The sequence below is a fragment of the Candidatus Villigracilis vicinus genome, from assembly GCF_016702885.1.
GTDB lineage: Bacteria > Chloroflexota > Anaerolineae > Anaerolineales > Villigracilaceae > Villigracilis > Villigracilis vicinus.
On the sequence record NZ_JADJDD010000015.1, the window covers coordinates 1 to 57,476 of the forward strand.

The window sequence follows — 57,476 nt, forward strand, 5'->3', positions numbered from 1 at the left end:
TACAATAGGCGCTATAGGAGCAGGTAAGAATCTTATCCCACTCTGTCTGTAGTACTCCATCGGTTAGAATTGTTGCATGCTTTCTTTAAAAGAAAACTTCCTCCTGGATCCTGAAGTTATTTTTCTAAATCACGGTTCGTTTGGCGCAACCCCTAGACCTGTGTTTTACGCCTACCAAAAATGGCAGTTACGGTTGGAGCGCCAGCCAGTCTTATTTCTAGGTCGAGAGCTGCCTGCGCTTCTGTATGAATCTCGTACAGTTCTGGGCGAATATCTACATGCTGATGCCAATGATTTGGTGTACATTCCTAACGCAACGCATGGCGTGAATATTATTGCTCACTCCCTTCAACTCAAACCAGGAGATGAGATTCTGACAACAGACCATGAATATGGCGCATGCGACTACACCTGGGATTTCGTATGCAAAAAAACAGCCGCGAAGTACATTCACCAGCACATTTCATTGCCGGCTCATTCCAACGAAGAAATCGTTGAGCAATTCTGGCAGGGCGTCACCCCTCGTACAAAAGTGATCTATATGAGCCAGATCACCTCTCCTACGGCTCTTCGCTTGCCAGTCAAAGAAATATGTCAGAGAGCAAGTCAGGCGGGAATTTTGACAATCATTGATGCCGCGCACTCGCTTGGTCAAATTCCCCTTGATCTTCAGGAGCTCAGTGCGGATATAGTGTTTGGGAACGCTCATAAATGGCTGATGACCGCCAAGGGTTCAGCCTTTCTTTATGTTCGGCGTAAATTGCAGGCTCAAATTGAACCACTAATTGTCAGTTGGGGCTACCAAGCTACTCCCGAAATTACCACAGGTTCCCGTTTTGTCGATTACCTGCAATGGACTGGGACGAAAGACCCAACTGCATATTTGACGATCCCAGATGCAATCCAATTTATGAAAGACCACGATTGGGATCATGTTCGCCGTCAATGCCATTTATTGCTTCACCAGGCGATTGAAAGAATTTGTGATCTGACTCAATTGCCTCCGGCTTATCCGCTTGATTCTGATTTTTATAGCCAGATGGCGATCGCTCCGCTGCCTCCCTCAGACATCTCGACTCTCAAATCTCGTTTGTACGATGAATACAAAATCGAAATACCCCTGACCGAATGGCAGGGCAGTCAGTTTATCCGCATTTCGGTGCAGGGGTATAACACACAGGAAGATATTGATGCATTGGTGAAAGCGTTAGAGATCTTATTACCTCAAGTGGCTGTATAATCCCCCCTGCATCATTGCCGCGCCAAGAATAAACCGAGCTCCCAATTTGAATCGGTAGTGTAATTTGTGCTTATCACTATAAATGGATGTTAAGCCCGAAGGGTGCGGCATTTTTGTATGTTCGGGAAGACCTTCAGCATCTCGTTGACCCATTGATCGTGAGTTGGGGATTTAATCCAACACCAGAGACGACCACTGGGTCACGATTTGTTGACTTGTTGCAGTGGACGGGCACTAAAGATCCCTCTGCCGCGCTGACCGTCCCGGCCGCCATTCGGTTCATGGAGGAACATCATTGGGATGCTGTGCGGACAAAAAGTCACGAATTGCTGCGAAGCGGGCTTGAGCAAATTTGCGAATTGGTGAAGATGCCTCCGCTGTATCCGCTTGATTCGGATTTTTATTTCCAGATGGGGATTGCTCCCCTGCCTGCCTCCAATCTTGCGGTCCTAAAAAGTCGTTTGTATGACGAATATAAAATCGAAGTCCCGCTGGTTCAATGGCAGGATAGACAATTCGTCCGTATATCAGTGCAGGGATATAATTCTCAGTCAGATGTTGATGCCCTGGTCGCCGCTTTGCATGACCTGTTACCGCAAGTAAAAATTTAACTTTGTATAGGACCCCCTTGCAGGGTTGAGGAATTCTTGAGATCGAAAACCCCATGAAGAAAAACATTGCCTTTTGTTTGGCGGCTGTATTCCTTTTATTTTTGTGTCTACCTCCAAAAGAATCTGCGTTGGCGCGCCCACGGGAGGATATTACTTCACCTTCTCAATTGATCGAGGCAGTCAATAGTTTACGCCTTTCCAATGGATTGGCGGCGTTGCCGGTTCACCCCATTTTGATGCAATCTGCCCAATCTCAGGCAGATTATATGGCGGCAATTGGTTACTCAACGCATGCCCGTCCCAGTGGGACATACACCCAGCAGTTGTTATCTCTCGGCTTTCCTTTGGCTGGTGACTTGTCCTTGGGCGGTTTTCGGGCTGAAAATGTTCTAAACACGAATGGACCGTTGGTTTGGGGCAGTGTACCTGGCGCATGGCAGGATGCGGAACATATGAACACCATGCTTTCCGGGAATTTTACACATATAGGCGCAGGTGTATCGCAATCAGGCTCTTCGTACTTTTATGTTGTGGATACCGCCGCTGCGACCGGAAGCGGTCAACAACAATCCAGCGCGGCTGCGGTCTTGACGAGTGCCCCGGGCGGTTCGACGACCGGATCGAGCGGAGTTAGTCAATTTATGGTGCCGGTGACTCTCAACACACCGCGCCCTGATGGGAATGTTTTTCACAAAGTGCAATATGGGCAGTCATTGTGGAGCATTGCGATTGCGTACGGCACGACGATAAAGAATATTCAAGCGTTGAACAACCTTGGTGAAGCTTCTACCGTATATCAAGGGCAGGAATTGCTCGTGGTTACAGGCGCAACCCAAGCGGCATCTGCGCCAGTTGAAGTAACCCCAACGATTTTGATCACCTCTACATTTCCGCCAACAGTCACGTTTGTACCAACAGCTACTTCAGTAGGGGTGACGCATACTCCAACGGAAGACGCTGCTATAGCGGCGGAAGTAAAACCTGCTTCCTCTCGTGTGCTTTTAGTAGTGATCATTATTGCGGCGTTTGTTGGGGCTGGTATGGCGGTCTGGTTGATTCGTGATCCCGGGGATTAATTTGCAGGTAATTGCAACCTGAACTAAATAATTACTTTAGACGCGTAGTTGGTAGAAAAATGCAAAGGTATAATCTTGCACGTTCAACCTGTCTATACGTGGAATAAATGAAAGGCATTAAAGGATATGGAAATCTCATTAGCATTGGGTGGCGGTGGAGCAAAGGGCAATGCACACATAGGCGTTTTACGCCGTCTTGAACAGGAAGGCTACAAGATCTGTTCAGTGGCTGGTACAAGTTTTGGTGGTCTGGTAGCGGTGATGTATTCGGTGGGATATGGTCCGAAAGAAATACAGGCGATTTTTGAATCTATTGATCAGAAGGCGCTTTACGGGCGTTCTCCACTGGATGGTCCCTCGCTTTTGGGGTTGGCAGGTGTGCGTCAATTGTTGGATAAAGTGGTTGGAGATAAAACCTTTAAAGATACGCGCATTCCCTGTGCTGTAACCGCTGTGGATATCAATTCTGGTGCGGAAGTGATTATTAATGAAGGCAGCTTGCGCGCTGCCGTGCTTGCCACCATCGCCTTGCCGGGAATTTTTCCAGTGCAGACCATTAACGACTGGCAATTAATGGATGGAGGTGTCTTAAACCCCGTTCCGGTTACGGTGGCGCGTATGCTTTCACCAGACTTGCCGGTGGTTGCTGTGGTGCTCAATGACCCCATCGATAAACCTTTGCGTGGATACAACCTTCCCATTCCCAGCTATATTCCACGCCCGATCGCCGAAAGTTTATCCCGTATTTCATTTGCCCAGTCTTTGGATATCTTCCTGCGTTCAGTGGATGTTTCCAGTCGTTATGTCGCCTACTTGCGTTTGCAAGTAGATAAGCCCGAAGTACTTGTCCGCCCGGATGTGCATCATATTGAACTGTTGGATAAAGTTGTAATCGAAGACCTGGCTCAATTGGGTGAGCAGGCTTTGGAGCGGGTTCTACCCGACCTCAAACGAGAAACCGCCTGGCTTACCCGTGTGGGTAGGAGATTTTTTGGAGCAACGCCGAAATGAAAAGAGATTTACGCAAATACATGCGAGATACTAATGTGCGCCTTGTCGTTGGTGCTATTCTATTATTATTTATTGTTGGGTTGGGGTTGATCTGGTTGATCTATGGTTTTGGCGCAGCGGTGACTGGTTTCCTTTGTATTCTTGGCGCATTTATTCCCATTGGGCTGATCTTCCTCGTGTTATTTGGAATGGACTGGATCGTAAAACGTGCAAACTCAGACGAAAATTGAAACCATTGAATTCAATGGTTGGACGATGCGAATCCGTCCGGCTCAATCCCAGCCCTCGCGATTATTGGTCATGATCCATGGGTTGACGGGGGATGAAAACTCAATGTGGGTCTTTGCACGCAGGTTTCCTGATCATTATTGGATCATCGCTCCGCGCGCGCCACACCCTGCCAATCCGCAGGGATTTTCCTGGCGGGCAAACCCTATTACCATTGAAGAAGCGCAGCGAGACTTGTCCAAACGTCCCAGCCTCGAGGCGCTTTTGCCTGCGGCTGAAGGTTTGATCCGGCTGGTGGACGAGTACTCCGCTTCGGCGGGGGTGGATGCGCGTCAGTTTGACACGATCGGATTCAGCCAGGGCGGCGCCATGGTCAACGTGTTGGGTCTGATCTTCCCACAGCGCGTCCAAAAAATGGGCGTGTTGGCAGGCTTTCTACCTTCGGGCTTGGATGCGCAGATAGACGCCAGGGCACTTGCCGGTAAACAGGTTTTTGTAGCGCATGGGACTCAGGATGAAATGGTGCCTGTAGACCGTGCTCGCGCCTCAATGCAGATGTTGGAACAGGCTGGCGCGTCCATCACCTATTGTGAAGACGCGGTCGGTCATAAACTTAGTGCCGGCTGCCTAAAAGCACTTGAGAGTTACCTTACAAATTAATCTGCCTCTCACCGCGCTGTTGACGGTGATTTTATTTGCAGGTATGCTTATCTTTATTAACTTACGTAGGTCACGCTTTCCTCTTTCGAGGGCAAGCAAGCGTGACCTACTATAAACTTAGGTGAAACAATGAGAAAATATATTTCACGACGTGATTTTATAAAATTGGCAGGCTTGGGGTTCGGTGCCATGGCGTTCACTCCCTTGTCGGCGCATGATATTGATTACCGCTGGGATGTGTTCAGCCAACCCAGGCGCTTGCCTCAATTTCCGGGCAGTGCCATTATTGGGCGTGTCTGTGAGCCTGATATCGATCTTCGAAATCGCCCAACCAATGACCCGATCGTGAATTCCTCCATTGCCAAACTTGGCGCCGATCATTTGCTGGAGTGGAATCGAGAGGTCATCGGAAATGTGATCGGTGGCTTGCCAAACCAGCGTTATGTTGAAACTCCGCAAGGGTATGTGTACGCATCGGTGGTTCAACCTACAAAAAATCTTCCAAACACCCCAGTGACAGAATTGCCCAATGGGCAGGGATTTTGGGCAGAAGTGACCGTTCCGTATGTTGAGTTGGCGCATGAAGGCACAGTGGCTTCTCCCTGGCTGCAAGACCATATTGCCTATAACTTCCCGCCTCGTTTGTATTATGGACAAACAGTCTGGATCGATCAAGTACGTACCAGTAATGGCTTCCCGGAATATCGCTGGAATGAGGATGCCAATGGTCGTGGATACGGTTATGGCGGTTATGGCGAGTTTTACTGGGCAGATGGTGCCGGGCTCAAGATTATCACTGATGCAGATGTTGCCACGATCAGCCCGGAAGTGGACCCGAACGAAAAGACGGTGTCCATTGACCTTGATTATCAGACGATGTCGTGTTTTGAAGGTGCGCGTGAAGTATTTTTCTGCCGCATTTCTTCTGGCAAACGCTATGACCCGGTAACAGGTCAGGTCACTGATACCTATGCAACCCCGGCGGGTTCATTATTAACCTATTGGAAGATCATCTCGAAAAATATGACAGCTGGAAACGAAGGCGCCGGGTATTCCACCCCGGCTGTGCCTTGGTGTACCTTCATTGCTTCGGGCGGAGTTGCGGTTCACGGCGCGTTTTGGCACAATGCTTTTGGTGAACGCCGCTCACATGGCTGCGTGAACGTGACACCTGAGGATGCAAAATGGATCTTTCGCTGGACCATGCCATATGTGTCGTTGGCAGCCGGTGAAGAGCGCCGCGAATTGCCCGATCACGGTACGATCGTAACTTCAAACGAAACTCAATTCTAAAAGAGAGCCTGTATGGAAATTTCTCAAATCACTGTTTGGCTTGCCCTGCTTGCCGGGTTGGCTTCGTTTCTTTCTCCATGTGTATTTTCCCTGGTTCCGGCATATGTCGGCTACCTTGGTGGTATTGCTGCAGGCAGCGGTGTGCCGGGTGAACGTCCCAGCCGTTGGTTGACTTTTTCGCACGGAGTTGCATTCGTGCTTGGGTTCAGTATTGTGTTTGTTTTGTTGGGCGTGGCTGCTTCTTTTGCAGGCGGTTTGTTGTATGACCTGCGCTTCTGGCTGGCAAAGATCGGCGGTGTCGTTGTTATCATCTTCGGTCTGCATATGATCGGTGTCTTCCATATTCCTTTCCTTGCTTACGATACACGTGTGCAAAAAGCGCCCGACCCTAAATTGGGCTATCTTTCTTCTGCCATGATGGGTGTCTTTTTTTCAGCGGGATGGTCGCCCTGTGTGGGACCCGTCCTCGGCGCCATCCTGACTCTCGCCATCAACGGCGGGTCGGTCTCGCAGGGGGCAGCGCTGCTTTCCTTTTATTCGGCTGGGCTGGCCATCCCATTCCTGCTTGCCGCCCTCGGCATTGGCTGGGTGACAACCATTCTGCGCAGGTACAACAAAGCCATGCGCTATGTTGAGATCGCAATGGGTGTGGTTTTGATCGTCATCGGCGTTATGCTGTTTTCAGGCACATTCGAGATCATCGCCCAGCAGGGACAATTTTTCTTTATCGACTTCGGTCTGTAACGGCATTTGGGTTCGCCGCGTCGAAATAAATTCTTTCTCCTGCAGGGTGTGCTTGCCGCCAATACCCCTGCAGGACTATTTTTGATTTTCCGAGGGAATTCCACGCATGCTCAACGTCACACTATTTACAAAAAAAGACTGCAAGCTCTGCGAAGAGGTCAAAGCAGACCTGGAAGCGCTTCGTGATCAATTTCCGCACCGTCTTGTGGAAGTGGATATCGAAACAGATTCTGCTTTGATGGAAAAATATAAAAACATCATCCCGGTATTGGAAGTAGGTCCTTACAAGATACAGGCGCCCATCTCACGTCAGAAATTAAAAATGACTCTTGGGGCGGCGTCCGACCGTAAGAATCAACTCGAAAAGCTCGATGACCCCGTTTATAAATACAAAATGGAGAAAGGTAAAAAATTGACCACTGGAGACCGTATTTCATTCTGGATCGCCAAACGCTACCTGCTGATCTTGAACTTGTTCGTTCTGATTTACGTCGGTTTGCCCTTCCTTGCACCGACTTTCATGAAGCTTGGTTTGGAATTGCCGGCGCAGGTTCTTTATCGCGTCTATAAACCGCTTTGCCATCAGTTTGGTTTTCGCTCCTTCTTCCTTTATGGCGAACAACCCTTCTACCCGCTGGCAGAGGCGAATTTGGCAGGCTACAAAACCTTTGAGGAAGCCACAGGCATATCTGGTGTGGATGACCCTTACAGCCTTACCCGCTTTGACGCTCGAAATTACATAGGCAGCGAAACGGTTGGTTATAAAGTCGCATTGTGCGAGCGCGACGTGGCGATCTATATCGCCATCCTTATCTTCGGCATAATCTTCGGGTTGACCGGGCGTCGCTTTAAATCTTTGCATTGGATATTATGGCTGTTGCTCGGTATCGCGCCCATCGGTCTCGATGGCTTTTCTCAACTATTCAGCCAGTTCAATTGGGATTGGCTCAACGCTCTGGTTCCGTATCGCGAAAGCACGCCGTTGTTGCGTACCTTAACCGGCACACTCTTTGGCTTTTTTACAGCCTGGTTCGCCTATCCCAACATCGAAGAGTCAATGAGCGAAACCCGTCAGTATTACATCAAAAAATCTGCTGTGATCGAGGCGTCTGAATAATGCCTTTTGATCATTCGGATGGACTGCGCTATTACCAGTTCGATATATTCCCCAGAAATATCCTCAATGCGGTCTTTACACGTCACGGCGGTATCAGCCCGGAACCTTGGACTTCCCTTAACTTAAGCATTTCTGTTGGAGACGATCCCACTCGTGTGGCAGAGAATCGCATCCATGCATTTAATGCACTGGGACGCAACCCCGCCTCTCTCCATGATGCATGGCTGGTTCACGGCACAGATGTGATCTACGCCGAAGAGCCGCGTCCGCTCGACCAGCCTACCCAAAAAGCCGACATTCTCTTCACGGACAATCCTGCGGTCTCGCTTTTTATGCGCTTTGCCGACTGCGTTCCTCTGCTGTTTCACGACCCCAAAAAACAGGTCATCGGCATTTCTCATGCCGGTTGGATGGGGACCGTAAAAGGGGTTGCCGAGGTTTCGATACGAGCCATGCAGGAACATTATGGCTCGAACCCACAAGATATCGTCGCGGGAATTGGACCGTCCATCAGCGTAGACCACTACGAAGTGGGTGAGGATGTGGCTGCTCAATTTCGCGAAAAGTACGGCAGCGATTCTGAACAGGTCTTGCAAAGCCGTGATGGGCGCATCTATCTTGACCTGTGGACAGCAAACGCATTGCAGCTGCGTGCGATGGGCGTGGAGCAGATCCAGATCTCCGGGCTATGTACTGCCTGCCATCTTGATGATTGGTATTCCCATCGGGCTGAAAAAGGCAAAACAGGCCGCTTTGGCGCGCTGTTGGCTTTGGTTTAAGGCTGGCTCGACTTCCGTACCCATAAATTATTTGACCCCTTTGGGGTCATTTTCAACTATGCAAGGTTCATTAATTACAATCAGGTGCGTGTAAAATAAACATATGAACGAATTAGTCAACTCCATTCGTGAGAGGTTTTTAGTAACGCAGGATAAAATCGCGTCTGCCGCGAAGAGATCAGGGCGGAGTCTGGATGCTGTCAAGCTTGTGGTGGTGACCAAGTCTCAACCGGTAGAGGTAGCCCAGGCGGCGATCGAGGCGGGGGCGGTCTTTCTAGGCGAGAATTATGCTGAAGAGGGTGTCACGAAAATTCAATTATTGCAAAATTATTCTGCGGTAGAATGGCACATGATCGGTCATGTGCAGAGCCGAAAGGCTCCGCTAGTGGCGGGGCACTTTAACTTTATGCACTCATTAGATAGCTTGAAGCTTGCAAAAAAGCTTGATCGTTTTTGCGGGGAAGCCGGGCGGATCCTACCCGTCTTACTGGAAATGAACGTGGGCGGCGAAGACAGCAAAGGCGGTTGGGAGGCATCTGATGAATCGCGCTGGGCGGAACTGACGGGTGAAATTTCCGAAATTCTAACCATGCCAAATTTGCAGGTGCGCGGATTAATGTCCATGCCGCCGATTGGGAATGCGGCTGAATCCTCGCGCCCATATTTTCAAAAGGTGAAACGCTTGCAGGATTTTCTTTTAAAGCAGCTCCCGCAGGCAGAGCTTTCAGAGCTTTCGATGGGAACTAGCTCTGATTATGAAGTTGCTGTGGAAGAGGGCGCAACCTATGTTCGGGTTGGCACTGCCATTGTTGGACCGAGATCTTATGCCGCGGAGAATAAATGAACGTTGATTTTTTGATCCTTCTAATTCGTGTAGTGGTTCAGACCTTTATTTGGGTTGTTATTGCGAATTCCCTGTTGTCCTTTTTTCTTTCTCCGTATCATCCTGTGCGCGAGGCACTGGAACGACTTGTGTCGCCGCTTCTTAACCCGATCCGCAATATTATGCCGAGTACCGGCGGGATCGATTTCAGTCCGTTGGTCTTAATTCTTGCACTTGATTTTCTGTCGCGTATTTTTATCGCGATCCTTCTCGCACTATAAAAACTATCGAGGTGAAGCATGTCCAGAGATTATGTTCTTCATGACGGCAAACGCGGTTCTGCATTGGCGGTGCGGGTGACTCCGCGTGCAAGCCAGAATCAGATCGCCGGGGTTTTGAGTGACGGTACGGTTAAGGTGCATGTTGCTGCAGACCCAGCTGATGCGGGTTTGAATGCCGAGCTTGTTGCTTTTCTGGCAGAGGTGCTTGGCGTACCCAAGACACGTGTTGAGATCGTGGCAGGCGAAAGTGGCAGAGACAAGCTTGTATCGGTCCTGGATATGGATGTGGAAACCGCCCATCAGCGCATTGTTGCGCACATGGATTGATCACGGTCTAATCGGAATCAAAAGCGGGATAAACAGACTCGGACCCGAGTCTGTTTATCCCGCTTTTTTTTGATGCCCTGTTTTACTGTCCTGTGGCGCCACCATATAAGCGGCGGTAGACAGTGAAAATTTCATAGATGTTGCGGATATAGTTCCGGGTCTCTTCGAAACGCACACTTTCCAGGAAGAGGTCTGGGTCATCGCCGGAGAGTTCCTTCCATGAAACTGCGTTGCCGGGTCCGCCATTGTAGGCGGCGAGTGTGGCATATAGATCGCCATTGAGCAGGGTGCGATTTCTGGCAAGATAGTGCGTCCCGAAGAGCACGCTGACATAGGGTCGGTACAGGTCTTCTTCGGTGTAGTTGATTGGTTTGCCGAGTTCCGAAGCGATCTGTGCTCCGGTGGGAGCGATGATCTGCATTAATCCATGTGCGCCTGCGCTTGAGCGTACAAAACCTTCGAAAAGACTTTCCTGGCGGATGACACTGTAAACAAATAAGGGGTCAAACCCTTCTGCTTGAGCGGCGGGGGTGATCAAGTCGGAATAATACAAGCCGTAACGAATGTGACTGAAGTATGCTGGTGCCATCATTGATTCGGTATGTTCATCCAGCCCGGCGATACTCAAGACCTGACGGGCGGCGAAAATGGCGGTGCGGTACATGCCCAACTCAACCAGATAATTTGCCAATCGGTAACTACCAACCGCATCCTTGTTCGTTTCCAACTCTGTGCGCAAGTCTTCGAATTCGAGGCGGGCTTCATCCAACATGCCCATTTCCCAGTATTCTTTCCCGCGGATGATGCGGGCATCAAGTGCTAAAGGACCGAGGTTGCTTAGATCTATTTCGTTGGAAAGGTTGAATGTCAGTCGCATCCAAGTGTCGGCGTCGGTGCGTTCTTTGAGGATATCCACCTGGTAATTTGCCGATGAACTGGATGCGAATGCCGCTCGCTCTTGCAAAAGATCGCGCGCACGTTCGCTGTAATACCCACCTGGGTTGATGTTCTGTCCTTCGCGCCATGCATCTGTTGCGGCATTGCCATCGCCCAGTTTTTGATATGCCTTTCCGATCCAAAGCAGAGCCCGGGACTTGTCCTCTTCTGAAACAGACATGGCGAGGCTGCGTTTGAAGGCGTCCAGCGCGGCTTGCGAATTCTCGCGGCGATATTCCACAATGCCCATTAAAAATGAAGCATAAGAGGATTGTTGCGACCCCGGATACTCCAAGGTAACTCGCGACCAGGCTTCAATGGCTTTATCGTATTGCGCATCTCGTTCGTAGATACGGGCTGCACTCATCAGGTAATCTGCCGCTTGAGAAGAGGTTGGCGCCAAATTGACAAATTCCAACAGGGTTTCGGCGCCTTTGGTGTAATTCCCTTGTTGTGCCCATTCGATGAATGCCTTTTCACCCCAGGCATCTGTCCAGAGCGGGTGTGCAGAATAGTTTGAGATGAAAGTGCCGTAATCGACCAGTGCTTCGTCATAAAGTGCCATGTTGTTTTTTGAAAGCGCGCGATAGTAATATGCAGTGCCGTCATTTTCTGCTGGATTGCTTTGTAGATACCGGTCAAATGCAGAGATGGCGACAGCATATTGTCCGGCAAAGAAATCCACAAGTCCGCGATCCAGCTCATTTACTGTTCCGCCCGCATCAAGCAGGGCAACCAGGCTGAGATAGGAATAATACGAAAGCGGATAGTTCTCCACGGCAAAGCGGAAGCGTTCGATCGCCTCGGCATTTTGACCTTGCGCCAGATTCGTCAGCCCAGCTTCGTACAACGCCTGAGCCTTGGTGTAATCGCTTGTGGTGCGTCCGATAATGCCGTCGTAAAGTTCCAGTGCGGTTTCGTAATTACCAAGTTGAGTTTGGGTGGATGCGACTTTCAGATCCAGCGTGGTGTCGTCACTTAGAGAATCGGCGGTGATGGCTGTGCTGTAGGAGGCAAGTGCGCCTGGATAATCCCTGGCATTGAAAAGAGCGTCGCCACGTAATTCCTGCACGTAGGCATCCAATACGCCGGGACGCAGAACAAGATAAGTTTGCCAAGAGTCGGCGGCGGCAGGATAATTTTCCAGTTTGTAGTTGACGAATCCCTGCAAGAAATATGCCAACGGGAGTTGCGGCGACTGGGAATATTCTGTAATGATGACTTGCAGGGCGGTAAGAGTCTCGTTATAGCGACCTTGCGCATAGTAAATTCGTGCTTCACCCCATTTTGCGGATGCACGGACCAATGGGTCTGGAGAGTCCTGCAAGGCGATCTGATAATGCAAGAGTGCCGTATCATAATCGCCGTTAAAGAATGCCTTCTCACCTTCGCTAACTCTGGCAACGGGTTGAGGTGTGGGTGTGATGGTGGGAGTGAAGGTCGCTTCAGGAGTGGTGGTGATGCTGGGGGTGACCGTCCAGCCGGGGGGGATGGCAGGGAAATTTTCAAGTACAGAACAAGCTGTGAGGGAAGCGATCAGCCAAAGTTCAAGAAGTAGGCGCAGCCCTGTGCGTATTGTGGTGCGGTGCTTTTTCATCCCGTTTTTATACTGGTAAAGAGGAAGTGCGTCAAGCGGGGTAATCCGTGGGTAAATGTTGTATTCAAGCTGGGCTTGCACTATAATTTCATCTGCAATTTATCTTAATAACCTCAAGGAGAAATATGAACACACATCACAAAATCCATCGTTCGTTTCGGTTGATTTTGTCGAGCGTGCTGTTGATCGTTGTGACAGCCTGCGCCGCGGGGGCAGAACCCGCCTCGACTGACGAGTTGGTCACATCCAGCGGTTTTGTTTGCCCGGAGCCCAACCCGCGCGTGGAATTCGATAGTGACAAGGTTAATATTTTTACATGGACGGAATATGTGCCCGAAGACATCTTTGATTGCTTTGGTTTGGTCTACGGTGTGACGGTGAATGTGGATTATTTCTCTTCCAACGAAGAACTGTATTCCAAGGTTTCGCTGGGGGAAGATGTCAACCCGTATGATGTGATCCACCCCAGTGATTACATGATCGGCGTGCTTATCCGCGAAGAATTGTTGACCGAGCTTGACCCTGCCCAATTGCCAAATATGGCGAACCTTGATTCTGGTCTGACCGCTGCGTACGGCGAATCGACCAAATTTATCGTGCCGTATCAAATGGGTACTCAGGCGATCATCTACAATACTGAAACGGTGAAAACTCCGCCAACTTCCTGGGCGGATCTGTGGAGCCCGGAATATGAAGGTCGCATTGTCGCAGTGGATGACAGCCGTGTGATCATTGGTGCGGCGTTGCTCACCCTTGGTTACGATGTGAATGACACCGACCCGGATCATCTGGAAGAAGCCAAACAAAAACTGCTCGAGCTTATGCCAAACATTCGCGTATTCGATAGCGATAGCCCGAAGACCCCGCTGGTTGCGGGTGACGTGGATTTAGGGATTGTCTGGAATGGTGAAGCATTTTTGACCCAAACCGAAGACCCACGTTTCGAATACGTCTTCCCGAAGGAAGGGTCGATTATCTTCTATGATGGTATGGCGGTCCCAACCACTGCCCCTCATCCGGATGCCGCCTACGCCTGGCTCAATTATCTGCTGCAAGGGGATACCAATTGGCTGACCCTGGTGGATTATCCATATACCAACCCGAACAAAGCGGCATTGGAATATGCCAAGGCAAACCAGCCAGAAGTTTACGAAGCCTACTCTTCCTCTCCGATCACCAACACTTCGGCGGAAGAGTTCGCAAGAGGGCATGAAGTCATTGACCTTGGCGAAGCCTTGCTTTTGTATGACGAGCTTTGGACGGAGATCAAGCAGTAAAATAAGCTAAAATTGAGTAGATTTATGGGCGTTTATTTGCAAGGTCAAAAACTTTACATTCATAAAACCCCGTGATAAACTCTTGCTCGTTCGATCATTTCATGGCGCACTCAATGGAGTGCGCCATTTACTGCGAGAAGGAAACAACATGGATATACTCTTAACCGGCTCTGTTGCTTATGACTATCTGATGACCTTTCCCGGTCATTTCAAAGAACAGATCCTCCCCGAACGCTTGGAGTCGATCAGCCTTTCATTTTTGGTGGACTCGATGTCCAAGCAGCGCGGTGGTATTGCGCCAAATATTGCCTACACCATGGCGTTACTTGGTCAGAAACCGCGAGTGATGGCGACTGTGGGCGAAGACTTTGGAGATTACCGCGCCTGGCTTGATTCTAAAGGAGTGGATACGAATCTGATGAAGGTCGTTCCGGGTGTGTTCACCGCTTCGTTCTTTGCTACGACGGATCATGCCTCTGCCCAGATCGCCTCGTTTTACCCGGGAGCCATGGGGTATTCTGCGACCCAGTCTCTCAAGGAATTGGACAAGAAACCCGATCTCGTCATCGTTTCTCCCAGTTCGCCGGATGCGATGATGAAGTTCCCCGCAGAAGCCCGTGATTTGGGCATTCCATATCTGTATGATCCAAGCCAGCAGGTACTGCGCCTTGAGGGTGCAGAACTTGCCCGTGATATGGAAGGCGCCTATTTCCTTTTCTGTAATGATTATGAGTTCGGTTTGATCTCAAAGAAAACCGGCTGGAGCCTCGATCAGATCTTGAACCATGTCAAAGTGCTGGTGATTACGCGCGGTAAAGACGGTGCTGACCTGTACTCTGACGGCACCTCCGTTCACATCCCGACTGTGCCTGAAGATGAAGTGGTTGACCCAACTGGTGTTGGTGATGCTTTCCGCGGCGGATTCCTTGCAGGTTACTCCCACGGCTTCGATTGGAAGTTATGCGGCGAGATCGGCTCGCTCTCTGCAGTATACTGCCTTGAGCAGCGAGGCACCCAAAACCATACCTATACCCGTGAAGACTTCGTTCAGCGTTTCCGCAAGCATTTCGATGACGGCGGCAGGCTGGATGTATTGTTGAAATAGTAATTTCGTAAATTGGTGAATTGGTTGATCGGTCCAATTTACTAATTTCCTAAATAGCCGATCTAGGAAAAAAATAAGGAGTATTAAATGAGTAATTACGATATTAAAGATATTGAACTCGCCGAAGGTGGACGCCGTCGCATTGATTGGGCGGAACGTGAAATGCCCGTTCTGCGCTCGATCCGTGAGCGCTTCAAGAAAGAAAAGCCTCTCAAGGGCATGCGCTTGTCCTGCTGTTTGCACGTCACCACTGAGACCGCCAACCTGATGATCACATTGCAGGAAGGCGGCGCGGATATCGTTCTGACCGCATCAAACCCGCTTTCGACCCAGGATGATGTTGCCGCCGCATTGGTGAACAATTACGAAATTCCCGTCTTCGCCATCAAGGGCGAGGACAAGGTCACCTACTTCAAGCACATCCGCGCCGCATTGGAGCATATGCCCCATATGACTCAGGACGATGGCGCCGATCTCGTTTCCTCCCTGTTCTTCATTGAAATGGGACGTTTCGAAAAGCTTGAACCCTCTCTCGCTTCCTGGGCACAAAGCCTGACCGAAGCAGAGCGCAAGCAGATGCTCAAGAACGTTGTTGGCGGCACCGAAGAGACCACCACGGGCGTTATCCGCCTCAAGGCGATGGAAGCTGACAAAGTGCTCAAGTTCCCGGTCATTGCCGTGAACGATGCACTTACCAAGCACATGTTCGATAACCGCTATGGTACCGGTCAGTCCACCATTGACGGTATCATCCGCGCGACCAATGTGCTTCTTGCTGGCAAGAACTTTGTTGTGGCTGGCTACGGCTGGTGTGGACGTGGTCTGGCCTCCCGCGCACGCGGCATGGGCGCTCAGGTCATTGTGACCGAGATCGACCCGATGAAGGCGCTTGAAGCGGTGATGGACGGTTATCAGGTCATGCCGATGGTTGAAGCCGCCAAGGTCGGCGATATTTTCTGCACCGTCACCGGCGACTTGAACGTGCTCGACAAGCATCACTTCGAAGTGATGAAGGATGGCGCGCTGGTTGCCAATTCCGGTCACTTCAATGTTGAGATCAACATTCCGTCTCTGGCAGCCATGAGCGTTGGCGAACCCAACCTCGTCCGCCCGTTCGTTGATCAGTACACCACCAAGGACGGTCGCAAGATCAACATCCTCGGCGAAGGTCGCCTGATCAACCTTGCTTCGGCTGAAGGTCACCCCGCTTCTGTAATGGATATGTCTTTCGCGAACCAGGCTCTCTCCGCCGAATACATGGCGAAGAACGCTGATAAACTCGAGAAGAAAGTCTACTCCGTGCCGACCGAGATCGACAACGAGATCGCCCGCCTCAAGCTCGAAGCGATGGGCATCAAGATCGACATCCTTACCCCCGAACAGCATCACTACCTCAACTCTTGGGAAGAAGGAACCTAGTTCGATTTTAGATTGATGATTTTTGGATTGTTGATTAAACCCTGCGAAACATTTGCAGGGTTTTTTTATTTATCCAGAATTCCGTTATGTATCAGGGTTTCGAGGTAAACTGCCTGCTTTTTTCCGACCAACCTTGAAAGGCGCGGCGCTTCGAAAATCAATTGCCTGATTTTTCTGAGCGGATAAACCAAACATTCCTTTTCTTCTTTCAGGTCTTCGAATACCACCAAACAAACCCACGCATCGGGCATGTCCAAAATAGGATCTCGCCGTTCGGGTGAGTCTTGGAACGTCCACGAGAGACCGTAGCGCTTCGCGGCAGACCGCCTTTGGGTCTTGACCGCCACTTCGAGATCGTTGACTCTCAGATCTGCTGCCCAGGATTTGCGCCTCGCCTCATACACGCCGTAGTCTGGTCCATCGACCCGGCAGTTCCTTCCCTCGAACAGAATCCGCACTGCCTCCTCGCCGAGTTTGGAGATGAAGTGATCGTCGCGAATCTTTTCTTTTACAGATTGATTACTATCTTTGTAGTTGACTGTAGTTATTACATGCTCGGCAAATGTAGATGCCCGCTCCTGTGCTTTCTCTGGAATGCGAATGATTTGCGGTGACTGAAATGTAGACATGATGAATTCATTATACAAAATAAAAAGTCTTGTGGAGAATTCTCCACAAGACTTTTTGAAACGTTAATTCAATTGTTTATGGGCAGGTAAAGGTCACATCCTTGACGGCTGCTTTGCCGACACCGTTGAATGCTTCCACGCCCCATTTCTGCGGAGACCCAGCTGCGAATGGCAATAACGGGAGTGGGTAACTGGTGGAGTTTGCTGGTATTGCGGCAAAGAAACCACCATTAAAGTAGATATTGAACCCATCCTCATTATTTGACTTGTCCTCCCAGGTTAATGTGCCTCCAAATTGATAAAGTGGCGGTAAAAGAGGTACACAAATCTTCGTAACAGCGACATTATTAACTGCAGTTGGTGCAGAGGGTGGCGAGGTGGGTGTTAATGTCACCGTTGGTGTAAATGTAAGTGTTGGTGACGGTGTCGGTGTGGGCGGAACCGGGTATTCTGCAAGGTTGGAGGTATTCCCAGTTACGGTGGCATACTGCCCCCATAACCAGCAGGTGCCAGATCCATTGACGCGTTTGATAACCCAATAATTGGGCACGCCTGAATTTTTGCCAACCACTTCCGCGGTTTGCCCAATGAGAAGAGCGTCGATCAGGTCATATTGCACGCCGGGTCCGATACGGCAGTTCGTGTTGGTGGTCACAGACACCTGCGGTACAGATGGGGTCGCACTGGGTCCGGGTGTGCCAGTGAATTCAGGAGTGACTGTATTCTGTGGGGCAGCAGCAGAGTTACCTTGTCCGCTGGCGAGAGCAGTAATGGTCAACGCCAGGGCGGCGGGATCTGCCTCCTCGGTTTCAGATGGCTCACTGCTGGGCAAATTGCATGCCGAAAGTGCAATGATGATAAAAACAGAAATCACTAAAATGGATGTTCTTCGTTTCATGGTCTCTCTCCTTTGACGGACTTATTATTACATATTTTTAAGGGGCTTCAATGCGAATTCCATGTCAATAGTACTAACGTCTTTTTTATGAAGGGTTATTTTACGAATTCCTTTCGCTCAAACGTTTCCACTCGGCAATGGATAATGTCTCTGCCCGGCGCATAGGGTCGATCTCAGCCAGATGTAGAAGGGTTTCGGCTTCCTGTGTCTTGATGTGCAAGCCGGACGCGAGTGAGTTTCTGAGCATTTTTCGCTTTTGGCTAAAACCGGCTTTGATGAGTTTGAAGAACTTATCCAGCAAATCAGCAGGGATGAGTGGCTCCTCGAAAATGTCAATACGGAGAACGGCAGAGTCTACATTGGGGATGGGGTGAAACGCTCCGGCGGGAATTTTTGCCTCGATGCGCGGCGCTCCGTAGACTTGTACGCTCAATGCCAGCAGGCTTAAGTCGCCGGGAGCGGCACAGATTCGTTCTGCCACTTCTTTTTGGATGGTGAGCACAATGCGGCGTGGCTTGGGAGTGCTTTCGAGCAGGTGGCGAATAATGGCAGATGTAATATTGTATGGGATGTTTGCGGCAACGATGTAGCCGGGTTGATCCACCAGGTCTGCAATTTGCAACTCTAAAATATCACCTTGGACGACGCGCACGTTTGGATGCGGCGTAAGAATGGCTTTGAGTGGAGTGAGCAGGTCCGGGTCGAGCTCGACCGCTGTGACCTGACGGGCAGAGACAGCCAAATAGCGGGTGAGGCTGCCAAGACCGGGACCAATTTCCAGTACGCAGTCATCTTTCTGGATCTCTGCGGCGTTGGCTATTTTTTCAAGGGCGAAGTGATCTTGCAAAAAATTTTGCCCGAGGCTTTTATCGGCACGTAATCCGTAGCGCTTGAGAACGGCAGCGGCATTGAGGGGTGGGATCGAAGAATAGTTCATTGGCAGATAGATGGAGCATCTTCTGTATCGATGCTTGAAGAGGTATTTTCTGCAGCAGGTACGGGCCAGGTGCCCGCTTGAAAACGCACTACGAAATCACTGAGGATGGTGAAATCGGCTTCAAGGATGGCGATGCGCTTGTCAAAGACGGGGTCGAAGACACGGGTTTGTTTGAAAAGGTCGCCGGGGAAACTTGCAAGCAGGATGTTTTCTGGCGGCATTTGGGGGGCAAGGCAAGCCAGTTGCCCAAGTTGTTCGGGCGTGAAGTCGGTGCGGATGTTGTCCCGGAAGGTTTCGATAAGGGCGGGAATCTGGGCTACGATCTGCGGGCTGGTTAACTTCTTTCGTACAGCACATAACACCAGGTTTTGGTTATCGCCACGTTCAAAACTTCCACCGCTGCGGTTTCGGGCGAGCTTCAATGCCTGTGGCCCGTTAAGTAGGTGTGTGCCGACTGAAAGATTTGCTGTTTTGGCAACTTCTTCGTTGGGGATTACAACTTCGATGCCGCCAAGCGCATCGATCACATGCTCGAAGGTGCGCATATTCACAGTGATGTAGTGGTCGATGTTTGCGCCGAAATTCCTGTTAAGTGTCAGCGCCATCAACCCTGAACCTTCACTGGGGTCATCCCAATATTTGAAGCCGGGTTGCCCATAAAGGAAGGCTTGATTTAATTTTTCGTGATCCTGTCCGTTGAGATTATCTTCTATGTGCGGAATTTCCACCCAAAGGTCACGCGGGAACTCGAGCGCGCTGACCTTTGGCGTTGTGAAGTCCACGCGGACGAGGCGAATGGCGTCTCCCAGCCCGTAGGTGTAATTATCGCCGCGGGTGTCTGTGCCAATAACAAGCACATTCATCAATGGCGGCGCGCCGCAGCGCGGTCCGGGTGTGCTGGTGGGGAATGAGACAGTGGGTACAAGGGCTACCTGTCCCATTTGTGTAGGTGCCGGGCCGGGAGAGGCTGTCCATGTGGGTGGTAGGGATTTGGGTATGAATGGCAGTGACGGACCGAGTGGAGTCTGTGCCATGTTCCGCAGGGTTCCAAAGGCATAAACACCGAGGGCTGCTGCAAGCGTTAATGCAATCAAGGACAAGATTCCGATAGTAATGCGCTGTGATCTATTCATATGATGGTTGTATTATCCGTAAATTGAATTAATGCATATTACTTGAAAAAATAAGGAATCTCTGCTGGCGCGGGTTCAAGAAAGTACACCGTTACCCAGCCCGAGAGTCCGCCGACGGCATTATCGTCGTACCCCAGGTCGATCCATTGCGTGCGTTGTACACCGAAGGCACTCTCAATGATCGGTCCGCCGCCGGTATCTCCAATGGTTGCGAGCCCGTATCCGGGAATATATACTCGCATGCCGCCCAGATAAGAATAAATGGAGTAATCTACTGCCACAATACCAAAGCCTGCCTTTGCACCGCTGGCGGTTCCATAGGAACATCCGTTGGTTCCAGAATTGCAAGGCGAATACCATGACGCATACATTTGGGTGGCGTACCAATATTGATAAGGCGCTTCACCGCCGACTTGAGAAAGTACGATCTTTGACCCACTTGCGACGATCTGCGAGACCGGTTCGGTCAAGATGGTTTTTTCTTCTTGTGTACGACTAACTTCCACGCCATCTTCATAACGGATGCGGGTGCGCACCATGGCGGTTCCGTTCACGCCTGCCTGCAAGACTTCCTGTTCGCCAAACGCCAGGTCGGCTGCTTCAGTTTCTTCAGTTGTAAACGGGATGGATTCAAGTTCCACGCTAATTGACTCGGTAACGCGAACGACCTTTATCTGCTCATCTGACGGAAGCGCCTCATTTTCTGCTGGGAAACTGGTGTCCAGCCCTACAAGCGGAATCCCCGCCTCTGCCAAAGCTTCTCCTACAGTCCGTGCAGTGGTGCGGATGGTGAAGACTGCATTGCCGGATGTGATGGTTAGGCTTTGAGCAGGGCTAAATGAGATCGTCAGCGTATCAGTGACCGGCGCTGTCAGTGGCGGGGTTACTTCGTCATTTATACCTACAGCAATGCCATTTTCAGTCAGCACATCGCCCACAGTCAATGCAGAAGTACGAATCGTTTGTTGCCCCTGTGGTGTGACAAGAATCACGTTTACAGCCCGACGTAGTTGGATTTGAACATTACCTGAGGTTGTGATCTCATCCCCCAAACCTTGCTCTATGCCATTGACTAAAACACGGTCGGCAGGGGCGGCGATAATTCCAGCCTCCGCAAGGATCTCAGATGGCACATTTCGACTGGTCGAGAGTGTTTTTATAGTTTCACCGTCCAGTAGAATTGCCGTTCGTGGAGAAAATGACTGGCATGCAACAATTAAAAAGCAAATTGTCATTGCCCGAAGACGTGGGAATTTCATACAGCAATTATACCCGCCGGGAATTGTGCGGTTTTCATCCATGGGTTGGTCGTGACCGAATCGCAACACATCGGATACAATACCGCGCATGGATATCCTGACCAGTACCTCTAACCCTTACATCAAGCATGTCCGCGCTTTGCGGCAGAAAAAGTCACGTGCTGAATTTGAGTCCTTTTTGGTGGAAGGGATCACGCATGTTGGCGAGGTGATCGAAGCAGGCTGGAACGTGGAATCCATTCTTTATGCGCCGGAATTATTAACCAGTAACTTTGCAAAAGACCTGCTTGCTCATGCTGGGAACCGTCAGTTACGTTTGCAGCCGGTCTCGGTCGCTGTGATGGAGACTCTAACGGACAAAGAGAACCCACAAGGTATCCTTGCCGTGGTTAAACAAAAAAAATATAGCTTCAAGGATTTGCGGGCAGATGTGAATGCAGTAGCCTTGGTATCTCCGCAAGACCCGGGTAATCTTGGTACGATCCTGCGTACCATGGATGCTGTTGGTGTGGACACACTCTTCCTGCTGGATGGCGGTGTGGAATTATTTCATCCTACCGTGATCCGCGCCAGTATGGGTACTTTGTTCTGGAAGTCCATCGTCCATACCTCCTTCAACGAATTTTCTCAATGGATACGCAAAAGCGGATATCAACTTATAGGCACGTCTGCCAAAGCAGACGTGGATTATTACACCCTGATTCCCAAGGCGCCTTGGGTTCTTCTTCTCGGCAATGAACAAAAGGGACTTTCTTCCGAACAGACAGCTGTTTGTGATGTAACACTCTCTCTGCCCATGCACGGACGGGTGAGTTCGCTAAATCTTTCTGTAGCTGCGGGTGTTTTGCTATATCAATTCATGAAGGCGTAATTATGGAAACTAGTGTTAGGCGATTTTTCGGCTAAGGCTCAGAAGAGGCAGCTCTATAAATCTGTAGCTGATGAACCCAGCGATCAATGAAAGAATAAATGCAATACAAAGGGCAATGTAATTATCAAGCAAGGCATCGTTGGCGAAAAGATTCCATACCTTGCCGACTGCATTTATTGTGAATAAGTGCGAGAGATAAATGGAGTACGAAGCATTTCCGGTTTGTATCAAGGGGCTTGGTAAGAACGTGCCATTCCGTTCGGCATGTACGATGCAGAAAACTATAATGGTTGCTGGAACTCCATAATAGACCAGTCGCGCCCAGCCTTCGAGGTACATCCCTGTTAAGTTCATGAATTGAACATAACCTAGAATTGCAGCCAGCATTCCAAGACATGCGATCGTAACCAATACAAACCCGTTTACTCTTACTTGTCTGGCATTATGAAAATGGACAGCAATCAGACACCCGGCAAGAAACTCAATGGTTAGGGGATTGAAAACAATATAGTAGGCTGGTCCTCCGGTTGGAGAACTAAAGATTGCAATAATGCCTCCCCAGACAAAAATCGCAGCAACAAGGAATTTTTCCGGCACAGCAAACAAAATCACGAAAAAGACCAGATAATAGTACATTTCATAGATCAGGGTCCAGCCTACTTGCACGAGAGGTAGTTTTAGGCTTGGCAATAAGAGGTACGAAGAAAAAATATCAACCTGACTGCCTTGGGAACTGTTTACCCATGACGGTTGGATGAGAAACACGATCAACGCAAGAGTCGTGTAAACCCAATATAGCGGATAAATCCTGGACGCCCGGTGGTAAAGGAACATGAGAGCTTCTCGCGCCTGTTGAAATTTCCCGCGCGTAATGGTAACCATGACGAACCCGCTTATGACAAAGAACAGATCTACACCGAACATGCCGAACGATAACCAACTAGGGAGCAAGGTTTGCGTCCCTCCATACTTGGCTTCGATAATCACGAGGTGAAAGAAGATGACCGCTATCACTGCGACACCTCGCAGTGCTTGAATATTATTTAGTTTTTTCATGGTTTTGTCCGTGCGAGTTTGGTTTTAGGTCCCAGTTGATTTTGAAATGTAGTGACTGTTTCTGAGCAGGAATCTTTTTTCGATTCCATGCCAAAGAAGGAAAGCCGTAACTGCCGTGATGGACAGAGAAGCAACCAAATAGACCCAGTAAAAAGGGTATAGTACAGTGTAAATCTGTATAATATATGCAAAGATTATAAACCTGTATCGTTTGGATGGATAATCGGATGAAAATCGTTACTGTTTCGCAAATGCGTGCGATCGAAAGGGAAGCAGATGCAAAAGGGGTCTCGTATGCAGAAATGATGGAAAATGCCGGGCGAGGGCTGGCAGAATCCATCCATGCATTAGGGCAGGAAAATGGCTGGGACTCTGTGACCGGTATTGTTGGTTCAGGTAATAATGGCGGCGACACGCTTGTAGCATTAACCTGGCTTTCCCAAGCAGGATGGCGTACCCATGCCTATCTTGTTAATCGTAAGATCGCAGGGGATCTGCTTATATCCACATACCTCGAAGCAGGCGGCGAAATGACCCAATTTGCCAACGATACCAGCCTTGATGGTTTGCATAATTTTTTGGAAGATACTGATGTCATGTTGGATGGGCTGCTTGGTACGGGTATCAAACTTCCATTGAAAACTGATGCGGCACTGGTTTTGCAGGGTGTCGCGCTCATCCTGTCTGATCTCGAGGTTCCGCCGTTCATTATCGCAGTAGATTGCCCGTCAGGGGTCGATTGCGATACAGGCTTATGTGCCGATGAAACCCTGCCTGCAGATATCACTCTCACAATGGCGGCAGTCAAACAAGGCTTGCTTTCGCTGCCTGCGTTTGAATATGTTGGCGCACTGGAGTTGATAGAAATCGGTTTGCCTGATGATTTGAAATCGTGGACTGCGGTTGAAATTGAAGCGGCAGATGCAAATCAAGTTGCTGCGTTTCTACCGGAACGTACTCCCGCTTCACACAAAGGGACATTTGGTACGGCCTTCGTGGTGGCTGGATCTGCATCTTATACTGGCGCAGCTTTACTTGCCGGGAAAGCCGCCTACCGTGTTGGCGCTGGGCTGGTGACTTTGGCAATCCCTGAAATGCTGCATGCCGCGCTTGCTGGTCACATCCCTGAAGCGACCTGGGTTTTGTTGCCGCATGAACATGGCTTTATTTCTGAAGACGCTGTCCACCCATTCTTAAATAACTTGGATCGCGCCACAGCGATCTTGTTGGGTCCAGGTTTGGGTGATAAGGCAACAACCAAAATATTTATTGAGCAGATATTGCCTTCCATTGAAATACCGGCAGTTTTTGATGCGGACGGATTGCGGCATTTATCTAGTATTCAAGATTGGCATCGAATATTACCCGTACTGTCTGTGCTAACGCCACATCCCGGCGAGATGTCTGCTATGACTGGGATATCCCGAAATGAAGTTCAGTCGCAACGGACGGAAGTGGCTGGAAAGTATGCCAAAGAGTGGGGGCACGTAGTTGTCTTGAAAGGTGCTTTTACCGTTATTGCATCTCCTGATGGACGCAAAACCATCATTCCTGTGGCTACCCCTGCACTAGCTCGTGCTGGCACTGGAGATGTGCTGGCTGGGCTTATTACCGGTCTGCGTGCCCAGGGAGTGGGTGCTTACGAAGCTGCTGTGGCTGGGGCGTTTATCCATGCTCAAGCCGGGCTTCACGCTGCCGACATCTTCGGTACTACAGCATCTGTTTTGGCAAGCGATGTGTTGGATTCAATTCCTGACATTATTGCCGAATTGGAATAAAAACGTGCCGCGACTTCCGCATCCTGCAGGATGCGGAAGTCGCGGCTCTACACCGTCGTTGATGATCACTTAATGTGAGGCGTTCTTTTCATGCGAAGAAAGGATTGGCTCTACGAGCGGTTTAAGTTCCCATTGAAGCAAGCCTTTCCTCAAAATAAGCATCAGTGTGGCTCCCAATGCGAGACAGATTGCGTTGATCATGATGACCGTCTCTGCGCCAAGGACTTCAGCGGTGTACCCAATAAACAAGGATGACAGGGGTTGTAGACCGAAGGAGACCATTGTGAACAGGCTGATGATTCTGGCACGCATGTCACCAGGAGCCATCAATTGCATGACGCCCAGTCCGGTGGTTAACACCAAAGGTGCGCCGAGGCTGACGAGGAAAATAGATACCATGGAAAGCGGCAGGAATGTGGAGCGGGAGAGCAGAAGATAGAAGGTCCCCATCCAGATCGCTGCACCGCCAACGATGCGCCCGATGCGCTTTGCAGTTTGCGAAAGCGGCAACAGGAACAGCGTGGAAATGAGCGCGCCTGCGCCAGACGAACCCATTAATAGACCAAAGGTTTGCGAGTCGCCTTTTAATACATGATCTGCCACAGCGGGGAGAATATTCATGATGGAGAGACCAAAAAAGGTCACGAGTGAGGCGAAGATCAAAAGATCCACCATGCGCGGCTGTGATCGAACGTAGTCCAATACTTCGCGGAATTGACCACGTCCACTATCGCGTTTATTGATCTCCTGCTGGTGTGATTTGACCATAAAGATGCTCAACAGCACCACCATAAAACTTGCGCCATTGATCCAAAACGCTGCAGCCGAACCTACCACTTTTAGTAAAATTCCCGCCGCCGCCGGACCTAACATTCGTGCTACTTGCAAGCCCATAATATTGAGCGTCACCGCCTGACGTATTTGCTTCATGCCGGAAAGGTCGCCAATGAAGGCTTGTTGAGCAGGAAAATCAAGCGCTGCAATCGTGCCGAGGATAAACGAGAACGTATAAATGTGCCAAATCTGTACAAGGTTCGTCTGCACAAGAAATGCCATAGTAAATGCAAGTAACATTGCTATGGCTTGAGTGACTAGCAATATCACGCGACGGTTATAACGATCGGCAAACCCGCCTGCCCATGGAGCAAGCAAAAATAATGGGAGGCTGTTGAGCATGACTACGATGCCCAGTGAGCTCTCTGAGTGAGTCAGTTCCCAGACCACCCAGCTTTGTGCTGTAGCTTGCATCCATGTACCGAGCAGTGAAACTGCCTGTCCGCCTAAATAGATGCGCAGGTTGCGGATCTTGAGCGGTTCAAAGCTGCGTGTGTAGGTATTAATCAGGCTTGGGCGTTCGATTGGTTTTTCCAAGAATTTCTCCTTTATTATGGGCAAAAGCCATCATTTACGATGGCTGCCTTTACTCGATTCTTACCAAAAACTTGTAAAAGACAGTAGAATTAATTATTCACATGGAGAGTATAGATGATTAAAAACAAGATTGTGTTCATTTTTTTCCTTTTTGGGGTTCTGGCACTTTCTGCCTGTGCTAATGTGCCTGCTGATGCTGCACCAACTATGGATGTGGTCGGAACGACTGCCGCTGAATTGGCACGTATGATGTTAACCCAAACTGCTGGTGCTGTTACGCCTACTCCTTTTCCTCCGACCGAAACCCCGCTTCCGTCTTTTACCGAGACTCCAACCCTTGAGCCTACTATTGCGGTGACGGCGATCCCCATGATTTCAAGAGATACCGGCTGCTATGACGGACCAGGAACTAATCGTACTCTCGTAACGAATATTGTTGTGACAGAGCAAGTGGAAGTGGTGGGTATTTCGAGCGTGCCGGGGTGGTATGTTATTCGAAATCCCATTTATGGTTCTCTTTGCTGGGTGCCGCAAGATGCTCTTGAGTTTGCTCCCGATTTTGACCTTACTTCTCTTGAGGTGATTCCTTAGTCTTTACGCATTTAATGGATATTTTTGGTGCTACCTTTGCGAACATTAATGGTTAATTAAAAATCAAGCGTGAGGAATAGTCCAAATGGGTGAAAACCTAAATTTTCACCGGTAGTAAAATCGAACAGACATCACATGACAACCATTCGCACACCGGCAAGAATTATCCCTCGCGCTTTTCCTGGCATCACCCCAGACGAAGTGCAGGAGATCATCATCAACAGTCAGATCAAGAGCTATCCTGTTGGGACAGTTCTCTGTCAGGAAGATTCTATTGAACATACTTTTTATATGATTCTCGAAGGGGATTTTGAGGTCACGAAAACCATTAACAATACCGATAAGCGCTTGCTGAAAACTCTCAATGCAGGAGATTTCTTTGGCGAAATGGCGCTCATTCATAACGCACCGCGTGCAGCCACGGTTCGAGCGCTGACCCCGGCAGTTGTGTTGGAATTGAATAAACAGGGGTTTGACCGCGTTTTGAAACATAGCCCCAGCGTGGCAACCGCCATGGTGGCCGAGATCAGCAATCGATTAAGGGCGAACGATCAACTTGCCATTGAGGATCTGCGTCTGCGTGCACGTGAACTTGCGGATGCTTATCAAAAACTTGCTGAGCAGGATATGGTTCGCAATGGCTTCCTCACTTCCATTGCACATGAACTACGAACCCCATTAACCGTTGCTAGCGGATACCTGCATACGCTCAAAAAAGGGGTACTTAGCGGTGACCAGTTGCAATCAACCATTGAGATCGTTAGTCGGAATGTGGATGAGATCGTTAATCTGACGAATGACTTGTTGTTTCTTCAGGAACAGGATCTTGTGTTGCGCGATTTTCAACCCGTTGATTTGGTTTCCTTAGTACAGAAGGTGATCGCTAAATATCGAGATAAAGCAGTTTCACGCGGTATTAGCATTAAAGTTCGAGGGAATACCAGCCTGGCTACCATTCAAGGAGATGAGCCTTCGCTTGAACGCGCCTTTACCGGGTTGCTTGACAATGCAATAAAATTCAGCCCGTCTAATGGAACTGTGGACATCCGCTTTGCAGATCTGGGCAATCATGTGGCCGTCAGTGTTATTGACTATGGCATTGGCATTGACCCGCAGATTCGTCCTCGTATCTTCGAACGCTTTTTCCATCTTGAAAAAAATGGAGATGAGTTATATGATGGCTTGGGAATCGGACTTTCCATCACCCGTCAGGTCATTCAACAACACCGCGGCATGCTGGATGTCGATAGCCAGCCCGGAAAAGGCAGTACCTTCACAATATCCTTGCTAAAACGAAATTGATCCCACATCGCAACCCGGAGAGGCTAATAATGCCTGTCAGAAACCTACGTACTCTCATTGCAGCCGCATTTTTTCTGTCTGTCATTGGGTGCAGTTCACAAAATGAAGCCACTAGTCCAGCCTTGCCAACTGTCCTGTCGCCTTCAAGTTTACAGGCAGGGAGTGGTGTTACAGCGGAAATTTGCAAAAATAATCTTCTGCCTGTTGTTCAAGGTGCCACTTGGACGTACCTCACCACCGGCGGACCTAATGGTGATTTCACTTATTCCGATACGATTACAGAAACCCGCACAGATGGCTTTACGCTTACGTCCCAATTCCCTAGCCTGAGCCTGACGCAGGATTGGATTTGTTCATCGGAGGGATTAATTGCCCGGCAATTAGGCGGCGGCACCACTGCCAGCGTTTCCATGCAGAACATGATCACAAACTTTAAAACTCTTGAAGTCAGTGGTTTGAGCATCCCGGCAAATATCACCCCAGGGATGCAATGGAAATATACCCTTTTGATGGAAGGTTCGGTTGCCATGCCCGGCGAAAACACACAATCTCCTGGCACATTCAATCTGACCATGCAGGAAATGGGCAGAGAATCTGTAACCGTTCCAGCAGGCAATTTCGAAGCAATCAAGCTCCAGGCGACTTTTGAAGCCCAAATTGATGTAGATTTTCAGGGCAGCCCGGTGCCTTATACAGTGCATGGGTCAAGCATTGTCTGGTATGCACCTGATGTAGGCTTTATCAAATCCATTGAGAATATTGATTTTAGTGGAACATCGTTCACTTCAAATACGGAACTCCAAGCTTATAACCTCCCTTAAAATTCTACGCCGCCTCAAAGGCGGCGTTTCATTCATTAAAAGCAATGTGCAGTCTGTCGTCTTTATAAAACGACCTTGCTGAAAAAGGCGGGTCACCACGCTTCATTGGGTGGATTCTTCCCAGCAGAATGGGTAGGTCTTCTACAACGGGTAGATGGTCCAACGCTTCTTTCTGAACCCATTCTGGGATGCCTTCTTTGGAGCCTTTTACTTCGCCTTGGGCGTTCTCTCCCACCACTAAAAATAGACAAATCCCCACACCCCCGGCATCGATGACAACAGTTCCGCATAGCCATAAGTCTGCAGTGATACCGGCTTCTTCCATTAATTCGCGCTGCGCGGAAGAGAGGACATCCTCTCCGCGATCTACATGACCGCCCAACCCATTGTATTTTCCCGCCCAGAGCCGTTTGGTTGGAGCACCTTTGAGTAATAAATACTCATCCCCGCGCCGGACGAAGATCGCCGTGCGGGGAATGAGCATATATCTATCGTTTGTCACGCCTTGATCAGAAACTGGCATGCCAATGTGTCGGCTTAATCTGAAAGATCGCTGACGTCTTCAGCTGCAACAGCTTGCTTGACGTAATCCGCCAGTACCGGTTGAACCTTCACTGGCTTGATGTACTTGTCAGTGAACTGCTTGGTGTCCTTCAAGCCAAGCAAATTAAACAATTTGTCGAACTGAGCTTCCCATGCCGCACCCAGCTTGTTAAGCGACTCGGCAGGCAAGGCATAAGACTTTGCTTTGAAAGGACCAATGGCATTCTTGCGGACCTTGTAATAGAACTGCTCATCGGTCATTCCGGGTTTGCGGTCTGCCGCGGAATTAACATCCAGCCAGACGTACATTTCCTTTTTGAAGTCGGCAGGAATATTATCGAAGAACATGGTGGCGAAGTTTGTAGCGAGATGAACTTCAATAGCTTCGTGCTGAACGAATTTGTTGAAATTCTCTTCTGGTACAGTAGACGCACCATGCTGAACTGTGCCGCCCATGCCATAATCCTTGCGGGCTACACGGCTAAGGTCACGCAAAACGTCGAAGGCAATGTTCACTTCGGCGATCGAGCCGTCGGGAAGAACAGTACCGCCGTGGGAGGTGCCGGTCAATACGCTGATCTTGCTAAGACCGGGCTTGCCCGGGGCGAGTTTCTTCAGGTTGGCGTTATAAGCGTCCATGTATGCACGTAATTCCGGCTCAGTGGAATTTTCTGTGCCTACTTCACCGATCTCGCCGCCAATGGAAATGGTCACACCGGCGGGTTCGTTCTCGCGAATGAAAGCGGAAAGTTCAGCAGATAGTTTGCTGTTCAGTTCCTGCTGAGCTTCAACGGTCGGAAGGTGGATATCAACCAGTGTGGACGTATCAACATCAATGTTATAGAAACCAGCTGCCATGGCTTCAATGGACAGGTCGCGTACGGCTTTTAATTCAGCTGCTGCATCTGCCTTGTATTTTTTGGCAGAAACCTGGAAGTGATCTCCCTGAATGAAGATCGGTCCCTGATAACCTTCTGCAACTGCTGCGCCTAGAATGTTCGTAGCGTATTCAGAAGGGCGCTGGTCAGTGTAGCTCATTTCAGAACGAGCCAGCTCAAAAATGAAGGCGCCGGCGTTGATCTTGTTCGCTGCGCGGAACATGGCGCGGGCAGCGTAGTGAGACAGGGCGCGCAGGTTAAAAGCGGGGGTCGTGAAGGTCATTGGGGCTTCACCGCGCCCACGAGCCATGTAAAGTTCGTGGATGGAAGCGGCGTAAACGCCCAGTTCCAGCGCAGCAGCGCGTACCAGAAAACGGGACCAGCCCGCAGTTGAGTCCGAGGCGAGCGCGGATCGCTCCACCAATTTGCCGACATTCTTCCTGAACTTTTCCGCATCCAATACACGAACGGTGGTTCCATCAAATGAAAGGCTGTTCTCGACGAGGTCGAGTAGTTGATTTACGGGGTCAGACATGAAAATCTCCTGATTAAAAAATGATAGATTGATTATAACTTGAATTAAACGATATAATTGATTGACTAAAGAAACGAAATAAACCCTTGCACGTATATTCTGGCAGGAGGCTCCAATGAGCGATTTTTTCGAAAAAGTAAGCAGTCAGGTTGACCCATTCAAGAAATTGGTTTCGTATATTCCAGGTTTTAGTGGTTACGTGGAACGGCAGAACCGTCGTGACGCAGATAAATTGCTGCGTGAAACGGTGGCGCGTCGTTTCGAGGAATTATGGGGTCGAACATCTCAGTTGCAGGCGGATATGGTCGGCGCTGGGCAGATCTCATATGTTGATGATATGGAAAAAGCTGCCTTGGCTTTGCGCACATTCATCGACAAGATCAGCACAGCGGCACGCGGTTATTCCGGAATGTTTGATGCTGTCAAAATCAACGAGAAGGAATTGGAAGCGATTTATCAATTTGATGCCGCCTTCTTCGATCTTGGTGACCAGGTCAAAAGCGCACTGGACAATGTGGAAGCCAGCATGGGCGATGAAGCCGCTCTGCCTGCTGCCATCCGCAACATAACCACCCTTGCCCGCCTCGCAGTGGAAACGTTTGAGCGTCGCTCCGAAGTGGTGACGGGAAGTCGGTAACCTAATGTAGGGGCGCAGCAATCCTGCGCCCCTACGGGATTTAATATGTGGCACGAATATATCAACGTAACCTCTATTGATGAAGCCGTAGGCATCCTTGCTGAAAAACGCGAGAACGCGCGTATTGTGGCAGGCGGCACCGACTTGATCCTTGAACTCGAGCGGGGCGTCCGCAAAGGCGTGCATACGCTTGTAGACGTCACCCGAATCCCCAAACTTAATCAAATCACAATAGACGAAGATGAAGTCATTCATCTAGGTGCCTTGGTCACACATAACGATTGCGCTGCCTCAAGGTTGATCAGGACGCGCGCGTATCCGTTAGCGCGCGCCTCTTGGGAGGTGGGTGCGCCGCAGATCCGTAATCGCGGCACGGTGGCTGGAAACATCATCACCGGTTCGCCTGCCAATGACACTATCACTCCATTGATGGCGCTTGGCGCGAAGGTCACACTTGTTTCTGCCAGGAAGACGCGAGTGGTGCCGCTAAAGAAGTTCTATCTCGGTGTGCGTAAAACCATTATGGAACCGGATGAAATGCTTGTGGATATTTCCTTCCCGGCACTGACAAAGACCCAGCGTGGAACCTTCATCAAGTTAGCGTTGCGCCGCGCCCAAGCTATCTCTCTCGTCAATGCTGCGATCATTCTGGACCTCAAAGCTGATACCGTTAAATCTGCTTCCATTACCCTGGGAGCGGTGACGCCTATCATTACTCATGCAGCGAAAGCAGAAAAATTCCTGGTGGGCAAAAAGCTCAACGAGAAAAACATTGCCGCCGCAGCCGAGCTGGCAATGAAATCTGCAAAGCCCATTAGCGATGTGCGCAGTTCGGCAAACTATCGCAGCGAAATAGTGCGAGTCATTACTCAGCGTGGGTTGACTGCCATTCGAGATGGGAAAGAACAATCCGGCATGCCAAAAAAACCGATCCTGCTTGTGAGTGGTGAAAAACCAAGTTCTAATTTGCAGTCGGCAGGCGCTTTTCCAAAAGATACAATTGAAACGACTGTTAATGGAAAAAAATACTCCTTCACCAGCGGTCACGATAAAACCTTGTTGCGCTTATTGCGTGAAGAAGGCATGCTGCTCGGTACGAAGGAAGGCTGTGCTGAAGGCGAATGCGGCGCATGTACGGTTTTCCTGGACGGGTGTGCAGTGATGTCCTGCCTTGTCCCAGCCCCGCGTGCACATGGTGCGGAGATCGTCACCATTGAAGGTCTGGCAGACGGTGAAACCCTCAACCCAGTGCAGGCGAAATTCATCGAACATAATGCTGTTCAATGCGGATATTGTATTCCTGGTTTTATCATGTCAGGTTCAAAACTGCTTGAAGAAAAACCCAACCCCACTCGTAACGAGATCGAACAAGCCATTACTGGCAACCTTTGCCGGTGTACGGGCTATTACAAGATCGTAAAGGCGCTGGAAGAAGCAGCCAATGCGTAAACCTTAAAAGGTGAATATGAGCAAATATAGAAGTTCCACAACGAAGGCAGTAAAAGAAAAATCGAAACAACCGCATTTCTTGTGGCGTGGAATCGGTTGTTTTATGATGATCTTGATCCCTGTTATTTCAGTGGCTATTGGATATGAGTTGGTTCAGTTTGCGATCGTGCAGCGATACCCAATCCCACACGAACTTTTGGGTTTGCCGCGCTTCCCGGCACTTTTTTATAAGTCCAGCGGCATCATGATCATCCTTCGCCCGATCGCCTCTATTAAACATTTATATGCTTATGCATCAGCCGCTCTATTGGTGATGATAACTCTTGGTGGTATTACTTCGCTCGGGTATGCATTCGTATATCGTATGGTTGGTCCCTCACGTTATGGACCGCTCGATGTGCCGCCTCCAAAGATTAAAGCAAAACCATATAAAAGATAAACATAATGCCAATGGAATCTGTAGGAAAATCTCATCCCCGTATCGATGCACTAGGCAAGGTTACTGGCTCCACTGAATACTCTGGAGACCGCAACTTGCCAGGTATGCTCCATATGAAAACGGTTATGGCAGAGCGCCCACATGCACGTGTGCTGGATATTCGCATTGAAAAAGCACTTGCTGTCCCTGGGGTTCTTGCCATCTACACAGCAAAAGATGTTCCGATCAACGAATATGGTCTGCAGATCCCGGATCAGCCTGTGTTGTGTGGACCCGGTGCCAGTAAACCTTATACGGATATTGTCCGTTTTGTGGGCGATCAAGTTGCAGTCGTGGTAGCTGAATCCGAGGTTCAGGCAGCAGAAGCGATGAAGTTGATCGAGGTGGATTACGAAGACCTTCCGCTTCTAACCGATCCTGTTGATGCCATGCGCCCTGATGCGCCGCTTCTCCACCCAGACCGGGGGGACTCTAACGTTTGTGTCCATTACAAGATACGCAAAGGAAATGTAGAGGATGCATTCGCCAAAGCCGATGTGATCATTGAAGGCGAATACCGTACACCGGTACAGGAACATGCCTATCTTCAGCCCGAGGCGGGACTAGGCTATATTGACGAAGAAGGACGCATCGTTATTGAAAGTGCAGGTCAGTGGACGAATGCCGACCGTAAAGAAGTGGCTCACGCCTTGAATGTTCCCGAAGAGCAGGTGCGCATTATTTATCCTGCCATTGGCGGCGCATTTGGTGGACGTGAGGACCTCTCGGTGCAGATCGTGCTGGCGTTGGCGGTTATGAAGCTGAAAAGACCGGTCAAGATCATTTGGTCGCGGCGCGAGTCTATGATTGGACATGGAAAACGGCATGCCGTTCTCCTGCGAGCCAAATGGGCTGCCACAAAAGACGGTAAATTGGTGGCGATCGAAAATGAGCTCATCGGTGATGGCGGTGCTTACATGTACACCACGAATAAGGTGCTTGGCAATGCAGCCATCACATCCAGCGGACCTTATGCTGTTGAAAACGTAAAAACAGATGTGTATGGTGTGTATACCAATAACGTTCCTGGCGCGGCATTTCGCGGCTTTGGTGCTCCGCAGGCATTATTCATGGCAGAAAGCCAAATGAACAAGCTCGCTGAGAAGCTCGGCATGGACCCTGTTGAACTTCGCCTTAAAAACGCATTACGAGCAGGTGATACTCTTGGGGTGGGTACCCCCGTCCCAACCCCGGTCAGCGTTGTGGAATGTATTGAAGCGGCGCGTGATTCTTTCAAATGGAAAAAACAAACGAAGAAAAAAAACAAAAAACAGGGAGCTATCGCAAAAGGGAGTGGTTTTGCGGCTGGCTTTAAGAATGTCGGTTTTTCGTTTGGATATAAAGAAAACTGTTGGGCTAAGGTTGAGATCCACGGTAATGGAAAGATCGAACGGGTAGTGTTGCATCATGCCGGTGCGGAGGTTGGTCAAGGTTTCCAGACTGTGATGACGCAAATGGCTGCCCATGTATTGGGCATATCCACAGAGCTGGTTGAGATGCGAACTTCGGACTCTGCCACCCAGGGCAACCCAGGTTCTGCATCTGCTTCGCGTCTGACCTTTATGGCAGGTAATTCTGTTAAAGGTGCTGCAGAAGCAGCCCTGGAAAAATGGAAGGCGGAGGAACGCCCTGCCATTGCTGAATTCCAATACTTTGCACCACCGACCACACCCATGGACAAAGAGACCGGCTATTCCATGCCGAATTTCCAGTACGCATATGTAGCGCAGGCAGTGGATGTTGAGGTGGATACCGAAACAGGTCATGTGCGTGTAAAGCGGATCGTTTCGGCAGATGATGTTGGAACAGCGATCAACCCGGACCTAGTCGTCGCTCAGATCGAAGGCGCTGTTGTACAGGCGCACGGCTATGCTGTCATGGAAGAGTTCAAGACTAAAGATGGTCGGGTACTAACCGATCAATTTAGTACCTATCTATTGCCGACGATTTTGGATATTCCTGAAAAAATGGAATCCGTCCTTGTGGAAGTTCCAGACCCGAACGGACCTTGGGGTGCGCGTGGAATGGGAGAGTTGCCTTACCTTCCAGTTGCCCCTGCCATAGCCGCTGCCATCCACGATGCGACCGGTGTTTGGATCAGTGAATTTCCATTTACGCCAGAACGTGTGCTGCGGGCGCTGGGCAAGATCAAATAGATACATTAATTTTTTGAATACCGCAACCATGGAGACCCAATAGAATCCTGTCTCTGTGGTTGCGATTTGCAGAAATATTTCAAACCCATGACTTCGATCTATCAAGCGTTATCAGAACTCGAAAAGAACAATCAATCAGCCGCCCTTTGCACGGTTACAAAGAGCGAAGGGTCTACTCCGCGACATGTGGGCAGCAAGATGTTGGTCTACCCAGACGGCACATTCATTGGCACTGTCGGTGGCGGAGACTTGGAGCACCGTGTTCTCGGTGAAGCCTGGGTAGCTCTTGGTGATGGCAAGCCTCGGTATTTGCATTACAACATGGCTGATCCGTCCCGCGGCGACCCTGGCGTATGTGGCGGACAAGTGGAGGTCTTTGTGGAACCAATCCTTCCAGCCGCAACGATCGTTGTGATCGGCGCGGGGCATGTGGGCAAGGCTGTTGTTCACCTTGCAAAATGGCTGGGCTTTCGTGTGGTAGTTAGCGATGATCGCCCGGAATTTTGTGTCCCAGATACTACTCCCGGAGCAGATGAGTATTATCCGGTCGAGATGGGGAAATTGGGTGAACAACTTAAGATTACCCAAAGAACCTATTTGGTCGTCACCAGTCGCGGCTCCAGTGTAGATGTGGTGGGTCTCCCATCTTTGCTTGAAAGTGATGCTGCGTATATTGGCATTATTGGCTCAAAGCGAAGATGGGCTACAACCGTTAAAGGTTTAAAAGAAAAAGGCGTGAAGGATGATCTGATCGCGAAGGTCCATTCGCCGCTGGGCTTGGAATTGGAAGCAGAAACTCCCGAAGAAATTGCTGTTAGTATCATGGCAGAGATTATGATGCTTCGAAACAAAGCAACCGGGAAATCAATGAGGGGATAATAAAATGACTTTACCTGCAAATCAACGAATGTTCCATGGCGGAATTCGTGCAGCAGCATTGGCTGACCAGCTTGGAGCGCGTTTCAATGATCGTCAAAGACGTGTGAAAGTCCAATCGCAAGGTGATACTGCCCTGGTACAAATAGGCTCCAAACATGGAACGCCTGTCACTGTGCATATTGCAGATACTGATGGCGGTGTATTGGTGACGATGAGCCGCGACCGTAACTGGCTCGACAAAGTGGCAGATTCAAGTGAAATGATGGAACGCGCGGCAAGCAGTCCTCTTTCGCTTTTGGCAATGATCCCGGATATTGTTGGGGAACTGAACCAGGAAAATATAGCTCCCAAGATCTGGGATGCCATTAATGACCTTTGCGCTCTTACGCGGTCTTTGGCAGGTGAAAGTAGTGCGCCAGGTAACCCCAAGGTCTGCGAATTTTGCGGAACTTCCAATGACCCGGACCTGGATATCTGCTTTTCATGCGGGGGAGCTTTGCCGGTTGACCTGCCGCGTGTCTGCCCAAAATGCAGTCGTAAGCACACTTCAGATGCTTTATTTTGTCAGGCTTGTGGGACGAGGCTGGTGGTTGGGTAGCACTAAAGGGTGCAACGAAACAACGTTTATTGCGTAGAAATATAGGAAAAACGGTTCTTGACCGGAATATTAGATGGACTATAATCACATAGTTATTTACTCAAAGGAGAGAAACCATGGCTAGAATTTTTGATGTCATTGAATACCCGAATGAAATGAGCGACGAAATCGTTCACCGCTTCCCAGAAGAAGGGATTGGTGATTTCCGCATCGGCTCGCAAGTGATCGTACGCGAAAGCCAGAACGCTGTCTTCTTCCGTGATGGCAATGCGTTGGATGTGTTTAAAGCTGGTCGTCATACGATCGCCACGGCGAACATCCCGATGTTGATCGATTTCATCGGCAAGGCATTTAACGACCGCACACCCTTCCCTGCAGAGGTCTACTTTGTTTCAAAGAAAGAATTTGCGAACAAGAAATGGGGCACTTCGCAGCCGATCCTTGTTGAAACTCCAGGCAAAGGACTGGGGTATCTGTTCATTCAGGGTTTTGGTACGTTCTCCTTCCAGGTAAAGGATCCTCAACAGTTTGTCACTCAGATTGTAGGTGCCACCGGATCGTATCGCACCTCTGAAATTGAAGAGCGCTTGAAGACGATGTTGGTCTCAAAGCTGACTGACGTGTTGGGTGAGTTCAGTCAGACCACGCAAAGCCTGGCAGCCAAGATCAGCGGCATGAACGAAGAACTCGGCGCTGCTGTGCGTGCGAAGGGCAAAGATGATTTTGAAGCGATAGGACTGACGCTTAAGACGTTCTACATTGGGAACCTCAAGCCGAGCACCAAATCCGCTCAGGAACTGCGCGACGCAGGTTTACTCGACCCGGCGATCTACGCTCAATTGCAGGCAGCAGATGCCATGCGCGAAGCGGCAAACAATGCAAATGGCGGCGCAGGGCTTACGGCTGGTATTGGCGCGGGTATGGGCATTGGAAACCTGATGGGGCAAGCTCTTCAGGGCGGCATGCAAACGGGTGGTGGCGGCGCTTCAGGCGGTGGAGCTAAAATGCCGGACATCATGACTCCTGCTGAAGCGGCTCAGATCATGAAGGTGACCGAGGATGATATCCTTGAAGCCATCAAGGACGGCAGCTTGAAAGCCAAGAAGGTTGGCAAGGCGTTCCGCATTAGCAAAGATAACCTTGAATCCTTTATGAATAGCTAGTTTGTTGATAAAAAAATCCGGTCTCAGCAGATAAATGCTGAGACCGGATTTTTTTTGCTTTTAATTATTTATCCGCATCCGCCGCCGGATTTATCACGCTTCAACTGCAGGATGATCTTGGCTTCGAATTCGAGGCTTTCGTATTCGACCGGATCTGGCGAACAGGATTCGTAGGTGCTGCCTAAAGCTACAGGGAAGAGATAACCCAATTGGTCATCCCCAGCATTCGGGTTGGGTTGAGCCGAGAGGGTTTTATCCTCGTTTCCAAAGAATGCGATCCAGTTGTTGACTCCGCCTTCGAGGATGTAGATATTCGTCACACTGGAGGCTGAAAGGAATTTCCAGGCTTCGATTGCGGCGGCTTCGTCATTACTCATCACAATGAAAACCGTATTTGCAGGCGGCTCAGTTAGCAATACAGGGATGACTTCTTCAAGCCGATCAACCGGTACATTGACGGCATTTTCGATGTGATACAGGTTGTAATCAGCTTCGGAACGGACATCAAGATAGACCGGGTTCATTGCTTGGTTGTAGCGTGCTTTGAAGGCTTCAGCAGGCGTAACGAAGACGAGACGTTTTGTGAGCATTTCGTCAGCCGTGTATTTATACGTGTTGACGATCGGATCCGCATTTAACTGTTGGATGGTTTCAGTGCGGGTAAACGTGAGGGCGTTATATTTATCTTCCAGGGAGGGGGAACCGATGAGCACCACTGCAACAGCGGCGGCGAACAATGCGCCTGCACCTGCTATGCGGAGCTTGGGTTCCTTGGTCAGATCTTTCTTGCCGAAAATGCGCTCAAGTTGTTCTGCGCCCCAGAACATAAAGAGTGCCATTAACACAACGAGCAGCACGACAACACCAATAGGCAGATTGAAGACCTGATTGAGGGTGAGCCGCCCAAAATAACCTGAGTATGTGTACCAGTTATCGAAGAGGCTTTCGGTTTCGCCGAAAAGGAAGGCGCCTACAAAGCCGCCGAGCATGAAGAGCATGCCATCGATCTTGCCGGTTGAAGCAGAAGCGAGTGAAGTGGTGGGGCAGAACCCGCCAATGATGAAGCCAACGCCCATGATGAGCCCACCGAGGATGCCGGAGGAAAGATACGTTGGGTTGACCCATACTTGATTGAAATTTAAGATGCCCAGACCAACTGCACCAAATAGTAATACCATGGCGGTGACGATGGCGGTGAACATCACTTTGAGCACGGTCATTTCGGTGAAATAGAACTGTGCCGCAAGTTTGCGCGAGTCACCGAAACCGGACATTTCAAGGGTAAAGCCAAATGCAAAGCCGATCAATGCGAAGACCACATACGTCCATGGGTTGCTCGCGCTGACAGTTACGAATTCAGGAAGAGGGAAGTTCATGAGAATACTCCTTAGTTCCACAACTTACGGACGAAATACGCCAGTCCATATGCGCCGCCGAAGATGGCGAACATCACAACCCATGAACCAGCCGAAAGCGTTGTGCCGCCGGTGAGTGCCTGTCCAGAGGTGCATCCACGCGCCATGCGTGCTCCGTAGAGGAAGATCACACCGCCGAGGAAGGACATTAACCAGCGTGTGCGATTCGAGATGTTGGGACCCTTGGTGGTTTCAAATTTCAATCGTCCGTTGAACAAGCCTGAGGTAAAACCGCCGAGCAATGCACCGAAGTACACCGGTACGATCCAGTCATCAAGCGGATTTTTATCGCCGCCTGCTAATTTAAGCAAGTACGGAGTGCGATCAACATGTGCAGGGGCAAAAACATCCGTCACCGCGGTGACGAAACGGCTGGTTGCGCCGGAAGAGCCCAATCCATTGCCTGTCAATAAGAGGGCAAGGAAGAGCACAATCCCCAGCACCATGCCGCCAAAATATGGGTGAACGAACGGCTTTGGCGTTGCAGGAAAGAGCGTTTTCTTGGTTTGTGTGGTCATATCAATCTCCTTTGGTAAGTGGTAAGTAGTAATTGCTCATTTGAATTGTCAGTTACTACTTACTCTTTACTCGTTACTTTTTACCTTTCGCTTTTTTGTCTTTCACTTCTTCCACGTGCAGCTCGTGTACTTCCACTTCTTCGTAGCCTGTGATCATGGCACGAGTTGCTTCGAGCGGCGTAGCGCCGGTTGTTGTCATATATACATGGACGAGAATGAAAGTGGCGAACATCCATGCAACCAGGGAATGGAAGGGCGCCAGCAAGGGCAGTCCACCAAGTGCGTTCGCAAACGCTGAGAACTTTTGCACACCCCACATTAATGCGCCAGTGATCATTTGCAGAGGCAGCAGGATGTTGAGGATGGCAAAGTACGTGAAATGCTGGATCGGATTCATGCGGCGGGTCGGTGTCTTTTCGAACGGATGTGGCTCGCCTTTGAAGATTCCGGATATATAGTATTTCGCCTGCACCATGGCATCATCGAAGAAGCCGTAAGGATGCGGGATATATTCCTGCATTCGTTCCGTGGCAATGTGATAGAAAACTGAGAGCAGGGCGTTTAGCACCAACACTACAGCGACTACATTATGAACAGTTACCATTCCGCGGAAGGAGAACGCACAAAAATGTCCGGTCTATGGATGATCAGCCCTGTGAATAGGAGGATGACGATCGCAGCGGTCTGGAGCCAATGCCAGAAGCGGCGATACGAGTCGTACATGTACACGCGTTCGGTTCTAGCCTGACCTTTGGATTGTTTGCGCCCTGAGAGATATCTCATCGTTCCGTGACCGAGCACACCTAAAAGTGACCCGACGAACGCAAGTGCCCCGAACCAGTCGATCCAACTAATACGGCTGGAGCCGAACACATACATACCGTCATTAGAGGGATTGGGTTGATAATACAGTGCGCCATCTTTGCCTTGGACTATTTCGCCTGTCCCGTTTACATTGTTGTCCACGTCGAACACCGGCATGACGGGTGCGGAGTTGGCGAGTTTTATGGATTGCGAAACGCGCGAGTCGGCATCGTGACAGGCTTTGCAATCGTTGGTTGCGTATTCGCCCTTGGCAACATTATGGTTGATACTGTATGGCTGCACCATGCCTTCGATGCGTGCGTTATTAAGACCAAGTGCCGTTAATTTGGTTTTGACAGCTTCTTCCTTGGCGCTTGAGTTAATGCTGAGCTCATTGGTGCTGAGCTGACCGTCACCATTTTCGTCGAAGGCGGCAAGGATGTCTGCGGCATAAGAGCCATTTTCGAGATACACAACTTCCAGGTCAATTTGACGAACTGGTCTGGCATTGCCATTGGCATCGTCGTAGACCCAATAGAAGGATGTGATCAGGTTGTACGGAGCAAGTAATTGCTGCCCGTCTGAATTGGTACGGTTGAGCAGAACGGGTTCATAGCCAGTGACGAGCGAAGTCACTTCATTGGGAGTGCCCTCAATTCCACGGCATGTTTCTACGGCAGTTCCATCTATTGAGACAACTGTCCAATCGTAGGATTGGATGGCGGGCGCGTACATCTGCGGGATATGGCAGGTTTCGCAGGCGACAGCATCCATGTGAGTTTCAATATAAGGCAGCCAGTCGGCATGACCCTTGCTGGCATCATGGCAATTCTCACAGCGCCGCATCGTGCCTTTATATTCCGGCGCGACATTGAATTGAGCGCTTTCGCCGCGTGCAAAGTTATGGTCTGGGCGCTCAAGATATTCGCCGATCTCAAGGGAGCGCGGGTCATACACAAGATGCTCAGGATTGTTGCTTTGGATCTCGCTCAAGTGTGATGGGTTATTAAGCGCATAGTGACAGTCTGTGCATTGCAACTGACGTTCTGCATGAATATCCCATGAGCGGTCGAGTTCTGTCTTGTTGCTCAGGTTTACGCCAGAAGCATTAATGCGCTGCGCTGAAACAACCTGCCCGGTCGTTGCTGTCTGCGGATAATTCAGGTCGCAGGCGGTGAAAGTTAGCGGGTCTTCAGTAGCATGGACTTCACCATGACAGGCGGCGCAATTTGAGTTCGTCGGGTCTTGAATTCCGAGGGCGTTGTCCTTAAGTTCGCCATTTTCGTTGAAAGCGGCGGGGTTGTAAGACCAGGCGCCATCTACTTCGCTAACGATATTCAATCCGAGCAGGGTGGCAGTATTGGCATTTCCAAATTTGCCAGCCTGGACCATTTCAATACGGGCTTCATTGTTCGGTGCTTCAAGATGGCAGAGGAAACAGTTCATTTCCATCGTCCCTGAGGCATCCCAACTCCATGAGAAAACCTCGCCATCCGCATTCATGATGGCAGTCTCAGGGTTGGTTTTGCTGGCGTTGAGGTCAGTCAGGTTTTTGCCTTCGCGAGAAGTTTCTGCGGGTCCGCCGCCGACGACGCGAGCGCCGTTTAGCATCAGCCATTCGGCAGTGGTCAAGTCGAGGCGTTCGTCTCCGGCAGGGGAGAGGAAGCGATAGGTCATCGGGTCCCATTCACCGAATAGACCGTTACTGGCATCGAAACCTTCACTATTTGCATTGTAGTCGCTTAGACCAAGATCCGAATGGAAGGCATGTGATTGGATGAACTCAGTGTCGTGACATTGACCGCAGGTCTGCATGGTGGAAATAGCGCCGTTGCTTTCGAGGACGTTAGTGCCATTCGCATCTAGCAGGGGGAAGTCTGGGTGCAAAACTGAGGCTTGGGTGGTCGGGACGGTTGTCGGCGCGGCAAGAACCGCATTAATTCCATAAGCAAGAGCAAGGATGACCAATCCAACAAGTGTGATGAAAGTATATTTTTTCATGGCTTATCTCCCGCCCCATTCGATCGGGTCACCAGAGTAGCCGAGGGCTTCCCAATCCATACGCCCATTTTCGCCGTGGCAGGATTCGCATTGCAGGGCTTTATCGGCAGATTGCACCATGTGAGTGGTGGGCCAGTACATGTATGTAGTGGTGAAACCGTATTCGCCGCTGTACTCGAGACCGGTCTTGTCTTGCGCAAGTTCGAAGGCGCTATCCCAGTCGAATGTGGTCCAGAATCCGTCTTTGCCGGAGGTGATGGGTTGCAATAAGTAATTATTCTTTACATCATAGGGTTGTTCGGCGACGTGAAGTTTGAAGGGGAATATTTTGGCAGTGCTATCGTCGATGCTTCCGGCAGGCTTATTGATATAGGTGATACCGTCCTTACCGATGGGGTCGCCGAGAAGGTAGCGGTATTCATTATTGCCGTTGAACCAAAGATAGGTTGGCGCGAAGTTCTTGTCGTAGACAAATTCACCCTTGATTTTGAGGTAGGTGAAGTGGTCGTCTTCACGCCCTTCCTGACCTGCTTGTGACCAATCCCAGGTGACTTTGGTGGGGTCTTCGAGCGCAATGGCAGGGATGTGGCAGGTTTGACAGGCAACCGAGGTGAGATGCGTATTGATACGTTCGTCTTCGTGCTTTTGATTTACGTGGCATTGTTCGCAGGAAACTTGTTCCTGCGGGTCGATGGTGTAATTATCTGCCAACATGCGCCCAAGGACTTGGTGATCTTCCGTCCAGTGGCAGTCGGTGCAGAGCATGTCATTCTCGCCGCCCATATGAATATCTAATTCTGTAGAGGGGAAGTAGAGGCTTTCGTCGAGGTCGCCGTGTTTTACACCGTTCCCGCCGCCGCCATCGAAGTGGCATTTACCGCAGTTCTCACGGGTAGGCGCTTTTACGGAACGAGCCGCTGCGAGCAGGTCAATACCTTCGGCGGGATTGCCGAAAACGCCCTTGCCGTAGGTGGCAGGGTCAGCGTGACATGCGAGACAATCTACATTTTCTGGGTTGGCTTGCTGGGTTTCGCGACCTTCTTCCCAGCCGTAACCAGCGTGACAAGACATGCATTTATTTTCGTTCCCCTGAGTGCCAATACAGAAGTTATTGATCTGATTCGCTTTACCGATGGTCACGTCTTCGTCGCGCCAGGGAACGTCGAAGGGTTTTGATTCCCAAGTCCAATGGGTTGTCGCCATGACTTTGGTGGCTGCATCTTCATGGCATTCCAGGCAGGCGCGGGTTACGTCTTGACCAGTTTTCAATTCGCCTTTGATGATGTCTGCGTGGTCAACATGTACTAATTTTTCAGGCAGATATGCCGCCGGGTCGTTTTTTGATTGGGCGCGGGGCATGAAATACAGGACTGGGACCAAGATCAGCAAAAGGATGCCGACCAGCCCCAAGATCCAGGAAGGGAAGCGTTTTTTCATACTATCTCCTGTGTAGTTTCATTTATCAGGTTCACTTGGTATGCGAGGCGTTCGCGCATGACGTTTCTCAACAGGTCAAGTGCCTGAATTAATCTGGGGTCAGAAAGCCTATAGGTGATGGTTGTGCCGTTGCGGAGCGTATCTACCAGACCGCGCTCGCGTAAGACCTTTAAGTGCCGGGAGGTTGTCGGCTGGTTCAATCCAAGCTCAGCTGCCAAATCGGTTACATTGCGAGAACCATCATTCAAGGTGTATAAGATGAGGAGGCGGATGGGATCGGAAAGGGCAGCGCAGAAATTAGCTTCGAGTTGAGTGATTTCTTGTTTTAGGGTGGCAGTGACCATGATTACCTGCTTATATGTGAATAAACGAATATTTCAACCCTCATCATACATTTGTGACGCTTTGTACAATAGTGCAGGGTGTCATATTAAGTTTCGTTTAATGTCACATGAAGTTGATGTATAATTTGGCGTAATTTAGTATCCAATCAGCTTTATTTGGAGGTGGTATGGAGTCTTTTCAACGGGAAGCCGTTTCGGTTGATGTTGCATCAAGGTTGAGGGAATTACGCGAGGCGCGCGGCATTTCCATGCGAACTCTTGCCGCTCGCAGCGGGCTTTCGGCAAATGCCTTGTCTATGATCGAACGGGGGAAAACATCACCGTCGGTTAGTACGCTGTATAAGTTGGCTGCTGCTTTAGGGGTTTCGATCACTGCTTTTTTTGGCTCGGAGAATGAAAAGAAGCAAGTCGTTTTCCTAAAACATGATGAACGTACGCGGCTTTCGTTTACACGCGGCGTTTTCGAGGCTTTAGGCGGTGAAAATTTTGCCGGGCGGGTGGAGCCATTTATGTTGACCATGGAAAGCGGTGCTTCGTGTGGACCACATGATATTGTTCATTCAGGACACGAATTTGTTTTCTGCCTGCGCGGGCAATTGGAATATACGGTTGAAAAGGAGACGTTCCGCCTCGAACCAGGAGATAGCCTGCTCTTTGCCACCAGACTTCGTCATCGCTGGAAGAATCCGACCAACATGGTTACAAATGCCCTCATAATTATTTCCGGTTTTGAAGAGGGCGAAGAACTTCACGCCATGCATTGGAAGAAATAAAAAAACGCCATCCGTAAGGATGGCGTTTTTGAATATAAAACTACTCAACTAGCCGACGTTAAGCGTACATGCCCCAATCAAGCGCAGAGGGATCTTCCATCATGGAGAAATCCCACATATCCATGCCCATTTCAATCGTGACGGGCATATTCAAACCCTCGGTGGCCTTGGCTTTAGTCATTTCGATCATGGCAGGTCCATACGGACAGAAAGGGGTGGTTAGGATCATCTTTACGCGAGCCATGCCGTTCTCGATCTCAATATCTCGCACCAACCCAAGTTGGATGATGGTCATGCCGATCTCGGGATCCACCACTTCGGAGAGGCTGGCGCGTGCAGGTTTTACCATATCCGGGTGTGTCGTATGGATCGTCCATTTGATTTCATTGATCTGAGTTTCGCTCATAAAATCCTCTTTATTTTGTTTTTACGGCGGGGTGAATAACGTAAGTACAGTGCGCACCGCCATTCAGAATGCACTGCACTTTATTTGCTGGAAGCGCCAGCATTTTCGAAATTAGGGTTTGGTCTACCGTACAAACTTCAGGGTGAGCCACGCCAATTTGATAATACGGACAGGAGGTTTCGTGAATTTGGTATTCATCGCCCTTTTTTTCCCATTCCACGGTGAAGCCTTCCTGTGCCAGCATTTCCTGGACAAGGTCAAGGCGCTCTTCCATACTTAATCCCTTGACGTCTTGCGCATATTCATCAGCCAGGTCTTCTGCGATCTGACCGAAAAGTTTGCTAACCATTGGTCCGGGGATGCTTTCTTTCATTTGGGCAAGCAGACGGGTAGTCAGGCGAAGATAGCGTGTAGGGAAGTGCTCCATGCCTTCATCCGTAAGAATGTAAACCAGACGTGGTCTGCCAACCCCGTGCCGTTCTTCCTGAGATTCAACCAACCCTTCCATTTGAAGATTGGTCAGGTGGTGACGTACAGAGATCGGATTAATGCCAACAGCTTCCGCCAGGTCGTTTATGGTGGATTTGGGCTTTTTTAGCAGAGTCTGCAGGATTTTGTCTCGCGTGGATTTCATACAGGGCAGTATAACTGCCCTGTCAACTCCTGTCAATATATTAGATAAATATCATAAAAATTATTGAGCCGTAGTGTTACCTTATGGTAAATCGGAAAACGTCAGACCAGCCGCTCCAATTCCCGGCTGCATCTTTTGCGCGGATACGCCAGTAATATACTTTACGTGTCAGGTTGGTGACTTGGACAGTGGTGCTGGTGGTCTGCTTTGAGAAGATCGGGCTCGAGAAATCAGCATCGTTATCCACTTCAACCTGATATTGAACCGCATCACTGACAACGGACCACCTTAGCCATGGGCGCTTCGGGGCGTCTACGTTATTTTGCGGAGTGATCGGTTTCGGCGGAGAAGGAGGCGCAGCATCCACCATTACGGAAATGGCACTGCTAAAAACTCCTGGATTTAGATCCGAGTTATAAGCGCGTACACGGAAGTAGTACATGCCATCTGTGAGCTGAATTTGAATTTGTGTAGTGGATTCTGGAACGGTTTGTGCGCTCACGATCTGGAAGAAAGCGCTATCCCGCGCAATAAAGTATTCATAAGCTTGAGCACCTTGCACGGGGGACCAAGAGAATGAGGCGGCTGAATTTGTTATTAGAGTGTTGTTGGGTGTGATGACTGCTGGAGAGCCAAAACCCACAGTGGTTTTGGCTAGGGTGAAACTTTCGCCGCTGGTGAAGCTGGTGTTCACCAGTTTGTTCCCTGCAAGGTCAACGATATTGCCGTTGTCCAACATATCAAGGCGGATCGTACCTGATCCTGCACCTGTTTTAACGGTGACCCAATAGAATGGATTTACATTTTGGAGAGTGAGGACTGCAGACTTGATCGCATTTGTTTGTGTAACGATGAAGTCGTTCGTTTCCACGCCTGTAACCGATTCGGAAAATGTGACAATAAAGTCAGCGGTTGGGTTGATGGTGGGATTCCCGCCAGCCCGAACTATGGAGGTGACCTGTGGGGGGGTTCGATCGATAGTAAATGTTTCCCCGGTTAGGAAATTCGCATTCCCTGCCCCCGTACCGCCCAGGCGGACGTTTTGATTATTTTGAATACTGTCATTGTCAATTAGGTCGAGTTTCAGAGATCCATCTACGGTGCCGGCTGTGACTGTGACAATGTAAAACGGGTTTTGGTTGTTGACCGCAGTGACAGTACCGCCCGTGACTTGAAAGTCAGTCTGATCCACGCCGCTGACCGGTTCTGAAAATGTGACAATAAAATCAACGCTTTGGGCATTGCTTGGGTTGGTGCCAGCGCGAACGATGGACGTTACGGTAGGCACGTTGACCGTGACGGCGGTATTTCCACTGGCAAAATTACCATTGCCTGTGCCCTGACCGCCAAGTCGATTTCCAAGCCCGTCAATGATGCTGTCATCGTCTTGAAGATTTAACTGTATTGTATCGCTGCCCGGTTTTAATGTAATGGAAACATGATACGTGCTGCCGGATCCACTCACACCGGAGATCGAAGCACCGTTCGAGGTAGAGAGCTGGAAATCGCTTGTATCAACTCCGCTTACTGTTTCAGAGAAGTTAACCACAAACTCAGCAGACGCAGAATTTGCCTGAGTCGTTGCTGTGATCGAAGTTACCGTGGGAGATGCGCGATCTATGGTGTATGCCTCGCCGCTGGTAAACCCAGTGTTTGTCGTGTTTCCTGCGCCGTCAACTACTGTTTTGTTGTCATTGAAATTTAGGCGGAGGGTGTCATTTCCTGCTCCGGTTGTGGCAGTGATCGTATAAACCGCTCCTGAGCCGCTAATGGAGTTTAGGGTTGCTCCGGCACTGGTTGTGAGGTTGAAGTCTGCCAGATCAACGCCTGTGACAGGTTTGTTGAAGGTTGCTGTGAAGCGGACAGTTGCTGCACTACTGGGGTTGGCATCTGCGCGAATAATTGATGTTATGGCGGGCACGGTTCTGTCGACGGTATAGGATTCCCCGGTTGTGAAACTACCATTCCCTGTCCCTGCTCCACCGAGTGGGACGTTGAGCGTATTCAAGATAGTGTCGTTGTCGGTGAGATCAAGGCGGATGGTTCCATTTCCGCTGCCAGTGCCGACCGTAACAATATAGAGGTTTGCAGATCCAAAGACCGAACTGATCGACGCTCCGTTGAGGTCAGTGGTCAATGCAAAATCGGCGGCATCTATGCCGCTGACGTTTTCTGAGAAAGTGACCGCAAAACCAACACTCGATCCTGTAGTGGGGCTGCTTGAGGTACGGACGATGCGTACTACAGAGGGTCTTGTCGACTTGATCGTGAAAGACCACCATGTGCCAGTATTGGCGTAGGTTTGTGCATCTCGCAGCCTTGCCTGCCAATAATAGGTGCGTCCTTCTACTAGAGTAATCTCTCCGGGTCCGCCGGAATAAAGGGAATCTCTTGTTACCCAGGCATTGTTATCACACTGGGAATTATTTATTTCGTCGATGCAATATTGATATTTGTCAGTGCTGTCTTTGGTGGTCTCAGACCATTGCAGTAATTGATATGTGGATGCAGGCATGCTGATGATCGATTCGTTGGCAGGTGCGAGCTTGACCAAGGCGCTGGATGGTTGAACGGTGAATGACCACCACGTCCCGTCGTTGGCTACTGTGCCAGCGTCACGTAACCGGACCTGCCAATAGTAGGTGTGTCCGGGGACGATTGAGAATTCACTAGGTCCGCCTGAATAGAGCGAGTCGCGAGTGATCCATGTGTTATTGTCACAAAGCGAGTTATTGGTTTCATCCACGCAGTATTGATATCTGTCAGTGCTGTCCTTGGTTGTTCCAGTCCATTGCAGGAGTTGGAAGGTTGTTGATGGTAGCGGGATGATCGCACCATTTGGCAGGCTTGATTTTGAAAAAGTGAGCGCAGGTTGGATCGAGAAACTCCACCAAACCCCATTATCCGCTTCTGTTTGGGTATCCTTTGTTCTGACCTGCCAGTAATACGTATGCCCGGCAACTAAGGTGAATTCGCCGGGTCCGCCGGAATAAATGGCGTTGCGTGTTATCCAAGTATTGTTGTCGCACTGGGAATTATTCGTCTCGTCGATGCAGTATTGATACCTGTCTGTGGCGGCGAGCCCGGCATCCGTCCACTGTAAGAGCATATAAGAAGTGGACGGCATGGCGATCACCGTGCCATTAATAGGGGTTGTTTTTGAGTATGGGGCAGGAGCTTGCGCGTAGACGTTATTGAGAGCGTGAAATGTCAGAATTGCAACTGTCAGGATCGCCAGGCTAAATTTGGATGTTCGTTTTATTGTGAGCATTGCGCCCTCCCGAGCCAAATATCTAAGTTCTCGCCTGATCGTTGAGACCATATTTGGTGTTTTGTTATTAGATTATCAAATGGGTTTATAGCTGTATGGATAGATCGCCCTAATTCAGCCAAGTACGAGAAGCCTTTGTATTTAAAAGACCAATTCATTGCTACTTCCTGATCTGCGAGAATGAATTCCTGACAGATCTAATTACATTATATTGCTGTGTCATTTTTGTAGAGAACCTTGATACGCTGTTGAAATGGATTAAAGGAAGTTGAAAAACATCCTCGCTGCCCTTCCAGCAGCGAGGATGTCCAAGTTATTGCGCCTTGAAGCTAAAGACAGCGGACCATGCGCTCCAGTTTCCGGCAGGGTCTTCCGCTCGCACTCGCCAATAGTAGGTTCTACCAAGTAGATTTTTCACCTGTATCGTTGGCCTAGCGGCTATGCCTGAAAATTCAGGGCTGGAGAAGTCAGCATTATTATCCACTTCCACCTGGTAATCTTTGGCGCCGCTTACTGCTGACCACTTTAACCAGGGACGTCTTGGCGTGGTGGAGGCATTGCTTGGGCTGAGAGGCGTCGGTGAGGGAGGAGGCGTGGAGTCGATGGTGAAGGTGTACGTTTTACTCCACTTTCCGGGGTTTAGGTCCTGGTTGTAAGCGCGGACTTTTGCGTAGTATGCTCCATCCGTAAGAGCAGATTGTGCAACAAAGGCGGCTTCGGTTGTTGTTGTGTTGGCTGCGATTTGTGAAAACCCACTATCGCGTGCTATCAAGATTTCGTATGCCTGTGCATTAATGACCGATGACCAGGTCAACATAAGAAACGGATTGTTTGTGAAAGAATTAGGCAGTGCATTGATGCCAGGCGCTGAAAAATCGACGGCTGTTTTACCGACAGTAAAACTTTCGCCTGAAGTGTAGGCATTGTTGGTGATGGGATTCCCGGCTTTGTCTGTGATGTTGCCATTATCGAGCAAGTCCAGCCGAATGGAGCCAGACCCTGCTCCTGTGCGAACTGTAACCCAATAGACTGGATCTGAGTTTTGGATATTTATTACAGACGACTTGATAATATTTGTCTGTATTATTGTAAAGTCGGTCAGTTCGACACCAAGGACAGGTTCGGAAAAGGTGACAATAAAATCTGCCGTAGGGTTGATCGCCGGGTTATTGCCTGCGCGGATGATCGAAGTGATTTGTGGTGCTGTCCGATCCACAGTGTAAGATTCACCGCGTGTAAAATTTGCATTCCCCGCACCTTCTCCACCTAGAAATACGCCTTGCGCATTGTGAATACTGTCATCGTCGATCAGTTCCATTATTATTTCACCATCTGTTGGTCCAGTTTGGACGGTGACAATAAAAAATGGATTGGAATTATTGACGGCGAGGATGTTTGCTCCATTTGTGAGCAGGAAATCACTCGCGTCCACTCCTTCAACAGGTTCTGAAAAGGTAACAACAAAATCTACTTGTGCTGCATTTGTTGGGCTTGCGCCAGAACGGATTATGGACGTAACGATCGGCTTATCAATGGCGATATTGAAAACACCGCCGATGAAATTGCCATTGCTCGCGCCTGAGCCGCCTAGTAGATTACCAACCGCATCCATGATGCTGTCGTTGTCATTCAAATCCAGCCGCAAACTATCACTGCCGGGTTGAACTGAGATGGAAACCAAATACTGACTCCCTGACCCAGTGACATTCGTGATCGTTGCCCCGTTGAATGTGGATAAAAGGAAATCGCCTCCATCCACTCCGGTCACTGGCTCTGAAAAATTGACAGTGTATTCTACGCTGTTGGCGTTTGTCTGGTTTGCTGCACTGATGGACGTCACCAGCGGGGCAGCCCGGTCAATGATGGATGTCCCTCCGCCGGTGAAGCCTGTGCTTGTAGCGTTGCCTGCTATATCAATAACGGTGTCGTTATCGAGGAAGTCCAGCCGTAGTTCATCACTTCCGCTTCCAGTTGTGACCGAAACAACATAGTTTGCCCCCGAACCATTGATGGCGTTCAGGGCTGCGCCATTTGTCGTGGTAAGAGAAAAATCTGCCAAGTCTACACCAGTGACGGATTCAGTGAATGTCACTGAAAAATCTACATTGGCGGCATTGGTTGGGCTGGGATCTGCTGGCAAAATAGAGGCGACTGAAGGCGAGGTTTTATCAACTGTATATACTTCGCCTGTGTTGTAATTTCCATTTGAAGCGCCACTTCCGCCGAGGGAGATGCCAAGGCTGCTTAAGATGGAGTCGTTGTCGGCTAGGTCGAGGCGTAGCGTTCCATCCCCGCCGCCGGTGTTGACAGCCAGGGTATATATGTTTCCAGTGCCAGTTAAGTTAGCGATGCTCGCTCCGGTTGTGGTGGTGTTTAGAATGAAATCTGAAGTGTCCACGCCGGTGACTGCCTCAGAAAAGTTGACCTGAAAATTAACCACCCCGGCATTTGTTGGGTTGGCGTCCAGCCGAGTGATCGAGGTGACCGTGGGTGTGCTGCCGCCGATGGTATATTCATCTACAAGCAAACCTGCGCGTGTGTACATTTGAAATTTCATATACGCGCTCGTGGCTTCCACGCGCATTGCACCAAAATCCTGATTGAAGCGCACCTGACTTTCAGGCAGGATATTTTCAAACCAGTAAAGTTCTGATCCACCTATGCCATTCACAAAATATGGAATGCCATCCACAGACAAACGCTCGTAAATATGGTCGTGCCCGGTTAGAACTGCATCTGCACCCCATTCTTTGAACGGCCAGCGCATATATTCTGTTGAGCCGTGCCTGCCGGAGGAGTAAGGAGCATGGTGAAAATACACAACGTTAAATGAGGAAGTGGATGCAGCCAAAGCCTTCCGCAGCCAGCGTCCCTGTGGGTCATCAGCGAAGACGCCGTCAGGCTCGTCACGATCACTATCTAGTACAAAGAAATGAACAGGACCCTGGATAAAGTCATAGTAGGTGGTTGGATTGTAATATCCGAAAAAATCAAAATATGCTTTTGCGCCAGTATCCCAGTCGTGATTGCCTAAAGAAGGGAAAAACCTGCGGACGGGCGAACCGCTCCCGTATTTCCCCTTGTATTTGAAAAGATACTCGTGGAAGTATTGTCCAATATTGTCATCAATGGTGCCAGCTTGCCCGTGCGGATAGTTGTTATCGCCTACGGTCACTATAAAATCAGGATTCCAACTTTTGATAAGGTTCGATACATCCAGAAGTGGTTGACCTGCGAGCCCATAATCGCCAATGACGGCAAATGTGATGAGATCACTCTGGGCATGTACAGGAGGGGAGCCTCCAGTGACGACAGCAATTAGAGCAATGATAATGACAAGGGATATTTTGGTTGGGATGGATTTCACGATGAATCTCCTTACCGCACTGAATGTTGCGATAAGGAGATTATATTTTTGAGATCTGATATACCCACTCCTGGCATGAATTTAATATGGATTCGTTCCTGATGTAAAATGGTTCTCATTATGAAACGCCTTTTTTACCCATTTTTCGCGCTTTTGTTGCTTTCTTGCAACCTGCCGGGCGCAGATTTTCCTCAGCCTACGCCAAGTCCCAATACGCCTTTCCCCACTCAAAGTTCGACCCAAACTCCTACTCTCCTTTCGCCAACGGAGACTGCCACACCAATTTTGCCAACCCCGACAAGTTCGCCAATCCCCTGCGACCAGTTTGTGGCGGACTACTGTATTACAGAGGGAAGTTTTTTGTTTCAGCGCCCGATCTTCCCGCCTGATACTATGATGATTGACCTGACCTATGCTTATGCATCCACTCAGAATGGTAAACGAGACGCCCATCATGGTGTGGAATTTCAAAATGCATTTGGGACACCCGTTCACGCGGCGGGAGATGGGGTGGTAGTATTTGCTGATAAGGATGCGGTGACAAAATTCAGCCCGTGGACAAATTTTTATGGGAATGTTGTTGTCATTCAGCATGCAGGTGAAATTTATACCCTGTATGCACATCTATCCATTATCCTGGTTTTGCCTGGGCAGCAAGTTTCTGTTGGTGATGAGATCGGAAAAGTAGGACAGACCGGCGGGGCAACTGGCAGTCATTTGCATTTTGAAGTCCGCAAAGGCAGCGACTATATGGATTATTTCTCTACGGAAAACCCCGAATTGTGGCTTGTACCTCCAATTGGCACCGGAGCGATATCCATTACCTTACTAACAAAGGAAGACCGGAATTATGAACGTCCGTTGGTTGTTACACGTTATGCTGAAGGTAGCGACGAGCCGTTGTTTGTATATTACATTTCAACGTACACAAAGGGGTTTGAGCATAATGCAGAGGATGCCGCTTTAAGTAACCTTCCTCCGGGAAGGTACAAAATCGCTTTTTCATCTCCCATGGGTTTGAAAGAGCGTATTGTTCTTGTAGAGGCTGGGAAACTGACAGAAATTATTTTCGACCTGAAATAGACAACAAAAAAGCGCATCCGCTTGCGGATGCGCTTTTTTGTTGTGTTGTTACTTATCCAACTGTGGGTACCATTGTGACGAAGACAATGATGCCAGCGATCAAGGCGATGGTGCCAAAGACCGAGAAGAGAGTGCGCATGTTGCTCTCTGCACCCAGCAGTGAAGACCAAGCCACAAAGGCGAGTCCAAGAGCCATGATGAGCATTACAAGCTGGAGCTGATCTCCACGTTCATCCCACTGGGAAGCAGTCTCAAAGTTCGTGTCAGACTCGTCCCAGAGAGCGGTGGCATCGGCATACATGCCTTCGTAATAGGCATCAGTCCAGACTACATCCGGTTCGCTCTCGAAAGCAGCAGTCAGCGCTTCTGAGAAATTCAATTCGTAGTATTCTGCGATCTCAGGACGTTCTTCAACATTGAGATACCAGTTATCAAAATAATTATAGTCCTGGGTAATGTCCTGATTGGCACGCAGGTATTCGGCATTGCCGTCGTTCAGCTGCTGCATACCGAGGATCTCGAACTTATTTTGCTCCGAGTCGGACATGGCGCCCAAATAACTGGCGTATGCGGTGAACACACTGAGAACTGCGATCATGGTCCCCAAAAAGATTTCGTTGGCGAAAATTTTCTTCATTTCTACTCTCCTGTTTTTGAATGACAAACTGGGCGACATTATAAATTGAAATGCGCCGGATTACTTTACAAATTTGTTTTAAAAATAATGGCATCCGGGATCGTACGATCCCGGATGCCATGCATTTCGGCTCTATCTTCGCCGGAACTGCTACTCTTCCAATGTGCTGATATCACCCTCAGGCAGGCCTTGCGCCCGAGCTTTCAACACGCGCCGCATGATCTTGCCAGAACGGGTCTTTGGAAGTTTATCCAGGAATTTCACATCATCCGGGCGGGCAATTGGTCCCATATGGGTGGCGACGTGCTGCCGCAATTCTTCAGCCAACTCAGGCGAAGGCGCAAAACCAGCCCGCAGCAACACGAAAGTATGAATCGCCTGCCCTTTGACATCGTGCGGCAAACCGATGGCGGCTGCTTCGGCGACAGCCGGGTGGCTGACCAGCGCCGATTCGACCTCTGCGGTGCCAAGACGGTGACCTGACACCTTGATCACGTCATCCACGCGTCCGATGATCCAGTAGTAGCCGTCCTTGTCACGTTTGGCAGAGTCACCGGTAGTGTAGCGTCCGGGGTACTTGCTCCAATATTGGTTTACATAGCGGTCATCGTCGCCATAAATGGTGCGCAACATCGAAGGCCATGGGTTGAGCAGGGTGAGGTACCCTTCGGTTTCGTCGGGAACGGGGTTGCCCTGTTCGTCTACGATCTCGGCTTTTTGACCAAAGAAAGGTCGCGTACCAGAACCCGGCTTGAGAGGTACAACCGGAGTCGGTGTGATCTGGAACGCGCCGGTCTCGGTCTGCCACCAGGTATCGATGATGGGACATTTCTCCTTGCCGATGACGCGGTGATACCATTTCCATGCCTCAGGATTGATCGGCTCACCAACGGAACCGAGCAGGCGCAGGGATGAAAGATCGTGCTTGTTGGGCCAGGATTCGCCAAAACGCATCAACCCGCGGATGGCAGTTGGGGCCGTATAGAAGATGGTGATGCCGTAACGTTCGATGCATTGCCACCAGCGATTCGGGTAGGGGTAGGCGGGACCGCCTTCGAACATAAAGGAAGTAATGCCCGCAATCATGGGACCATAGACGAGGTAGGAATGACCGGTAATCCAACCAGGGTCAGCTGTACACCACCAGCGGTCCATGTCATTGACATCGAAGGCGTACTTCAGGGTTGAATACGTACCAACCATATAGCCGCCATGTGTGTGCAAAATAGCTTTGGGTTTTCCAGTGGAGCCAGATGTGTAAAGGATGAAGAGCGGGTCTTCTGCGTCCATTTCCTCAGTGGCGCATTTTCCATTTGCAATGGGCAGCTGACACAGGTCGTGATACCAGTGATCGCGTCCGGCTTCCATGGTCACGCCGTTTCCGACACGCTTGACTACGATTACGTTTTCAACGCTGGGACACTTCTTGAGTGAATCATCAACGATGGCTTTTAGTTCAACCACTTTGCCGTTTTGGAATGAACCATCGCAAGTGATGACTAGTTTGGATTTACTATCTTCAATACGACCCTGTAACGAGTCGACCGAGAAACCGCCGAACACCACCGAGTGGATCGCGCCGATCTTGGCACATGCCAGCATGGCGAAGACGATCTCAGGCACACGTCCCATGTAAATGGTTACGCGGTCACCCTTGACCACACCCATGGCTTTGATGATGTTTGCCATGCGCGAAACTTCACGATTTAAAGCGAAATACGAGAAAGTGCGTTCGATCTTGCCGTCTTCCGATTCCCAGATGAGCGCGAGCTGATTTTTACGATGGGTCTTGAGATGCCGGTCAACAGCATTGTGGACGATGTTCGTGCGTGCACCTACAAACCATTTGTAAAATGGCGCTTTTGAATCGTCCAGAACTTTATCCCACTTTTTGTACCATTCCAATTCGGAAGCTTCCGCCGCCCAGAAACCTTCCAGGTCTTTTTCTGCTTTTTCAGCCAGCGCATCCCAGTCTTTCAGCCGCGCTTGGGCAACTACCTGCTCGGATGGATAATAGACTTCGCCTTCCATTTCCTTCTTCTTCGCCATGAGTGCCTCCTGAACTTGTTTAGATGTAGCGGTTATTTTAATCCGCTTTTTGAAAAAATGGGTCTTGTCTTTAATTCGATCCGGAGAGAGCGTCTTTCATTTCCTGCCAGGCTTCCCGGGCTTCGGTGACGGATCCTTCATCTTCGATGGTGGTGATATCGCCCGGGTCTTTGTCGAGGGTGACTGCTTTTAGAACACGCCGCATGATCTTGCCTGAACGTGTCTTGGGCAGCATATTGACAAAGTTCAAC

General features: G+C 49.7%; 53 protein-coding genes (1 of these 53 running past the window's edge). 30 read left to right on the forward strand and 23 right to left on the reverse strand.

The window, feature by feature from the left end:
• Window positions 1-76 precede the first annotated feature (76 nt).
• From IPG80_RS12615 to IPG80_RS12675, 13 genes are all read left to right on the forward strand, one after another.
• Window positions 77-1,240: an aminotransferase class V-fold PLP-dependent enzyme gene (locus IPG80_RS12615; RefSeq protein WP_345107294.1), complete on the forward strand. Its 1,164-nt coding sequence runs from the start codon at window positions 77-79 to the stop codon at window positions 1,238-1,240.
• 86 nt (window positions 1,241-1,326) lie between these two features.
• Window positions 1,327-1,851, forward strand: a complete 525-nt coding sequence (locus tag IPG80_RS12620) for a hypothetical protein (protein WP_345107297.1) — start codon at window positions 1,327-1,329, stop codon at window positions 1,849-1,851.
• 53 nt (window positions 1,852-1,904) lie between these two features.
• Window positions 1,905-2,927 carry a CAP domain-containing protein gene (locus IPG80_RS12625; RefSeq protein WP_345107300.1) on the forward strand — a complete coding sequence of 341 codons (1,023 nt, stop codon included), beginning with the start codon at window positions 1,905-1,907 and terminating at the stop codon, window positions 2,925-2,927.
• Window positions 2,928-3,053: 126 nt separating this feature from the next.
• Entirely contained in the window at window positions 3,054-3,938 is an 885-nt protein-coding gene (locus IPG80_RS12630) for a patatin-like phospholipase family protein (protein WP_345107303.1), read from the forward strand.
• The gene (locus IPG80_RS12635; protein WP_345107306.1) at window positions 3,935-4,168 is read left to right on the forward strand and encodes a hypothetical protein; all 234 of its coding nucleotides are present in this window, start codon (window positions 3,935-3,937) and stop codon (window positions 4,166-4,168) included. The genes IPG80_RS12630 and IPG80_RS12635 overlap by 4 nt, the downstream gene beginning before the upstream one ends.
• Entirely contained in the window at window positions 4,146-4,826 is a 681-nt protein-coding gene (locus IPG80_RS12640) for a hypothetical protein (protein ID WP_345107309.1), read from the forward strand. The genes IPG80_RS12635 and IPG80_RS12640 overlap by 23 nt, the downstream gene beginning before the upstream one ends.
• A 129-nt stretch (window positions 4,827-4,955) precedes the next feature.
• Window positions 4,956-6,119: a L,D-transpeptidase gene (locus IPG80_RS12645; protein ID WP_345107312.1), complete on the forward strand. Its 1,164-nt coding sequence runs from the start codon at window positions 4,956-4,958 to the stop codon at window positions 6,117-6,119.
• A gap of 12 nt (window positions 6,120-6,131) precedes the next feature.
• Window positions 6,132-6,863, forward strand: coding sequence for a cytochrome c biogenesis protein CcdA (locus IPG80_RS12650; RefSeq protein ID WP_345107314.1), 732 nt, complete (start codon window positions 6,132-6,134; stop codon window positions 6,861-6,863).
• Between the two features lie 106 nt (window positions 6,864-6,969).
• On the forward strand, window positions 6,970-7,980 hold the full coding sequence (locus IPG80_RS12655; RefSeq protein WP_345107317.1) for a DUF2085 domain-containing protein: 1,011 nt from the start codon (window positions 6,970-6,972) through the stop codon (window positions 7,978-7,980).
• Window positions 7,980-8,759, forward strand: a complete 780-nt coding sequence (pgeF, locus tag IPG80_RS12660; RefSeq protein WP_345107319.1) for a peptidoglycan editing factor PgeF — start codon at window positions 7,980-7,982, stop codon at window positions 8,757-8,759. The genes IPG80_RS12655 and pgeF overlap by 1 nt, the downstream gene beginning before the upstream one ends.
• A 103-nt stretch (window positions 8,760-8,862) precedes the next feature.
• Window positions 8,863-9,603 (forward strand): YggS family pyridoxal phosphate-dependent enzyme, encoded by a 741-nt coding sequence (locus IPG80_RS12665; protein ID WP_345107321.1) that lies wholly within the window; start codon window positions 8,863-8,865, stop codon window positions 9,601-9,603.
• Window positions 9,600-9,863, forward strand: coding sequence for a YggT family protein (locus IPG80_RS12670; RefSeq protein ID WP_345107324.1), 264 nt, complete (start codon window positions 9,600-9,602; stop codon window positions 9,861-9,863). The genes IPG80_RS12665 and IPG80_RS12670 overlap by 4 nt, the downstream gene beginning before the upstream one ends.
• A gap of 18 nt (window positions 9,864-9,881) precedes the next feature.
• Complete coding sequence (locus tag IPG80_RS12675) at window positions 9,882-10,190, forward strand: DUF167 domain-containing protein (RefSeq protein ID WP_345107326.1); 309 nt, start codon at window positions 9,882-9,884, stop codon at window positions 10,188-10,190.
• A gap of 82 nt (window positions 10,191-10,272) precedes the next feature.
• On the opposite strand, the gene IPG80_RS12680 is transcribed toward IPG80_RS12675, so the two are convergent.
• Window positions 10,273-12,723 carry a tetratricopeptide repeat protein gene (locus IPG80_RS12680; RefSeq protein ID WP_345107328.1) on the reverse strand — a complete coding sequence of 817 codons (2,451 nt, stop codon included), beginning with the start codon at window positions 12,721-12,723 and terminating at the stop codon, window positions 10,273-10,275.
• A 125-nt stretch (window positions 12,724-12,848) separates the two neighbouring features.
• Here IPG80_RS12680 and IPG80_RS12685 point away from each other — a divergent pair, with 125 nt between their 5' ends.
• The 3 genes from IPG80_RS12685 to ahcY all read left to right on the forward strand — a co-directional run bounded on the left by IPG80_RS12685 (window position 12,849) and on the right by ahcY (window position 16,524).
• On the forward strand, window positions 12,849-14,000 hold the full coding sequence (locus IPG80_RS12685) for a spermidine/putrescine ABC transporter substrate-binding protein (protein WP_345107331.1): 1,152 nt from the start codon (window positions 12,849-12,851) through the stop codon (window positions 13,998-14,000).
• Window positions 14,001-14,148: 148 nt separating this feature from the next.
• Window positions 14,149-15,105: a carbohydrate kinase family protein gene (locus tag IPG80_RS12690; RefSeq protein ID WP_345107334.1), complete on the forward strand. Its 957-nt coding sequence runs from the start codon at window positions 14,149-14,151 to the stop codon at window positions 15,103-15,105.
• Between the two features lie 87 nt (window positions 15,106-15,192).
• Window positions 15,193-16,524: an adenosylhomocysteinase gene (gene ahcY / locus IPG80_RS12695; protein ID WP_345107335.1), complete on the forward strand. Its 1,332-nt coding sequence runs from the start codon at window positions 15,193-15,195 to the stop codon at window positions 16,522-16,524.
• 65 nt (window positions 16,525-16,589) lie between these two features.
• Here ahcY and IPG80_RS12700 read toward each other — a convergent pair whose 3' ends face one another.
• The 5 genes from IPG80_RS12700 to IPG80_RS12720 form a co-directional block, all read right to left on the reverse strand.
• The gene (locus IPG80_RS12700) at window positions 16,590-17,153 is read right to left on the reverse strand and encodes a hypothetical protein (protein WP_345107338.1); all 564 of its coding nucleotides are present in this window, start codon (window positions 17,151-17,153) and stop codon (window positions 16,590-16,592) included.
• A 76-nt stretch (window positions 17,154-17,229) separates the two neighbouring features.
• Entirely contained in the window at window positions 17,230-18,051 is an 822-nt protein-coding gene (locus IPG80_RS12705; RefSeq protein WP_345107341.1) for a hypothetical protein, read from the reverse strand.
• Between the two features lie 100 nt (window positions 18,052-18,151).
• Window positions 18,152-18,988 (reverse strand): 16S rRNA (adenine(1518)-N(6)/adenine(1519)-N(6))-dimethyltransferase RsmA, encoded by an 837-nt coding sequence (gene rsmA, locus IPG80_RS12710; protein ID WP_345107344.1) that lies wholly within the window; start codon window positions 18,986-18,988, stop codon window positions 18,152-18,154.
• The gene (locus tag IPG80_RS12715; RefSeq protein ID WP_345107347.1) at window positions 18,985-20,121 is read right to left on the reverse strand and encodes an LCP family protein; all 1,137 of its coding nucleotides are present in this window, start codon (window positions 20,119-20,121) and stop codon (window positions 18,985-18,987) included. The genes rsmA and IPG80_RS12715 overlap by 4 nt, the downstream gene beginning before the upstream one ends.
• Before the next feature lie 38 nt (window positions 20,122-20,159).
• A complete protein-coding gene (locus tag IPG80_RS12720) occupies window positions 20,160-21,380 on the reverse strand; it encodes a G5 domain-containing protein (RefSeq protein ID WP_345107350.1) in 1,221 nt (406 codons plus the stop codon).
• Between the two features lie 88 nt (window positions 21,381-21,468).
• On the opposite strand from IPG80_RS12720, the gene IPG80_RS12725 reads away from it, so the two are divergent.
• The gene (locus IPG80_RS12725) at window positions 21,469-22,251 is read left to right on the forward strand and encodes an RNA methyltransferase (RefSeq protein WP_345107352.1); all 783 of its coding nucleotides are present in this window, start codon (window positions 21,469-21,471) and stop codon (window positions 22,249-22,251) included.
• Between the two features lie 15 nt (window positions 22,252-22,266).
• Here the strand turns inward: IPG80_RS12725 and IPG80_RS12730 are convergent, their stop codons facing one another.
• Window positions 22,267-23,307, reverse strand: coding sequence for an acyltransferase (locus tag IPG80_RS12730; protein ID WP_345107355.1), 1,041 nt, complete (start codon window positions 23,305-23,307; stop codon window positions 22,267-22,269).
• Between the two features lie 227 nt (window positions 23,308-23,534).
• Here IPG80_RS12730 and IPG80_RS12735 point away from each other — a divergent pair, with 227 nt between their 5' ends.
• Window positions 23,535-25,085 (forward strand): NAD(P)H-hydrate dehydratase, encoded by a 1,551-nt coding sequence (locus IPG80_RS12735; protein ID WP_345107358.1) that lies wholly within the window; start codon window positions 23,535-23,537, stop codon window positions 25,083-25,085.
• A gap of 69 nt (window positions 25,086-25,154) precedes the next feature.
• On the opposite strand, the gene IPG80_RS12740 is transcribed toward IPG80_RS12735, so the two are convergent.
• A complete protein-coding gene (locus tag IPG80_RS12740; protein ID WP_345107361.1) occupies window positions 25,155-26,456 on the reverse strand; it encodes an MFS transporter in 1,302 nt (433 codons plus the stop codon).
• Between the two features lie 114 nt (window positions 26,457-26,570).
• Here IPG80_RS12740 and IPG80_RS12745 point away from each other — a divergent pair, with 114 nt between their 5' ends.
• From IPG80_RS12745 to IPG80_RS12755, 3 genes are all read left to right on the forward strand, one after another.
• Window positions 26,571-27,047 (forward strand): hypothetical protein, encoded by a 477-nt coding sequence (locus IPG80_RS12745; protein WP_345107364.1) that lies wholly within the window; start codon window positions 26,571-26,573, stop codon window positions 27,045-27,047.
• 135 nt (window positions 27,048-27,182) lie between these two features.
• Complete coding sequence (locus IPG80_RS12750; protein WP_345107366.1) at window positions 27,183-28,349, forward strand: ATP-binding protein; 1,167 nt, start codon at window positions 27,183-27,185, stop codon at window positions 28,347-28,349.
• A gap of 29 nt (window positions 28,350-28,378) precedes the next feature.
• Window positions 28,379-29,170, forward strand: a complete 792-nt coding sequence (locus tag IPG80_RS12755; RefSeq protein ID WP_345107369.1) for a hypothetical protein — start codon at window positions 28,379-28,381, stop codon at window positions 29,168-29,170.
• Window positions 29,171-29,198: 28 nt separating this feature from the next.
• On the opposite strand, the gene IPG80_RS12760 is transcribed toward IPG80_RS12755, so the two are convergent.
• On the reverse strand, window positions 29,199-29,693 hold the full coding sequence (locus IPG80_RS12760) for an NUDIX domain-containing protein (protein WP_345107371.1): 495 nt from the start codon (window positions 29,691-29,693) through the stop codon (window positions 29,199-29,201).
• Between the two features lie 14 nt (window positions 29,694-29,707).
• Entirely contained in the window at window positions 29,708-31,126 is a 1,419-nt protein-coding gene (locus IPG80_RS12765; RefSeq protein WP_345107373.1) for a class II fructose-bisphosphate aldolase, read from the reverse strand.
• Between the two features lie 115 nt (window positions 31,127-31,241).
• On the opposite strand from IPG80_RS12765, the gene IPG80_RS12770 reads away from it, so the two are divergent.
• From IPG80_RS12770 to IPG80_RS12800, 7 genes are all read left to right on the forward strand, one after another.
• Window positions 31,242-31,763 carry a hypothetical protein gene (locus tag IPG80_RS12770; protein WP_345107376.1) on the forward strand — a complete coding sequence of 174 codons (522 nt, stop codon included), beginning with the start codon at window positions 31,242-31,244 and terminating at the stop codon, window positions 31,761-31,763.
• Window positions 31,764-31,808: 45 nt separating this feature from the next.
• Window positions 31,809-33,212 carry an FAD binding domain-containing protein gene (locus IPG80_RS12775; protein ID WP_345107379.1) on the forward strand — a complete coding sequence of 468 codons (1,404 nt, stop codon included), beginning with the start codon at window positions 31,809-31,811 and terminating at the stop codon, window positions 33,210-33,212.
• A 16-nt stretch (window positions 33,213-33,228) separates the two neighbouring features.
• Window positions 33,229-33,651: a hypothetical protein gene (locus IPG80_RS12780; RefSeq protein ID WP_345107382.1), complete on the forward strand. Its 423-nt coding sequence runs from the start codon at window positions 33,229-33,231 to the stop codon at window positions 33,649-33,651.
• 5 nt (window positions 33,652-33,656) lie between these two features.
• Entirely contained in the window at window positions 33,657-35,846 is a 2,190-nt protein-coding gene (locus IPG80_RS12785; RefSeq protein ID WP_345107385.1) for a xanthine dehydrogenase family protein molybdopterin-binding subunit, read from the forward strand.
• 87 nt (window positions 35,847-35,933) lie between these two features.
• Entirely contained in the window at window positions 35,934-36,725 is a 792-nt protein-coding gene (locus IPG80_RS12790) for an XdhC family protein (RefSeq protein WP_345107388.1), read from the forward strand.
• A gap of 4 nt (window positions 36,726-36,729) precedes the next feature.
• On the forward strand, window positions 36,730-37,323 hold the full coding sequence (locus tag IPG80_RS12795) for a zinc ribbon domain-containing protein (RefSeq protein ID WP_345107391.1): 594 nt from the start codon (window positions 36,730-36,732) through the stop codon (window positions 37,321-37,323).
• 116 nt (window positions 37,324-37,439) lie between these two features.
• The gene (locus IPG80_RS12800; RefSeq protein WP_345107394.1) at window positions 37,440-38,486 is read left to right on the forward strand and encodes an SPFH domain-containing protein; all 1,047 of its coding nucleotides are present in this window, start codon (window positions 37,440-37,442) and stop codon (window positions 38,484-38,486) included.
• 68 nt (window positions 38,487-38,554) lie between these two features.
• Here the strand turns inward: IPG80_RS12800 and IPG80_RS12805 are convergent, their stop codons facing one another.
• The 6 genes from IPG80_RS12805 to IPG80_RS12830 form a co-directional block, all read right to left on the reverse strand.
• The gene (locus tag IPG80_RS12805; RefSeq protein WP_345107396.1) at window positions 38,555-39,862 is read right to left on the reverse strand and encodes a YeeE/YedE thiosulfate transporter family protein; all 1,308 of its coding nucleotides are present in this window, start codon (window positions 39,860-39,862) and stop codon (window positions 38,555-38,557) included.
• Window positions 39,863-39,873: 11 nt separating this feature from the next.
• Entirely contained in the window at window positions 39,874-40,419 is a 546-nt protein-coding gene (locus IPG80_RS12810) for a YeeE/YedE thiosulfate transporter family protein (protein WP_345107399.1), read from the reverse strand.
• Between the two features lie 73 nt (window positions 40,420-40,492).
• Window positions 40,493-41,023 carry a cytochrome b/b6 domain-containing protein gene (locus tag IPG80_RS12815; protein ID WP_345107402.1) on the reverse strand — a complete coding sequence of 177 codons (531 nt, stop codon included), beginning with the start codon at window positions 41,021-41,023 and terminating at the stop codon, window positions 40,493-40,495.
• A complete protein-coding gene (locus IPG80_RS12820) occupies window positions 41,017-43,224 on the reverse strand; it encodes a hypothetical protein (RefSeq protein WP_345107405.1) in 2,208 nt (735 codons plus the stop codon). The genes IPG80_RS12815 and IPG80_RS12820 overlap by 7 nt, the downstream gene beginning before the upstream one ends.
• 3 nt (window positions 43,225-43,227) lie before the next feature.
• Window positions 43,228-44,661: a tetrathionate reductase family octaheme c-type cytochrome gene (locus IPG80_RS12825; RefSeq protein ID WP_345107408.1), complete on the reverse strand. Its 1,434-nt coding sequence runs from the start codon at window positions 44,659-44,661 to the stop codon at window positions 43,228-43,230.
• The gene (locus IPG80_RS12830) at window positions 44,658-45,005 is read right to left on the reverse strand and encodes a metalloregulator ArsR/SmtB family transcription factor (RefSeq protein WP_345107411.1); all 348 of its coding nucleotides are present in this window, start codon (window positions 45,003-45,005) and stop codon (window positions 44,658-44,660) included. The genes IPG80_RS12825 and IPG80_RS12830 overlap by 4 nt, the downstream gene beginning before the upstream one ends.
• A gap of 167 nt (window positions 45,006-45,172) precedes the next feature.
• Here IPG80_RS12830 and IPG80_RS12835 point away from each other — a divergent pair, with 167 nt between their 5' ends.
• Entirely contained in the window at window positions 45,173-45,778 is a 606-nt protein-coding gene (locus IPG80_RS12835; RefSeq protein WP_345107414.1) for a helix-turn-helix domain-containing protein, read from the forward strand.
• 58 nt (window positions 45,779-45,836) lie between these two features.
• Here the strand turns inward: IPG80_RS12835 and IPG80_RS12840 are convergent, their stop codons facing one another.
• The 4 genes from IPG80_RS12840 to IPG80_RS12855 all read right to left on the reverse strand — a co-directional run bounded on the left by IPG80_RS12840 (window position 45,837) and on the right by IPG80_RS12855 (window position 53,456).
• Window positions 45,837-46,184 (reverse strand): iron-sulfur cluster assembly protein, encoded by a 348-nt coding sequence (locus IPG80_RS12840; RefSeq protein ID WP_345107417.1) that lies wholly within the window; start codon window positions 46,182-46,184, stop codon window positions 45,837-45,839.
• A 10-nt stretch (window positions 46,185-46,194) separates the two neighbouring features.
• Entirely contained in the window at window positions 46,195-46,818 is a 624-nt protein-coding gene (locus IPG80_RS12845) for a winged helix-turn-helix transcriptional regulator (protein WP_345107420.1), read from the reverse strand.
• A 76-nt stretch (window positions 46,819-46,894) separates the two neighbouring features.
• On the reverse strand, window positions 46,895-50,089 hold the full coding sequence (locus tag IPG80_RS12850) for a hypothetical protein (protein WP_345107422.1): 3,195 nt from the start codon (window positions 50,087-50,089) through the stop codon (window positions 46,895-46,897).
• A 313-nt stretch (window positions 50,090-50,402) separates the two neighbouring features.
• Complete coding sequence (locus IPG80_RS12855) at window positions 50,403-53,456, reverse strand: metallophosphoesterase (protein WP_345107425.1); 3,054 nt, start codon at window positions 53,454-53,456, stop codon at window positions 50,403-50,405.
• 120 nt (window positions 53,457-53,576) lie between these two features.
• Between IPG80_RS12855 and IPG80_RS12860 the strand changes: the two genes are divergently transcribed.
• Window positions 53,577-54,539 carry a M23 family metallopeptidase gene (locus IPG80_RS12860; protein WP_345107428.1) on the forward strand — a complete coding sequence of 321 codons (963 nt, stop codon included), beginning with the start codon at window positions 53,577-53,579 and terminating at the stop codon, window positions 54,537-54,539.
• A gap of 52 nt (window positions 54,540-54,591) precedes the next feature.
• On the opposite strand, the gene IPG80_RS12865 is transcribed toward IPG80_RS12860, so the two are convergent.
• The 3 genes from IPG80_RS12865 to IPG80_RS12875 all read right to left on the reverse strand — a co-directional run.
• Window positions 54,592-55,176: a hypothetical protein gene (locus IPG80_RS12865; protein ID WP_345107431.1), complete on the reverse strand. Its 585-nt coding sequence runs from the start codon at window positions 55,174-55,176 to the stop codon at window positions 54,592-54,594.
• Window positions 55,177-55,326: 150 nt separating this feature from the next.
• Window positions 55,327-57,225, reverse strand: a complete 1,899-nt coding sequence (gene acs / locus IPG80_RS12870; protein WP_345107434.1) for an acetate--CoA ligase — start codon at window positions 57,223-57,225, stop codon at window positions 55,327-55,329.
• Between the two features lie 70 nt (window positions 57,226-57,295).
• A protein-coding gene (locus tag IPG80_RS12875; protein WP_345107437.1) for an acetate--CoA ligase crosses the window boundary here: on the reverse strand, window positions 57,296-57,476 show its end. Its footprint extends 1,733 nt past the window's final position; 181 of the gene's 1,914 nt are visible here — the last part of the coding sequence; its start codon lies off the right edge, out of view — the gene reads right to left on this strand; the stop codon is at window positions 57,296-57,298.

Bases quoted from the DNA above. Each gene is read 5' to 3' on its own strand.
- IPG80_RS12615 (WP_345107294.1), top strand. From the start codon at position 77: ATGCTTTCTTTAAAAGAAAACTTCCTCCTGGATCCTGAAGTTATTTTT.
- IPG80_RS12620 (WP_345107297.1), top strand. From the start codon at position 1,327: ATGTTAAGCCCGAAGGGTGCGGCATTTTTGTATGTTCGGGAAGACCTT.
- IPG80_RS12625 (WP_345107300.1), top strand. From the start codon at position 1,905: ATGAAGAAAAACATTGCCTTTTGTTTGGCGGCTGTATTCCTTTTATTT.
- IPG80_RS12630 (WP_345107303.1), top strand. From the start codon at position 3,054: ATGGAAATCTCATTAGCATTGGGTGGCGGTGGAGCAAAGGGCAATGCA.
- IPG80_RS12635 (WP_345107306.1), top strand. From the start codon at position 3,935: ATGAAAAGAGATTTACGCAAATACATGCGAGATACTAATGTGCGCCTT.
- IPG80_RS12645 (WP_345107312.1), top strand. From the start codon at position 4,956: ATGAGAAAATATATTTCACGACGTGATTTTATAAAATTGGCAGGCTTG.
- IPG80_RS12650 (WP_345107314.1), top strand. From the start codon at position 6,132: ATGGAAATTTCTCAAATCACTGTTTGGCTTGCCCTGCTTGCCGGGTTG.
- IPG80_RS12655 (WP_345107317.1), top strand. From the start codon at position 6,970: ATGCTCAACGTCACACTATTTACAAAAAAAGACTGCAAGCTCTGCGAA.
- pgeF (WP_345107319.1), top strand. From the start codon at position 7,980: ATGCCTTTTGATCATTCGGATGGACTGCGCTATTACCAGTTCGATATA.
- IPG80_RS12665 (WP_345107321.1), top strand. From the start codon at position 8,863: ATGAACGAATTAGTCAACTCCATTCGTGAGAGGTTTTTAGTAACGCAG.
- IPG80_RS12670 (WP_345107324.1), top strand. From the start codon at position 9,600: ATGAACGTTGATTTTTTGATCCTTCTAATTCGTGTAGTGGTTCAGACC.
- IPG80_RS12675 (WP_345107326.1), top strand. From the start codon at position 9,882: ATGTCCAGAGATTATGTTCTTCATGACGGCAAACGCGGTTCTGCATTG.
- IPG80_RS12680 (WP_345107328.1), bottom strand. From the start codon at position 12,723: ATGAAAAAGCACCGCACCACAATACGCACAGGGCTGCGCCTACTTCTT.
- IPG80_RS12685 (WP_345107331.1), top strand. From the start codon at position 12,849: ATGAACACACATCACAAAATCCATCGTTCGTTTCGGTTGATTTTGTCG.
- IPG80_RS12690 (WP_345107334.1), top strand. From the start codon at position 14,149: ATGGATATACTCTTAACCGGCTCTGTTGCTTATGACTATCTGATGACC.
- ahcY (WP_345107335.1), top strand. From the start codon at position 15,193: ATGAGTAATTACGATATTAAAGATATTGAACTCGCCGAAGGTGGACGC.
- IPG80_RS12700 (WP_345107338.1), bottom strand. From the start codon at position 17,153: ATGTCTACATTTCAGTCACCGCAAATCATTCGCATTCCAGAGAAAGCA.
- IPG80_RS12705 (WP_345107341.1), bottom strand. From the start codon at position 18,051: ATGAAACGAAGAACATCCATTTTAGTGATTTCTGTTTTTATCATCATT.
- rsmA (WP_345107344.1), bottom strand. From the start codon at position 18,988: ATGAACTATTCTTCGATCCCACCCCTCAATGCCGCTGCCGTTCTCAAG.
- IPG80_RS12715 (WP_345107347.1), bottom strand. From the start codon at position 20,121: ATGAATAGATCACAGCGCATTACTATCGGAATCTTGTCCTTGATTGCA.
- IPG80_RS12720 (WP_345107350.1), bottom strand. From the start codon at position 21,380: ATGAAATTCCCACGTCTTCGGGCAATGACAATTTGCTTTTTAATTGTT.
- IPG80_RS12725 (WP_345107352.1), top strand. From the start codon at position 21,469: ATGGATATCCTGACCAGTACCTCTAACCCTTACATCAAGCATGTCCGC.
- IPG80_RS12730 (WP_345107355.1), bottom strand. From the start codon at position 23,307: ATGAAAAAACTAAATAATATTCAAGCACTGCGAGGTGTCGCAGTGATA.
- IPG80_RS12735 (WP_345107358.1), top strand. From the start codon at position 23,535: ATGAAAATCGTTACTGTTTCGCAAATGCGTGCGATCGAAAGGGAAGCA.
- IPG80_RS12745 (WP_345107364.1), top strand. From the start codon at position 26,571: ATGATTAAAAACAAGATTGTGTTCATTTTTTTCCTTTTTGGGGTTCTG.
- IPG80_RS12750 (WP_345107366.1), top strand. From the start codon at position 27,183: ATGACAACCATTCGCACACCGGCAAGAATTATCCCTCGCGCTTTTCCT.
- IPG80_RS12755 (WP_345107369.1), top strand. From the start codon at position 28,379: ATGCCTGTCAGAAACCTACGTACTCTCATTGCAGCCGCATTTTTTCTG.
- IPG80_RS12760 (WP_345107371.1), bottom strand. From the start codon at position 29,693: ATGCCAGTTTCTGATCAAGGCGTGACAAACGATAGATATATGCTCATT.
- IPG80_RS12765 (WP_345107373.1), bottom strand. From the start codon at position 31,126: ATGTCTGACCCCGTAAATCAACTACTCGACCTCGTCGAGAACAGCCTT.
- IPG80_RS12770 (WP_345107376.1), top strand. From the start codon at position 31,242: ATGAGCGATTTTTTCGAAAAAGTAAGCAGTCAGGTTGACCCATTCAAG.
- IPG80_RS12775 (WP_345107379.1), top strand. From the start codon at position 31,809: ATGTGGCACGAATATATCAACGTAACCTCTATTGATGAAGCCGTAGGC.
- IPG80_RS12780 (WP_345107382.1), top strand. From the start codon at position 33,229: ATGAGCAAATATAGAAGTTCCACAACGAAGGCAGTAAAAGAAAAATCG.
- IPG80_RS12785 (WP_345107385.1), top strand. From the start codon at position 33,657: ATGCCAATGGAATCTGTAGGAAAATCTCATCCCCGTATCGATGCACTA.
- IPG80_RS12790 (WP_345107388.1), top strand. From the start codon at position 35,934: ATGACTTCGATCTATCAAGCGTTATCAGAACTCGAAAAGAACAATCAA.
- IPG80_RS12795 (WP_345107391.1), top strand. From the start codon at position 36,730: ATGACTTTACCTGCAAATCAACGAATGTTCCATGGCGGAATTCGTGCA.
- IPG80_RS12800 (WP_345107394.1), top strand. From the start codon at position 37,440: ATGGCTAGAATTTTTGATGTCATTGAATACCCGAATGAAATGAGCGAC.
- IPG80_RS12805 (WP_345107396.1), bottom strand. From the start codon at position 39,862: ATGAACTTCCCTCTTCCTGAATTCGTAACTGTCAGCGCGAGCAACCCA.
- IPG80_RS12810 (WP_345107399.1), bottom strand. From the start codon at position 40,419: ATGACCACACAAACCAAGAAAACGCTCTTTCCTGCAACGCCAAAGCCG.
- IPG80_RS12815 (WP_345107402.1), bottom strand. From the start codon at position 41,023: ATGGTAACTGTTCATAATGTAGTCGCTGTAGTGTTGGTGCTAAACGCC.
- IPG80_RS12820 (WP_345107405.1), bottom strand. From the start codon at position 43,224: ATGAAAAAATATACTTTCATCACACTTGTTGGATTGGTCATCCTTGCT.
- IPG80_RS12825 (WP_345107408.1), bottom strand. From the start codon at position 44,661: ATGAAAAAACGCTTCCCTTCCTGGATCTTGGGGCTGGTCGGCATCCTT.
- IPG80_RS12830 (WP_345107411.1), bottom strand. From the start codon at position 45,005: ATGGTCACTGCCACCCTAAAACAAGAAATCACTCAACTCGAAGCTAAT.
- IPG80_RS12835 (WP_345107414.1), top strand. From the start codon at position 45,173: ATGGAGTCTTTTCAACGGGAAGCCGTTTCGGTTGATGTTGCATCAAGG.
- IPG80_RS12840 (WP_345107417.1), bottom strand. From the start codon at position 46,184: ATGAGCGAAACTCAGATCAATGAAATCAAATGGACGATCCATACGACA.
- IPG80_RS12845 (WP_345107420.1), bottom strand. From the start codon at position 46,818: ATGAAATCCACGCGAGACAAAATCCTGCAGACTCTGCTAAAAAAGCCC.
- IPG80_RS12850 (WP_345107422.1), bottom strand. From the start codon at position 50,089: ATGCTCACAATAAAACGAACATCCAAATTTAGCCTGGCGATCCTGACA.
- IPG80_RS12860 (WP_345107428.1), top strand. From the start codon at position 53,577: ATGAAACGCCTTTTTTACCCATTTTTCGCGCTTTTGTTGCTTTCTTGC.
- IPG80_RS12865 (WP_345107431.1), bottom strand. From the start codon at position 55,176: ATGAAGAAAATTTTCGCCAACGAAATCTTTTTGGGGACCATGATCGCA.
- acs (WP_345107434.1), bottom strand. From the start codon at position 57,225: ATGGCGAAGAAGAAGGAAATGGAAGGCGAAGTCTATTATCCATCCGAG.